This window comes from Streptomyces sp. NPDC089424, assembly GCF_044749345.1.
GTDB lineage: Bacteria > Actinomycetota > Actinomycetes > Streptomycetales > Streptomycetaceae > Streptomyces.
Map to the genome: position 1 here is coordinate 115,344 of NZ_JBIVHU010000007.1, position 55,861 is coordinate 171,204.

The 55,861-nt window shown below is 71.3% G+C and carries 54 protein-coding genes and 7 tRNA genes (2 of these 61 only partly in view); 14 read left to right on the top strand and 47 right to left on the bottom strand.

Annotation, left to right across the window (positions count from 1 at the left end; translation table 11 throughout):
• The 9 genes from aroB to ACIP2X_RS27570 all read right to left on the bottom strand — a co-directional run.
• Positions 1-682: the 5' portion of a 3-dehydroquinate synthase gene (gene aroB, locus ACIP2X_RS27530; RefSeq protein ID WP_401677435.1), read on the bottom strand. Its footprint begins 410 nt before the window's first position; only the first 682 of its 1,092 coding nucleotides appear in the window; its start codon is at positions 680-682; the stop codon falls past the left edge of the window.
• The gene (locus ACIP2X_RS27535) at positions 679-1,194 is read right to left on the bottom strand and encodes a shikimate kinase (protein ID WP_401677437.1); all 516 of its coding nucleotides are present in this window, start codon (positions 1,192-1,194) and stop codon (positions 679-681) included. The genes aroB and ACIP2X_RS27535 overlap by 4 nt, the downstream gene beginning before the upstream one ends.
• Positions 1,191-2,375 carry a chorismate synthase gene (gene aroC / locus ACIP2X_RS27540; protein ID WP_401677439.1) on the bottom strand — a complete coding sequence of 395 codons (1,185 nt, stop codon included), beginning with the start codon at positions 2,373-2,375 and terminating at the stop codon, positions 1,191-1,193. The genes ACIP2X_RS27535 and aroC overlap by 4 nt, the downstream gene beginning before the upstream one ends.
• Before the next feature lie 210 nt (positions 2,376-2,585).
• Entirely contained in the window at positions 2,586-3,425 is an 840-nt protein-coding gene (locus tag ACIP2X_RS27545; RefSeq protein WP_401677441.1) for a shikimate dehydrogenase, read from the bottom strand.
• Positions 3,406-5,091, bottom strand: a complete 1,686-nt coding sequence (mltG, locus tag ACIP2X_RS27550) for an endolytic transglycosylase MltG (RefSeq protein ID WP_401677443.1) — start codon at positions 5,089-5,091, stop codon at positions 3,406-3,408. Before mltG ends, ACIP2X_RS27545 begins: the two co-directional genes overlap by 20 nt.
• 121 nt (positions 5,092-5,212) lie before the next feature.
• Positions 5,213-5,677 carry a Holliday junction resolvase RuvX gene (gene ruvX, locus ACIP2X_RS27555; RefSeq protein WP_401678295.1) on the bottom strand — a complete coding sequence of 155 codons (465 nt, stop codon included), beginning with the start codon at positions 5,675-5,677 and terminating at the stop codon, positions 5,213-5,215.
• 13 nt (positions 5,678-5,690) lie between these two features.
• Positions 5,691-8,363 (bottom strand): alanine--tRNA ligase, encoded by a 2,673-nt coding sequence (alaS, locus tag ACIP2X_RS27560; RefSeq protein ID WP_401677445.1) that lies wholly within the window; start codon positions 8,361-8,363, stop codon positions 5,691-5,693.
• Positions 8,363-8,713: a hypothetical protein gene (locus ACIP2X_RS27565; RefSeq protein ID WP_401677447.1), complete on the bottom strand. Its 351-nt coding sequence runs from the start codon at positions 8,711-8,713 to the stop codon at positions 8,363-8,365. Before ACIP2X_RS27565 ends, alaS begins: the two co-directional genes overlap by 1 nt.
• A gap of 8 nt (positions 8,714-8,721) precedes the next feature.
• Positions 8,722-9,156 (bottom strand): DUF948 domain-containing protein, encoded by a 435-nt coding sequence (locus ACIP2X_RS27570; RefSeq protein ID WP_401677449.1) that lies wholly within the window; start codon positions 9,154-9,156, stop codon positions 8,722-8,724.
• A gap of 159 nt (positions 9,157-9,315) precedes the next feature.
• On the opposite strand from ACIP2X_RS27570, the gene ACIP2X_RS27575 reads away from it, so the two are divergent.
• Positions 9,316-11,475: an ATP-binding protein gene (locus ACIP2X_RS27575; RefSeq protein ID WP_401677451.1), complete on the top strand. Its 2,160-nt coding sequence runs from the start codon at positions 9,316-9,318 to the stop codon at positions 11,473-11,475.
• Positions 11,476-11,498: 23 nt separating this feature from the next.
• Here ACIP2X_RS27575 and rpsD read toward each other — a convergent pair whose 3' ends face one another.
• The 5 genes from rpsD to ACIP2X_RS27600 all read right to left on the bottom strand — a co-directional run bounded on the left by rpsD (position 11,499) and on the right by ACIP2X_RS27600 (position 16,637).
• Positions 11,499-12,113, bottom strand: coding sequence for a 30S ribosomal protein S4 (rpsD, locus tag ACIP2X_RS27580; RefSeq protein ID WP_123987943.1), 615 nt, complete (start codon positions 12,111-12,113; stop codon positions 11,499-11,501).
• Positions 12,114-12,416: 303 nt separating this feature from the next.
• Positions 12,417-13,772, bottom strand: a complete 1,356-nt coding sequence (locus ACIP2X_RS27585) for a replication-associated recombination protein A (protein WP_401677455.1) — start codon at positions 13,770-13,772, stop codon at positions 12,417-12,419.
• A gap of 48 nt (positions 13,773-13,820) precedes the next feature.
• Positions 13,821-14,477, bottom strand: coding sequence for a vitamin K epoxide reductase family protein (locus tag ACIP2X_RS27590; RefSeq protein WP_401677458.1), 657 nt, complete (start codon positions 14,475-14,477; stop codon positions 13,821-13,823).
• A gap of 176 nt (positions 14,478-14,653) precedes the next feature.
• On the bottom strand, positions 14,654-15,916 hold the full coding sequence (gene hisS / locus ACIP2X_RS27595; protein ID WP_401677461.1) for a histidine--tRNA ligase: 1,263 nt from the start codon (positions 15,914-15,916) through the stop codon (positions 14,654-14,656).
• A gap of 13 nt (positions 15,917-15,929) precedes the next feature.
• A complete protein-coding gene (locus ACIP2X_RS27600; protein WP_401677464.1) occupies positions 15,930-16,637 on the bottom strand; it encodes an MBL fold metallo-hydrolase in 708 nt (235 codons plus the stop codon).
• A 180-nt stretch (positions 16,638-16,817) separates the two neighbouring features.
• On the opposite strand from ACIP2X_RS27600, the gene ACIP2X_RS27605 reads away from it, so the two are divergent.
• Positions 16,818-17,633, top strand: a complete 816-nt coding sequence (locus tag ACIP2X_RS27605; RefSeq protein ID WP_401677467.1) for a peptidylprolyl isomerase — start codon at positions 16,818-16,820, stop codon at positions 17,631-17,633.
• Between the two features lie 136 nt (positions 17,634-17,769).
• Entirely contained in the window at positions 17,770-18,999 is a 1,230-nt protein-coding gene (locus tag ACIP2X_RS27610; protein WP_401677469.1) for a DUF349 domain-containing protein, read from the top strand.
• Between the two features lie 106 nt (positions 19,000-19,105).
• Here ACIP2X_RS27610 and ACIP2X_RS27615 read toward each other — a convergent pair whose 3' ends face one another.
• From ACIP2X_RS27615 to pgsA, 18 genes are all read right to left on the bottom strand, one after another.
• Positions 19,106-20,242: a caspase family protein gene (locus ACIP2X_RS27615; protein WP_401677472.1), complete on the bottom strand. Its 1,137-nt coding sequence runs from the start codon at positions 20,240-20,242 to the stop codon at positions 19,106-19,108.
• Positions 20,226-20,651, bottom strand: coding sequence for a hypothetical protein (locus ACIP2X_RS27620; protein ID WP_401677475.1), 426 nt, complete (start codon positions 20,649-20,651; stop codon positions 20,226-20,228). The genes ACIP2X_RS27615 and ACIP2X_RS27620 overlap by 17 nt, the downstream gene beginning before the upstream one ends.
• Positions 20,644-21,987 carry a protein kinase gene (locus ACIP2X_RS27625; protein WP_401677478.1) on the bottom strand — a complete coding sequence of 448 codons (1,344 nt, stop codon included), beginning with the start codon at positions 21,985-21,987 and terminating at the stop codon, positions 20,644-20,646. Before ACIP2X_RS27625 ends, ACIP2X_RS27620 begins: the two co-directional genes overlap by 8 nt.
• A gap of 54 nt (positions 21,988-22,041) precedes the next feature.
• Complete coding sequence (locus ACIP2X_RS27630; protein WP_401677481.1) at positions 22,042-24,570, bottom strand: RelA/SpoT family protein; 2,529 nt, start codon at positions 24,568-24,570, stop codon at positions 22,042-22,044.
• Between the two features lie 344 nt (positions 24,571-24,914).
• Positions 24,915-25,454 (bottom strand): adenine phosphoribosyltransferase, encoded by a 540-nt coding sequence (locus ACIP2X_RS27635; RefSeq protein ID WP_401677484.1) that lies wholly within the window; start codon positions 25,452-25,454, stop codon positions 24,915-24,917.
• On the bottom strand, positions 25,451-26,563 hold the full coding sequence (secF, locus tag ACIP2X_RS27640) for a protein translocase subunit SecF (protein ID WP_401677487.1): 1,113 nt from the start codon (positions 26,561-26,563) through the stop codon (positions 25,451-25,453). The genes ACIP2X_RS27635 and secF overlap by 4 nt, the downstream gene beginning before the upstream one ends.
• Position 26,564: 1 nt before the next feature.
• On the bottom strand, positions 26,565-28,343 hold the full coding sequence (gene secD / locus ACIP2X_RS27645; RefSeq protein WP_401677491.1) for a protein translocase subunit SecD: 1,779 nt from the start codon (positions 28,341-28,343) through the stop codon (positions 26,565-26,567).
• Positions 28,344-28,473: 130 nt separating this feature from the next.
• Positions 28,474-28,962 (bottom strand): preprotein translocase subunit YajC, encoded by a 489-nt coding sequence (yajC, locus tag ACIP2X_RS27650; RefSeq protein WP_401677494.1) that lies wholly within the window; start codon positions 28,960-28,962, stop codon positions 28,474-28,476.
• Positions 28,963-29,124: 162 nt separating this feature from the next.
• On the bottom strand, positions 29,125-30,195 hold the full coding sequence (ruvB, locus tag ACIP2X_RS27655; RefSeq protein WP_401677498.1) for a Holliday junction branch migration DNA helicase RuvB: 1,071 nt from the start codon (positions 30,193-30,195) through the stop codon (positions 29,125-29,127).
• A 136-nt stretch (positions 30,196-30,331) separates the two neighbouring features.
• A complete protein-coding gene (ruvA, locus tag ACIP2X_RS27660; protein WP_401677500.1) occupies positions 30,332-30,940 on the bottom strand; it encodes a Holliday junction branch migration protein RuvA in 609 nt (202 codons plus the stop codon).
• A complete protein-coding gene (gene ruvC, locus ACIP2X_RS27665) occupies positions 30,937-31,482 on the bottom strand; it encodes a crossover junction endodeoxyribonuclease RuvC (RefSeq protein ID WP_401677503.1) in 546 nt (181 codons plus the stop codon). Before ruvC ends, ruvA begins: the two co-directional genes overlap by 4 nt.
• 140 nt (positions 31,483-31,622) lie before the next feature.
• Complete coding sequence (locus ACIP2X_RS27670; RefSeq protein WP_401677506.1) at positions 31,623-32,375, bottom strand: YebC/PmpR family DNA-binding transcriptional regulator; 753 nt, start codon at positions 32,373-32,375, stop codon at positions 31,623-31,625.
• 49 nt (positions 32,376-32,424) lie between these two features.
• A complete protein-coding gene (gene pdxT, locus ACIP2X_RS27675) occupies positions 32,425-33,033 on the bottom strand; it encodes a pyridoxal 5'-phosphate synthase glutaminase subunit PdxT (RefSeq protein ID WP_401677509.1) in 609 nt (202 codons plus the stop codon).
• Between the two features lie 13 nt (positions 33,034-33,046).
• The gene (pdxS, locus tag ACIP2X_RS27680) at positions 33,047-33,970 is read right to left on the bottom strand and encodes a pyridoxal 5'-phosphate synthase lyase subunit PdxS (RefSeq protein WP_401677511.1); all 924 of its coding nucleotides are present in this window, start codon (positions 33,968-33,970) and stop codon (positions 33,047-33,049) included.
• Between the two features lie 114 nt (positions 33,971-34,084).
• A complete protein-coding gene (locus ACIP2X_RS27685) occupies positions 34,085-34,627 on the bottom strand; it encodes a hypothetical protein (protein WP_401677513.1) in 543 nt (180 codons plus the stop codon).
• Between the two features lie 40 nt (positions 34,628-34,667).
• On the bottom strand, positions 34,668-35,831 hold the full coding sequence (locus ACIP2X_RS27690) for a glycosyltransferase family 4 protein (RefSeq protein WP_401677516.1): 1,164 nt from the start codon (positions 35,829-35,831) through the stop codon (positions 34,668-34,670).
• Entirely contained in the window at positions 35,828-36,766 is a 939-nt protein-coding gene (locus ACIP2X_RS27695; protein ID WP_401677518.1) for a phosphatidylinositol mannoside acyltransferase, read from the bottom strand. The genes ACIP2X_RS27690 and ACIP2X_RS27695 overlap by 4 nt, the downstream gene beginning before the upstream one ends.
• Positions 36,763-37,503, bottom strand: coding sequence for a phosphatidylinositol phosphate synthase (pgsA, locus tag ACIP2X_RS27700; RefSeq protein ID WP_401677521.1), 741 nt, complete (start codon positions 37,501-37,503; stop codon positions 36,763-36,765). Before pgsA ends, ACIP2X_RS27695 begins: the two co-directional genes overlap by 4 nt.
• Before the next feature lie 227 nt (positions 37,504-37,730).
• Here pgsA and ACIP2X_RS27705 point away from each other — a divergent pair, with 227 nt between their 5' ends.
• Together ACIP2X_RS27705 and ACIP2X_RS27710 are read left to right on the top strand one after the other, a co-directional pair.
• On the top strand, positions 37,731-39,929 hold the full coding sequence (locus ACIP2X_RS27705) for an elongation factor G-like protein EF-G2 (protein WP_401677524.1): 2,199 nt from the start codon (positions 37,731-37,733) through the stop codon (positions 39,927-39,929).
• A gap of 181 nt (positions 39,930-40,110) precedes the next feature.
• Positions 40,111-41,772 (top strand): hypothetical protein, encoded by a 1,662-nt coding sequence (locus ACIP2X_RS27710; RefSeq protein WP_401677527.1) that lies wholly within the window; start codon positions 40,111-40,113, stop codon positions 41,770-41,772.
• Between the two features lie 22 nt (positions 41,773-41,794).
• Here the strand turns inward: ACIP2X_RS27710 and ACIP2X_RS27715 are convergent, their stop codons facing one another.
• The 4 genes from ACIP2X_RS27715 to ACIP2X_RS27730 form a co-directional block, all read right to left on the bottom strand.
• On the bottom strand, positions 41,795-42,343 hold the full coding sequence (locus ACIP2X_RS27715) for an HIT family protein (protein ID WP_401677530.1): 549 nt from the start codon (positions 42,341-42,343) through the stop codon (positions 41,795-41,797).
• Positions 42,344-42,496: 153 nt separating this feature from the next.
• Positions 42,497-44,473, bottom strand: a complete 1,977-nt coding sequence (gene thrS / locus ACIP2X_RS27720; protein ID WP_401677533.1) for a threonine--tRNA ligase — start codon at positions 44,471-44,473, stop codon at positions 42,497-42,499.
• A 90-nt stretch (positions 44,474-44,563) separates the two neighbouring features.
• Complete coding sequence (locus tag ACIP2X_RS27725) at positions 44,564-45,775, bottom strand: hypothetical protein (protein WP_401677536.1); 1,212 nt, start codon at positions 45,773-45,775, stop codon at positions 44,564-44,566.
• A complete protein-coding gene (locus tag ACIP2X_RS27730; RefSeq protein ID WP_401677539.1) occupies positions 45,772-46,338 on the bottom strand; it encodes a DUF4365 domain-containing protein in 567 nt (188 codons plus the stop codon). Before ACIP2X_RS27730 ends, ACIP2X_RS27725 begins: the two co-directional genes overlap by 4 nt.
• A gap of 188 nt (positions 46,339-46,526) precedes the next feature.
• Between ACIP2X_RS27730 and ACIP2X_RS27735 the strand changes: the two genes are divergently transcribed.
• Positions 46,527-47,252 (top strand): 3'-5' exonuclease, encoded by a 726-nt coding sequence (locus ACIP2X_RS27735; protein WP_401677542.1) that lies wholly within the window; start codon positions 46,527-46,529, stop codon positions 47,250-47,252.
• A gap of 55 nt (positions 47,253-47,307) precedes the next feature.
• Here the strand turns inward: ACIP2X_RS27735 and ACIP2X_RS27740 are convergent.
• The 4 genes from ACIP2X_RS27740 to ACIP2X_RS27755 form a co-directional block, all read right to left on the bottom strand.
• Positions 47,308-47,379 (bottom strand) — tRNA-Val (locus ACIP2X_RS27740).
• Between the two features lie 39 nt (positions 47,380-47,418).
• Positions 47,419-47,877, bottom strand: coding sequence for an SRPBCC family protein (locus tag ACIP2X_RS27745; protein ID WP_401677545.1), 459 nt, complete (start codon positions 47,875-47,877; stop codon positions 47,419-47,421).
• 172 nt (positions 47,878-48,049) lie between these two features.
• Positions 48,050-48,121 (bottom strand) — tRNA-Val (locus ACIP2X_RS27750).
• A 78-nt stretch (positions 48,122-48,199) separates the two neighbouring features.
• On the bottom strand, positions 48,200-48,652 hold the full coding sequence (locus ACIP2X_RS27755; RefSeq protein ID WP_401677548.1) for a TIGR02611 family protein: 453 nt from the start codon (positions 48,650-48,652) through the stop codon (positions 48,200-48,202).
• A gap of 191 nt (positions 48,653-48,843) precedes the next feature.
• Between ACIP2X_RS27755 and ACIP2X_RS27760 the strand changes: the two genes are divergently transcribed.
• Both ACIP2X_RS27760 and ACIP2X_RS27765 read left to right on the top strand, forming a co-directional pair.
• Positions 48,844-49,257: an SsgA family sporulation/cell division regulator gene (locus ACIP2X_RS27760; protein ID WP_004002642.1), complete on the top strand. Its 414-nt coding sequence runs from the start codon at positions 48,844-48,846 to the stop codon at positions 49,255-49,257.
• 399 nt (positions 49,258-49,656) lie between these two features.
• Entirely contained in the window at positions 49,657-50,217 is a 561-nt protein-coding gene (locus ACIP2X_RS27765; protein WP_401677551.1) for a CGNR zinc finger domain-containing protein, read from the top strand.
• Positions 50,218-50,277: 60 nt separating this feature from the next.
• Here the strand turns inward: ACIP2X_RS27765 and ACIP2X_RS27770 are convergent, their stop codons facing one another.
• Positions 50,278-50,430: a hypothetical protein gene (locus ACIP2X_RS27770; protein ID WP_189699665.1), complete on the bottom strand. Its 153-nt coding sequence runs from the start codon at positions 50,428-50,430 to the stop codon at positions 50,278-50,280.
• Between the two features lie 161 nt (positions 50,431-50,591).
• Entirely contained in the window at positions 50,592-51,038 is a 447-nt protein-coding gene (locus tag ACIP2X_RS27775; protein WP_401677554.1) for a hypothetical protein, read from the bottom strand.
• Positions 51,039-51,230: 192 nt separating this feature from the next.
• Here ACIP2X_RS27775 and ACIP2X_RS27780 point away from each other — a divergent pair, with 192 nt between their 5' ends.
• Positions 51,231-51,749, top strand: a complete 519-nt coding sequence (locus tag ACIP2X_RS27780) for a DsbA family protein (protein ID WP_401677557.1) — start codon at positions 51,231-51,233, stop codon at positions 51,747-51,749.
• Between the two features lie 24 nt (positions 51,750-51,773).
• Here ACIP2X_RS27780 and ACIP2X_RS27785 read toward each other — a convergent pair whose 3' ends face one another.
• The 3 genes from ACIP2X_RS27785 to ACIP2X_RS27795 all read right to left on the bottom strand — a co-directional run bounded on the left by ACIP2X_RS27785 (position 51,774) and on the right by ACIP2X_RS27795 (position 54,595).
• Entirely contained in the window at positions 51,774-52,598 is an 825-nt protein-coding gene (locus ACIP2X_RS27785) for a GNAT family N-acetyltransferase (RefSeq protein WP_401677560.1), read from the bottom strand.
• Between the two features lie 52 nt (positions 52,599-52,650).
• Positions 52,651-53,472, bottom strand: a complete 822-nt coding sequence (locus ACIP2X_RS27790) for an aminotransferase class IV (protein WP_401677563.1) — start codon at positions 53,470-53,472, stop codon at positions 52,651-52,653.
• Positions 53,473-53,554: 82 nt separating this feature from the next.
• The gene (locus ACIP2X_RS27795; RefSeq protein WP_401677565.1) at positions 53,555-54,595 is read right to left on the bottom strand and encodes a chorismate-binding protein; all 1,041 of its coding nucleotides are present in this window, start codon (positions 54,593-54,595) and stop codon (positions 53,555-53,557) included.
• Between the two features lie 178 nt (positions 54,596-54,773).
• On the opposite strand from ACIP2X_RS27795, the gene ACIP2X_RS27800 reads away from it, so the two are divergent.
• From ACIP2X_RS27800 to ACIP2X_RS27820, 5 genes are all read left to right on the top strand, one after another.
• Positions 54,774-54,846: transfer RNA gene (locus tag ACIP2X_RS27800), tRNA-Gly, on the top strand.
• 39 nt (positions 54,847-54,885) lie between these two features.
• Positions 54,886-54,959 (top strand) — tRNA-Cys (locus ACIP2X_RS27805).
• Between the two features lies 1 nt (position 54,960).
• Positions 54,961-55,032, top strand: a tRNA-Val gene (locus ACIP2X_RS27810).
• 26 nt (positions 55,033-55,058) lie between these two features.
• Positions 55,059-55,130 (top strand) — tRNA-Val (locus ACIP2X_RS27815).
• A 46-nt stretch (positions 55,131-55,176) separates the two neighbouring features.
• Positions 55,177-55,248: transfer RNA gene (locus ACIP2X_RS27820), tRNA-Val, on the top strand.
• Between the two features lie 57 nt (positions 55,249-55,305).
• Here ACIP2X_RS27820 and ACIP2X_RS27825 read toward each other — a convergent pair.
• The gene (locus ACIP2X_RS27825) at positions 55,306-55,593 is read right to left on the bottom strand and encodes a zf-TFIIB domain-containing protein (RefSeq protein WP_401677568.1); all 288 of its coding nucleotides are present in this window, start codon (positions 55,591-55,593) and stop codon (positions 55,306-55,308) included.
• 80 nt (positions 55,594-55,673) lie between these two features.
• Positions 55,674-55,861: the final stretch of a phosphotransferase family protein gene (locus ACIP2X_RS27830; RefSeq protein ID WP_401677571.1), read on the bottom strand. 748 nt of this gene lie beyond the right edge of the window; 188 of the gene's 936 nt are visible here — the last part of the coding sequence; its start codon lies beyond the right edge, outside the window; its stop codon occupies positions 55,674-55,676.

The window sequence follows — 55,861 nt, forward strand, 5'->3', positions numbered from 1 at the left end:
GGATGGAGCGCTCGACGAGCTCCGCCGTGTGCGGGCCGGCCGGCGTGCGCGCCGCCTCCGGGTCGGACTCGATGAGCTCCAGGATCGCGGGGTCGGCGATGAAGCCCGCCTTGATGACCTCGGCGAGCCCGGAGACGTAGTCGTTGACCGGCAGCGAGTCCAGGGCGGCGAGGTCGCACAGGACACCGACGGGCGGATGGAAGGCGCCGACCAGGTTCTTGCCCTCGGCCGTGTTGATGCCGGTCTTGCCGCCGACGGCCGCGTCGACCATGGCGAGGACCGTGGTGGGGATCGCGATCCAGCGCACCCCGCGCAGCCAGGTCGCGGCCACGAAGCCGGCGAGGTCGGTGGTCGCGCCGCCGCCGACGCCCACGACGACGTCGGTGCGGGTGAAGCCCGACTGTCCGAGCGCCTTCCAGCAGTACGCGGCGACCTCGGCCGTCTTGGCCTCCTCCGCGTTCGGCACCTGGATGGCGACCGCCTCGAAGCCCTGCTCGGCCAGGTCGGCGCGCAGCGCCTCGCCGGTCTCGGCCAGGGCCTCGGGGTGAATGACGGCGACCCGCTTGGCCCGGTCGCCGATCAGGGCGCCGAGCTCCCCGAGCAGCTGACGGCCCACCAGGACCTCGTACGGCTCACTGCCCGCGGTGCCGCCGACCTGGATCCGCGTCACTGACTCGCTCATGCTTCCTTCAACTCCAGGGCGTCCAGCACCTCTTGGGTGACCTCTTCGGGCGTACGGCCGTCGGTGGCCACCACCGAGCGCGCCACTTCCTCGTACAGGTGCCGCCGCGCCTCCATCAGCTCCCGCCACTGCTTGCGCGGGTTGACGGCCAGCAGCGGCCGGGCCGCGTTCAGACCGGTGCGTCGGACCGCCTCCTCGACGTCCATCGAGAGGTACACGACCTGGTGTCCGGCGAGCAGCTCCCGCGAGCCGGCGTCGAGGACGGCCCCGCCACCCAGCGCCAGCACGCCGGTGTGCTCGGCCAGCGCCGTGCGCACCGCCTGCTTCTCCAGCGCGCGGAAGACGGCCTCGCCGTCCTCGACGAAGATGTCGGCGACGGTACGGCCCTGCTGCGCGACGATGTCCTCGTCGGTGTCCCGGAAGCCGACGCCGAGCCGCTCGGCCAGCAGATGGCCGACGGTGGACTTGCCGACACCCATGGGGCCGACGAGCACGGCCAGCGGCCCGCTCATCGGATCGCCAGGTGGTCGAGGTAGGAGCGGACGTTGCGGGCGGTCTCGGTCACGCTGTCGCCGCCGAACTTCTCCGCGACCGCGTCCGCGAGGACCAGCGCCACCATCGCCTCGGCGACGATGCCGGCGGCCGGGACCGCGCACACGTCCGAGCGCTGGTGGTGGGCCTGGGTGGTCTCGCCGGTCACGACGTCCACCGTGCGCAGCGCGCGCGGCACGGTCGCGATCGGCTTCATCGCGGCGCGCACCCGCAGCAGCTCACCCGTGGTGAGCCCGCCCTCGGTGCCGCCTGAGCGGCCGGTGGCGCGCCGGATGCCGTCGTCCGTGGTGACGATCTCGTCGTGCGCCTTGGAGCCCGGCACCCGGGCCAGCTCGAAGCCGTCGCCGACCTCGACCCCCTTGATCGCCTGGATGCCCATCAGCGCGGCGGCCAGCCGGGCATCGAGGCGGCGGTCCCAGTGCACGTGCGAGCCGAGGCCCACCGGCACCCCGTACGCGAGCACCTCGACGACCCCGCCGAGGGTGTCGCCGTCCTTGTGGGCCTGGTCGATCTCCGCGACCATCGCCTTCGACGCGTCGGCGTCCAGGCAGCGCACCGGGTCGGCGTCCAGCTTCTCGACGTCGGCCGGGGTGGGGTGGACGCCGTAGGGGGCCTTGGCCGCCGCGAGCTCCACGACATGGCTGACGATCTCGATGCCCGCGGTCTCCTTCAGGTACGACCGCGCGACCGCGCCGAGCGCCACACGGGCCGCCGTCTCCCGGGCCGACGCGCGCTCCAGGATCGGACGGGCCTCGTCGAAGCCGTACTTCTGCATGCCGGCGAGGTCGGCGTGGCCGGGCCGGGGGCGGGTCAGCGGCGCGTTGCGGGCCAGCGCGGCCAGCTCGTCCGGGTCCACGGGGTCGGCCGCCATGACCTTCTCCCACTTGGGCCACTCGGTGTTGCCGACCATGACGGCGACCGGCGAGCCCAGGGTCAGCCCGTGGCGGACCCCACCGAGGAAGGTGACCTCGTCCCGCTCGAACTTCATGCGCGCGCCGCGACCGTAGCCGAGCCGCCGCCTCGCCAGGTGGTCCGCCACCATCTCCGTGGTGATCGGCACGCCGGCGGGAAGGCCCTCCAGCGTCGCGACGAGTGCGGGGCCGTGGGACTCCCCCGCGGTCAGCCAGCGCAACCTGCTCAACGGTGCTCCTCTGTGCTCGCGCCCGTTACCGACCGGCGTACGCGTCTGCTCGCGTAGCGCGGTGGCGCGACCCGGGTGCGCGGCCCTGGCCCGCCACGTTCGATCCTCCCACGTCCCGGCATCCGGTCAGGCCGCCGGTCCAGCAGTCGGACGGACCGTGTCAGCGGGCGGTCACGGGGCGTGCCCGGTGCCGCACCCGAGCGGGGCGGCTCAGCGACCGGTCAGTGCGTGCTCGCCGGCCTTGCGCATCGCGTCCAGCGGCGCGGGCGTTCGGCCCGTCACCTGCTCGACCTGGAGCACCGCCTGGTGGACCAGCAGGTCGAGCCCGCTGACGACGGCCCCGCCGTACCCGGACCAGCGCGCCGCCAGCACGGTCGGCCACGGGTCGTACAGCACGTCGAAGAGCGTCGCGGGCCGCTCCGGCACGGCGGCGGCGAGCGCGTCGGTGGTACCGGCCGGCGTGGTCGCGACGACCAGCGGATGGTGCAGGGCCTCGGCCGCGTCCGCCCAGTCGGCGACCCTGACGTCGACCTCGAGACGTTCGCCCCAGCGGCGCATCTCGGCGGCCCGGGCGGCGCTGCGGACGTAGGCGACGACCTCGCCGGTGCAGATCCGGGCGAGCGCGGCCAGCGCCGACGACGCGGTGGCGCCGGCGCCGAGGATCGCGGCCGTGTCGGTCTGCTCGATGCCGTGCTCGCGCAGGGCGGCGACCATGCCGGGGATGTCGGTGTTGTCACCGACGCGGCGGCCGTCGTCGGTGAGGACGACGGTGTTGACCGCCTCGACCGAGGCCGCGGTGTCGCTGATCTCGTCGAGCAACGGGATCACGGCCCGCTTCAGCGGCATGGTCAGCGACAGCCCGGCCCACTCGGGGCCGAGCTGCGCGAAGAAGCCCGGCAGCCCCTCCTCGTCGACCTCGAACCGGTCGTAGGTCCAGCCCGTCAGCCCCAGTTCCCGGTAGGCCGCCCGGTGCAGCACCGGGGACAGGGAGTGGGCGATGGGCGAGCCGAGGACGGCGGCGCGGCGGGCGTCAGTTGCCCGAGCTCTCATTGAACTTTTCCTTGAGCTCCAGGAACTCGTCGTGCGTGCGGGCGAACTCGGTGTTGTGGCGGCCGTCGGTCGCCACGAAGTACATCCAGCCCTCGTCGGTCGGGTTCAGCGTCGCCTTCAGCGCGTCGGCGCCGGGGTTGCCGATCGGTCCGGGCGGCAGACCCTTCTGGGTGTACGTGTTGAACGGGTCCTGGTTGCTCTGGATCTCGGCTTCGCTGATGTTGATGTTGCTCTCGCCCTTCAGGTAGTTGAAGGTCGAGTCGAACTGGAGGAGCTGGTTGGTCTCCGTGTTGTCCGGCTTCAGGCGGTTGTAGACCACCTCGGCCATCTTGCGGAAGTCGTCCTCGGTCTTGCCCTCGGCCTGGACGAGGCTGGCGACCGTGATGACCTGCAGCGGGTCCTCCAGATCCAGCGCCTTGGCCTTGGCCGCGAGGTCGTACTGGGAGTACTGGCGGCTGGCCTGGCCGACCATTTCCTTCAGGACCGCCTCGGGCTTCATGCCCTTGGCCGCGGGATAGGTGCCCGGGTAGAGGAAGCCCTCCAGCGGGTCCTTGATGTCGGGGTCGTTGTTCGCCCAGCTGGGCAGGCCGAGCTTCTTGTACTGCTTCTCGGCGACGTCCTGGGTGGTGCCGGCCTCCAGGCCGAGCTTCTCGTCGATGGCGTTGTAGACGCCCCCGTTGCGCTGGCCCGGGGTGACCATCACGTTGTTCTGGCTCTTCGGGTCGAGCATCATCTCGACGGCGCTCGCCGCCGACATCTGCTTCTTCAGCAGATAGGCGCCCGCCTGGATCGATTCGCCGTCGGCGTTCTGCGACTGCGCGGCCACGAAGGCGTCGACGCTCTTGACGACGCCGGCGTCCTTCAGTCGACGGCCGATCTCGGCGCCGCTCGCGCCCTTGGGGACCTCGACGGTCACCTGCTCGCTCGTGCCCTCGCCCGCGTAGTCGGGGGCCGCGCCGAAACGATCCTGGTAGAACTGGTAGCCGAAGTAGCTGACGCCGGCCAGACCGCCACCGAACACCAGGGCGACCACCAGGCAGGCACATCCGTTGCGGCTCTTCTTGCCCTTGCCCTTGCCACCGCGCCCCCGTCGCTCACCGCGCCCGCGCCGGTCCGCGGGCTCGTCGTCGTCCTCGTCCTCCCCCGAGAAGAACGCGTGCTCACCCTGGTCCGGGCCCGGGTCCCAGTCGGTCCTGGGCTCCGGTTCGGCGCGCCGCCGGCTGGGCGGCTCGGGCGGCGGGTAGGCGTCGGGAGTGCCGTAGAAGTCGGGCTGCTCACCGCCGTAGGCCGCCGGCTGCTGGGGATACACGGGGTCGGTCGGGTCGCCGCCGTAGGGCAGATGCGGCTGCGCGCCGGTGGCCCAGCCGCCGGTGTCGTACTGCTGCTGGGTGCCGCCGTACGACTGCTGCGCCTGCGCGGCGTAGTGCTGCTGCTGCTCGTACTGCTGCTGGTAGTGCTGCTGCGCCTGGCCGTAGCCGGGGTGCTCGCCGGTGCCCCAGTCGCCGTACTGCGGCTGCTGCGGCTGCTCTGGATAGTGCTGCGGCTGGCCGCCGTAGGGGGACTGCTGGCCGGGACCGGCCTGCTGTCCTCCCCATCCGCCGTCCCCGTACAACGGGTCCTGCGGATGCCACGGTTCGGAGCCTTGGCCCCGGCCATACTCAGTCATCGATCCCCTAGAGCCGCGAGGCGGCGGTCGCGTGGCTTCCGGCTCGGCTCCCGTTCCGCCTCTTGCTGTGCGGCGGCTGTTCGAACGCTGCCGCATCGCGCGGAACGTTACCGTATCGCGATCAGATGACCACTTCGACGCCCTCGCCCGGGGCTTTACCTGACACCCGTTCGGATTCCAGTGCCTGCTGCAGAATGATGACGGCGGCCGCCTGGTCGATGACCGCCCGGCCCTTCTTGGACTTCATGCCGGACGCCCGCAGGCTCTGACCTGCCGTCACGGTCGTCATCCGCTCGTCCACAAGGCGTACCGGGACGGGGGCGACGCCCTTGGCCAGCTCCTGGGCGAAGCCACGGACCTTCACCGCGGCCGGGCCCTCGCCCCCCTTGAGGGAGCGAGGGAGTCCGACCACGACCTCGATCGGCTCGTACTCCTCGACGATCTGCTTCAGCCGGCGGTGCGCCGCGGGGACGTCCCGGCCGGGGACCGTCTCGACGGGCGTGGCGAGGATCCCGTCGGGGTCGCACGAGGCGACCCCGATCCGGGCGTCCCCCACGTCGATCGCGAGACGGCGTCCTCTGCGCATCTTCACCAAGCCCTTACTTGGCCGTCTCCGCCACGAGCCGCTCGACGGCGTCGGCGGCCTCGCCGACGGCCGCCGGGTTCTGGCCGCCGCCCTGGGCGACGTCCGGCTTGCCGCCACCGCCGCCGCCGAGGGTCTTGGCGGCGGCGCGGACCAGGTCGCCGGCCTTGAGGCCGCGCTCACGGGCGGCCTCGTTGGTGGCGATGACGGTCAGCGGCTTTCCGCCCACGGTCGTGAACAGGGCCACCACGGCGGCCCGGCCGCCCTGGATGCGCCCGCGCACGTCGAGCACCAGCTTGCGCAGGTCGTCGGCGCTGGTGCCGTCGGGGACCTGACCGGTCACGAGGGCCACACCCCGTACGTCCCGGGCGGACCCGGCGAGACCGGCGGCCGCCTGGAGCACCTTCTCGGCGCGGAACTTCTCGATCTCCTTCTCGGCGTCCTTCAGCTTGCCGAGCATGGCGGAGATCTTCTCCGGAAGCTCCTCCGGGCGGCCCTTGACCAACTCCTGGAGCTGGGCGACGACCGTGTGCTCGCGGGCGAGGAAGTTGTAGGCGTCCATGCCGACCAGGGCTTCGATCCGGCGCACACCCGAGCCGATGGAGGACTCGCCGAGCAGCTTCACGAGACCCAGCTGGGCGGTGTTGTGCACGTGCGTGCCGCCGCACAGCTCCTTGGAGAAGTCGCCGATGGTCACGACGCGCACGCGCTCGCCGTACTTCTCGCCGAACTCGGCGATCGCGCCCTGCTTCTTGGCCTCGTCGATGCCCATGACCTCGGCGTGCACGTCGAGGTCGCGGGCGAGCACCTCGTTGATCTTCTGCTCGACGTCGGTCATCACGGCCGTCGGGACGGCGGCAGGCGAGCCGAAGTCGAAGCGGAAGCGTCCGGGCTGGTTCTCGGAGCCGGCCTGGGCGGCCGTCGGGCCGAGCGCGTCGCGCAGGGCCTGGTGGGTGAGGTGGGTGGCCGAGTGGGCGCGGGCGATGGCCGTGCGGCGACGGCCGTCGATGGCGGCGAGCGCCTTGGCGCCGACGGTCACCTCGCCCACCTGGACGACGCCCTTGTGGACGTAGACGCCCGGGACCGGCTTCTGGCAGTCGCGGACCTCGATCACGGCACCGGAGTCCACCTTGATGCGGCCGGTGTCGCCGATCTGGCCGCCGCCCTCGGCGTAGAAGGGGGTGCGGTCCAGGACGATCTCGACCTCGTCGCCCTCGGTGGCGGCCGGGGAGGAGACGCCGTCGACGAGGATGCCGACGACGGTGCTCTCACCCTCGGTGTCGGTGTAGCCGATGAAGTCGGTCTCGCCGGCGCTGTCGGCGATCTCGCGGTAGGCGCCGACGTCGGCGTGCCCGGTCTTCTTGGCCTGGGCGTCCGCCTTGGCGCGTTCGCGCTGCTCCTTCATCAGGCGCCGGAACCCGTCCTCGTCCACGGACAGGCCCTGCTCGGCGGCCATCTCCAGGGTGAGGTCGATCGGGAAGCCCCAGGTGTCGTGGAGCAGGAACGCCTTGTCGCCGGCGAGGACGGTGCCCCCGGACTGCTTGGTCTCGGTGACGGCGGTGTCGAGGATGTTGGTGCCGGCCTTCAGCGTCTTGAGGAAGGCGTTCTCCTCGGCGACGGCGACCTTCTCGATGCGCTCGCGGTCGGTGATGAGCTCGGGGTACTGCTGGCCCATCATCGCGATGACCGTGTCGACCAGGTCCTTGACGACCGGGCCGGTGGCGCCGAGCAGGCGCATGTTGCGGATGGCGCGGCGCATGATGCGGCGCAGCACGTAGCCGCGGCCCTCGTTGCCGGGGGTGACGCCGTCGCCGATGAGCATGACGGACGTGCGCATGTGGTCGGTGACGACGCGCAGCGAGACGTCCGAGCCGTGGGCGTCCCCGTAGGCGACGCCGGTCAGCTCGGTGGCCTTCTTGATGACCGCCATCGAGGTGTCGATCTCGTACATGTTCTGCACGCCCTGCAGAATCATGGCGAGCCGCTCCAGGCCGAGGCCCGTGTCGATGTTCTTGCTCGGCAGTTCGCCGAGGATCTCGAAGTTGTCCTTGCCGATGCCCTCGCCCCGCTCGTACTGCATGAAGACGAGGTTCCAGATCTCCACGTACCGCTCGTCGTTGACGGCGGGGCCGCCCTCGGCGCCGAACTCGGGGCCGCGGTCGTAGTTGATCTCGGAGCAGGGGCCGCAGGGGCCGGGGACGCCCATGGACCAGTAGTTGTCCTTCATGCCGAGGCGCTGGATGCGCTCCTTCGGCACGCCGACGACCTCGTGCCAGATGCGCTCGGCCTCGTCGTCGTCCTGGTAGACGGTGATCCAGAGCTTCTCCGGCTCCAGGCCGTAACCACCCTTGTCCTGGGGGCTGGTGAGCAGCTCCCAGGCGTACTTGATGGCGCCTTCCTTGAAGTAGTCGCCGAAGGAGAAGTTGCCGCACATCTGGAAGAAGGTGCCGTGCCGGGTGGTCTTGCCGACCTCTTCGATGTCCGGGGTGCGCACGCACTTCTGCACGCTGGTGGCGCGCGGGAACGGCGGCTTGACCTCGCCCAGGAAGTAGGGCTTGAAGGGCACCATGCCGGCGGGGACGAGGAGCAGAGTCGGGTCGTCCGCGATGAGCGACGCCGAAGGGACGACGGTGTGCCCGCGCTCCTCGAAGAAGCTCAGCCAGCGGCGGCGGATCTCAGCCGACTCCATCAGTGGTCCTCATTCCGGTTGTACGTGTACGTCGTGTGGTCGGTGACGTACGTCTTCGGCTTGGTGCGGTTCTCGATGGCGGCGTACCGCCGCGCGGGGGGCAGCTCCGGATCGGCGTCCAGACCCAGTGCGTCCTGGAGTTCGGCCTCGCGCTGGGCCATGTTGGCGCGGACGTCGAGCGCGAAGCCCACCGCCCGGTCCTTGAGCCGGTGCCCCGCCTCGATCGCCTTGTTCGCCGCCGTGGCGGCGAGGCTCTCGGGGGTGAGCTGCTTCAGCTTGCGGTTGACCTTGGTGGTGGCCCACACGCCGGTGGCGACACCCGTGGTGAACCAGAACGTACGGCGGAACATCGCTGGCCTCAGTCCTTCTTCCGCTTCGCCCGCCGCGCGGCCGGCACGGTCCGGCCCACGATCACGGTACGCCTCGACGACTTCGCGGGCGCGTCCTCCTTGCCGCCGCCGAGGGCCCGGCGCACGCCGTAACCGAAGGCGGCGACCTTGACCAGCGGGCCGCCGAAGGTGGAGGCGACGGTCGTGGACAGCGCCGACGCGTTCGACGTGACCTCCTGGACGTCGGAGGCGATGGCGTCGACCCGGTCGATCTGGGTCTGCGCGGAGCGCACCGCCGAGGAGGCGTCCGCCAGCAGCGGCACCGCCTGGTCGGTCACGTCCGCCACCAGCTTGGTGGTCGCCCTGAGCGTCTGGGCCAGCCTCGCCAGAGCCACGGCGAGGAAGGAGACCAGGATCGCCCAGAAGACGGCCACCAGGATGCCGGCCACCTCTCCACCGGACACTGCGCACCCGCTCCCTAAACGTGCCTGAACATCGAAAAAGTCGTGCACCGAGCCTATCGCGCCGGGGATCGCGCTCCGTACCGGATTACGGCGCGGCCGCGGCCGAGTTGCGCGAAGCGATTGTACGGAATGAACACGGTTCAGTACGCTCCGTGTCCTATGCGAGCACCTCAGCGCGACGGCGGGCCCACTCTCGGCAATCTCCCTCTGGAGCTGGACGCGTTCGTGGGCCGGTCGGCCGAACTCGCCGGGCTGGCCCGGGCGCTGGACTCCTCCCGGCTGGTGACCGTGACGGGGACCGGCGGGGTGGGCAAGTCGCGGCTCGCGGCCAGGGCGGCCGCCGGGTACGCGGCGCCGGGCGGGGTATGGCGCGTCGAGCTGGAGCCGGTGTGCGACCCGGAGCTGGTCGACCACGCGGTCGCGGAGGCGCTGGGGCTGACCGACCACACCACGCGGCCGCCGCGCGAGGCCCTCCTCGCCCAGCTCGCCGAGCGCCGACTCCTGCTGCTCCTGGACGGGTTCGAGCATCTGGTGGACGCGTGCGCCGCGCTGGTGACGGAGCTGCTGCGGCGGGCGCCGGGCTTGCGGGTGCTCGCGGTGGGCCGCAGACCGCTGGGAGTGGCGGGCGAACGGCTCTTCCCGCTGGCGCCGCTGGGCGGGCCGGAGGCCGTCGAGCTGTTCGCGGACCGCGCCGCGCAGCACGGGGCGGCGTGCGACGACGACGTGGCCGTACGGGAGGTGTGCCGGCGTCTGGACGGGATCCCGCTGGCGATCGAGCTGGCGGCGGGACGGCTGCGGGCACTCTCCCCCGGGCAGTTGCTGGAACGGCTCGACGACCGGTTCCGGCTGCTGACCGGCGGCGGGCGAAAGGCGCCGCACCGGCATCAGACGCTGCGCACCGCGATCGGCTGGAGCCATGAGCTGTGCACGCCCGGGGAGCGGCTGCTGTGGGCGCGCCTGTCGGTCTTCGCCGGCGCCTTCGACCTGGAGGCCGCCGAGTACGTGTGCAGCGGCGGCGGGCTGGACGCCGACGACGTCCTCGACGTGCTGACCGAGCTGATCGAGCAGTCCGTGGTCACCCGCGAGGAGACCCCGGCGGGGCTGCGCTACCGGATGCTGGACACGCTCCGGGCGTACGGCACCCAGTGGCTGACGGCGGCCGGGGACGCGGCCCGGCTGCGGCGGAGGCACCGCGACTGGTACGTGGGTTTGGCGACCTGGTGCGAGCTGGACTGGTTCTCGCCGCGCCAGGGCGAGGTGGCGGCGCGCGTCGACGTGGAACTGCCGAATCTGCGCTCCGCCCTGGACTACTGCCTTACCGAGCCGGACGAGGCGCACCTCGGCCAGTACCTGGCGGGCTCGCTGTGGTTCTGCTGGGCGGGCTGCGGCCGGCTCTCGGAGGGCCGGCACTGGCTGGAGCGGGGCCTGCAACTGGACTCCGGAAACGAGCAGTCGCGGCTCAAGGCGCTGTGGGTGCTCGGTTACGTCGCCGTCCTCCAGGGGGATCCGGTCGCGGCGCTGGCCGCGCTCCAGGAGTGCCGGGAGGAGGCGGAACGGTCCGGGAACGACACGGCGCTGGCATACGCGGAGCACCGCACCGGTTGTCTGGCGCTGGTCACGGACGACATGCCCCGCGCAGAAACGCTGCTGCGCTCGGCGCTGGACCGCTACCAGGAGATCGGCGAGCTGAACAGCAACGTCCTGATGGGTCAGGTGGAGCTGGCGATGGCGCGCGCGTTCCAGGGTGATCTGGCGGACGCGGTGAAACTCTGCGACGACGTGCGCCGGGTGTGCGAGGACCACGGCGAGCGCTGGGCCCGGGGCTACGCGCTGTTCGTCCTGGCGTACGCCGCCTGGACCGAGGGCGACCCGGCCGGTGCCCGCGCGCTGCTCACCGACTGCCTGTCCGGCGCCGAGGCGTTCCACGACCTGCTCGGCTCGGTGCTGGCGATCGAGCTGCTCGCGCTGGTGACCACGGCGGACGGCGATCCGGTCGAGGCCGCGGTGCTCCAGGGAGCGGCACAGGGGATGTGGCCGTCGGTGGGGCTGCCGTTGTTCGGCTCGGCCTACTACAACACCCCGCACGAGCTGTGCGAGGCGACGGCCCGGCAACTGCTCGGCGACGAGCGGTACGAGGCGTGCGTACGCCAGGGCGCGCGGCTGGGCCGGGAGGAGGCGGTGGCTCTGGCCCTCGGCCGGCCGGGGCCGGTCGCGGTGGTGCCGGAGCCGCGTGGGCCCGCGCGGCAGGCGCGGGGCGTCGCGCACATGCGAGAGCCCGCCGCCTCGCCCACCCGGCAGGGCGGCGAGACGGCGGGCTGATGCGCGGTGGTGCTACGTCCGGATCAGCGGGCGTAGTACTCGACGACGAGCTGCTCGTCGCAGATCACCGGGATCTCCTTGCGGTTCGGCTCGCGGTCCAGGCGGAAGGCCAGGGCGCGGAGGTTCACCTGGAGGTAGCGCGGGGTCTCGCCGTCGGGGGCGAAGCCGCCCTCGCGGGCGATGGAGAAGAGGGTCTTCTCGCGGCTGCGCTCGCGGACCATCACGACGTCGTCGGGACGGACGCGGAACGAGGGCTTGTCGACCTTCTGGCCGTTGACCTCGATGTGGCCGTGGACGACCATCTGACGGGCCTGGTAGATCGTGCGGGCGATGCCCGAACGCAGGACCAGGGCGTCGAGACGGCGCTCCAGCTCGATGATCAGGGCCTCACCGGTCTTGCCCTGAACCTTGGAGGCACGCTCGTAGGCGCGGACGAGCTGACGCTCGGACACGTCGTACTGCGCGCGCAGACGCTGCTTCTCCAGCAGACGGACCTTGTAGTCCGAGTTCTGCTTGCGGCCGCGGCCGTGCTCACCCGGCGGGTAGGGGCGGGCCTCGAAGTACTTGACGGCCTTCGGGGTCAGCGCGATGCCGAGGGCACGCGACTTCTTGACCTTGGGGCGGGACTGGTTCGCCACTGTCTGTTCTCTTTCCTAGTTTCCGGCTTGTCAGATCGAGGGAGGTCGCATCCGCAGCCGGGGAAACCCACCAGGTCCGCGAGGGACCCGCTGGGCAGCCGCTCCCTGGTCTGGGCACATACGTGCAGCACACGAACGGCCCACCGACCGGTCCCGTCTTGCTGGGGTGGTGGTGGGCTGCCCGCGACACCATTCGACGGTGCGCGACGCTCCTGGAGTCAGTCCACGAGGGACTGGATCTCCGACTGGCTGTCCCGCTCTGACTGCACGGGACTCAGCACTCCGAGGGATTCTACAGGGTGCTCAGGACCGCTTACGACCGAGGTGTTTCCTGGTCCACTCGACGGCGTCCGCGTACCGTGCCTCGGCGCCGTGCCGGGTCGGGGTGTAGTACTCCCGGTCCTTGAGGGCGTCCGGCGCGTACTGCTGCTCGGCGATGCCCTCGGGCAGGTCGTGCGGGTACACGTAGCCCTGCCCGTGGCCCAGCTTGCCCGCGCCCTTGTAGTGGGAGTCCCGCAGATGCGCGGGCACCGTCCCCGCGTGACCCTTGCGCACGTCCTCCAGGGCGGCGCCGATCGCGGTCGTCGCGGCGTTGGACTTCGGCGCCAGGGCCAGCGCGATGGTGGCGTGGCTGAGGGTGAGGGCGGCCTCGGGGAAGCCGATCATCGCGACGGCCTGGGCGGCGGCGACCGCGATCGGCAGGGCCTGCGGGTCGGCCAGGCCGATGTCCTCGCTGGCGGAGATCATCAGGCGGCGGGCGATGAAGCGGGGATCCTCGCCCGCCTCGATCATCCGGGCCAGGTAGTGCAGCGCGGCGTCCACGTCGGAGCCGCGGATCGACTTGATGAGGGCGCTGGCCACGTCGTAGTGCTGGTCGCCGTCGCGGTCGTACTTGACCGCGGCGCGGTCGACGGTCTCCTCCAGGGTCGTGAGGCCGATCTCGGCCTCCCCCTTGTCGAGGGCGGCTCCGGCGGCGGCCTCCAGGGCGGTCAGCGCACGGCGGGCGTCGCCGCCGGCGATCCGCAGGAGGTGGGCCTCGGTGTCCTCAGGGAGGGCCACGGCGCCGGCGAGACCGCGCTCGTCGGCGAGGGCGCGCCGGATCAGGTCGCGCACGTCGTCGTCGGTCAGGGGCTCCAGGGTCAGCAGCAGGGAGCGGGAGAGCAGGGGCGAGATGATCGAGAAGTACGGGTTCTCGGTCGTCGCCGCGATCAGCGTGACCCAGCGGTTCTCGACGGCCGGCAGGAGCGAGTCCTGCTGGGCCTTGCTGAAGCGGTGGATCTCGTCCAGGAAGAGGACGGTCTCCTTGCCGAAGCCGCCGGTGGCGCGGCGGGCGCCGTCGATGACCGCACGGACCTCCTTGACGCCGGCCGTGATCGCGGACAGCTCCACGAACCGTTTGTCGGTCGCCTTGGAGACGACGTAGGCCAGGGTCGTCTTGCCCGTGCCGGGCGGGCCCCAGAGGATCACCGAGGAGGGCCCCGCGGGTCCTCCGGCGCCTGCGGCGACCAGGCGGCGCAGGGGTGAGCCGGGCTTCAGCAGGTGCTGCTGGCCCACCACCTCGTCGAGGGTGCGGGGGCGCATCCGCACCGCCAGGGGACTCGCGCTCGGGTCCTTCTCCTGGCGGTCTTCGGCGGCGGCGGTGAACAGGTCGGGCTCCACGCTGGAAACCCTAAATCACGGCACCGACAACGCCGCCCGCCCCTGGGCTCAGGCCCAGAGCTGACTGCCCCAGCGGGTCAGGATCAGCATGACGATGATCCCGACGTGGGTGACGGGCAGCACCCAGGTGAACTCGGCGAAGAAGCGCTTGAGGCCGTCCGGGGCCGGCAGGAAGCCGCTTCGGACGTTGAACGAGGTGACGTACCAGAACATGACGATCGTGGCGACCCAGGCCAGCGAGCACCACAGGCACAGCGCGTTGATCCGGTACAGCGACTGGAACATCAGCCAGGCGCAGAAGACGACGCCGAAGAGCGTGCCCGCGTTGAAGGTGAGCCAGTACCAGCGCGGGAAGCGGGCCCGGGCGAGCAGGCTCACGCCGACGCAGATCACGATGCCGTAGGTGACCAGGCCCAGCATCGGGTTGGGGAACCCGAAGACGGAGGCCTGGGCGCTCTCCATGACGCTGCCGCAGGAGACGATCGGGTTGAGACTGCAGCTCGGCGTGAACGTCTCGCCCCGGGCCTTGGCCTCCAGGATCTTGAACTTGTCGAGCGTGATGACCCAGGCGGCGAGCAGCCCTGCCGCGCCCGTGATCACCAGCAGCAGGGCGAAGGCCCGGCTGCCGCCGACCGTGCGCGGCTCGGCGGCCGCGTCGCGCGGCTCCGGCTCGGTGGAGACGTCCTTGACTGTCGTCTTGCTCATCACGCCGATTCCGTCACTTGAGTGGGGGGCCTGCTTCCGGCAGGGGACATTGTGCCGCACGCGCGCGCATGTCCACCGTTCGCTGCACATAAGGACCCACCGCCCGCCGATCGGTTCCGGACACGCGGGAGGGCGCCGCAGGCCCCGGGGGACCTGCGGCGCCCTCGTCGACGTGATCAGCCCAGGCGGGCTTCGAGTTCGGCCACGATCTCCCCCACGCCGACGGCCGTCTGCTCGCCGGACTCCATGTCCTTGAGCTGGACGACGCCCTCGGCGAGGTCGCGTTCGCCGGCCACGATCGTGTAGCGGGCGCCACTGCGGTTGGCGTTCTTCATCGCGCCCTTGAGGCCCTTGGCGCCGTAGGAGAAGTCGGCGGCGACGCCCTGCTTGCGCAACTCGGTGACCTTGGCGAACAGCACGCGGCGTGCCTCCTCGCCGAGCGGCACCGCGAACACGCTGGTGACGGCGGGCAGTTCGAGCTCGACGCCCTCCGCCTCCAGGGCGAGCACCGTGCGGTCCACGCCGAGGGCCCAGCCGACGGACGGCAGCGCGGGGCCGCCGATCATCTCGGACAGGCCGTCGTAGCGGCCGCCGCCGCCCACCGCGGACTGCGAGCCGAGCCCGTCGTGGACGAACTCGAAGGTGGTCCGCGTGTAGTAGTCCAGGCCGCGCACCAGCTTCGGGTCGTCCTCGAAGGCGACGCCCGCCGCCGTGATCAGCTCGCGGACCTCCTCGTGGTACGTCTTGCAGGCGTCGCAGAGGTAGTCGCGCAGCAGGGGGGCGCCCACGAGCTGCTTCTGCACCGACTCGCGCTTGTCGTCCAGCACGCGCAGCGGGTTGATGTCCGCCCGGCGCAGGGTGTCCTCGTCGAGGTCGAGGCCGCGCAGGAACTCCTGGAGGGCCGCCCGGTAGACGGGGCGGCACTCCTTGTCGCCCAGGCTGTTGAGCAGGATGCGGAAGTCGCTCAGGCCGAGCGACCGGTACGCCTGGTCCGCCAGGATGATCAACTCGGCGTCCAGGGCGGGGTCCTCCGCGCCGATCGCCTCGGCACCGACCTGGGAGAAGTGGCGATAACGGCCCTTCTGGGGGCGCTCGTAGCGGTAGTACGAGCCCGAGTACCAGAGCTTGACCGGCAGGTTGCCCGCCTTGTGCAGGTTGGCCTCCAGCGCGGCGCGCAGCACCGACGCCGTACCCTCGGGACGCAGCGCGAGCCGGTCGCCGCCCTTGGTCTCGAAGGCGTACATCTCCTTGGTGACGATGTCGGTGGACTCACCGACACCGCGCGCGAACAGCTCGACGTTCTCGAAGCCGGGCGTCTCGATGTAGCCGTAGCCGGAGTTGCGCAGCGGGGCGGCGATCGCCTCGCGGACGGCCAGGAACTTGGCGCTGTCCGGCGGGATCAGGTCGTACGTGCCCTTGGGGGCCTTGAAGGTGCTCACGGGAAGTCTCTCGTCACATTCCTCGTCGGGGAGTCCCGGGGACTCCCTGGCCGGCGGCCACCTGCCGCAGATACGGGTTGGTGGCGCGTTCCTGGCCGATGGTGGTCTGGGGGCCGTGGCCGGACAGCACCACGGTCGAGTCGTCGAGCGGCAGGCACACGCGGGCCAGCGAGTCGAGCATCTCGGCCATGTCACCGCCGGGCAGGTCGGTGCGTCCGACGGAGCCGGCGAACAGCAGATCCCCGGAGAAGAACACGGACGGCACGTCCGCGGCCTCGGGCATCCGGAAGGTCACCGACCCCTTGGTATGGCCCGGCGCGTGCGCGACGGAGAACTCCAGTCCGGCCAGCTCCAGCTGCGCCCCGTCGGCCAGCTCCCGCACGTCGTCCGGTTCCCCCACGGTGAGCTCGCCCATGAGCGGCATCCCGATGGACCGGCCGATGCCCTTCTCCGGGTCGCTCATCATGTAGCGGTCCGCGGGGTGGATCCAGGCCGGTATGTCGTGTGCTCCGCAGACCGGGACGACCGAGGCCACATGGTCGATGTGGCCGTGGCTGAGGACGACGGCGACGGGCTTGAGCCGATGCTTCTTCAGTGCTTCCTCGACTCCGGGGGCCGCCTGGTGGCCCGGGTCGATGATCACGCACTCCTCACCGGCGGCGGGGGCGACGAGATAACAGTTCGTCCCCCAGGCCCCGGCGGGGAACCCGGCAATGAGCACGATCGTCCTTCGTTGTGTCGGTTCGGGCGGATTCGGCGACGGCTGCGCCTGACGTCAAGAGCCTACCGGCGCTGCCGATTCCTCAGCGAACCCATATACGGTACGGGGCACACGCAGGCGGTCGGCCCACAGGACGCACACGTACCGGTCGACGTTCTAGACGCATGAGGAGTAGATCCGGTGGTCAGCCAGGAACAGCGGCGGCGTCAGCTCGCCCGGGAGAAGTTCTTGCGGCAGCAGCAGCGGCGCACCGACGCCCGGCGCAAGTCGCGCATGCGCAACGCCGTGATCGCGTCGGCGCTCGGTGTGGTCCTGATCGGCAGCCTCGCGCTGTACACGACCGGTGTCCTCAAGGACGACGGCAAGACCAACGCGGGCGCGGAGGTCACGGAGAGCGCGTCGCCGTCCAAGGCCCCGGACCCGTGCGACAAGCCGGCCGCGGGCAAGGTCAAGACGCAGACCTGGAAGAAGGAGCCGGCGATCAGCATCGACAAGTCGGCCGACTACACCATGAAGCTCGCGACGACCTGCGGTGACATAGACGTCGCCCTGAAGACGTCGGCGGCCCCGCACACCGTGAACTCGTTCAACTTCCTCGCGGGCAAGGGCTACTTCGACCACACCAAGTGCCACCGGCTGACGACCAACGGGATCTACGTCCTGCAGTGCGGCGACCCGACGGGCAGCGGCAGCGGCGGTCCGGGGTACACGATTCCGGACGAGAACCTGAAGGACAAAAGCCTCAAGGACAACATCTACCCCGCCGGTACCGTGGCGATGGCGAACACCAGCCAGCCGAACACCGGCGGCAGCCAGTTCTTCCTCGTCTACCAGGACAGCCAGTTGCCGCCCAGCTACACACCGTTCGGTACCGTTTCCGAGGCCGGTATGGCGGTTCTGAAGAAGATCGCCGCAGCGGGTGAGAACACCGGCGCCGGTGACGGAGCACCCAACGCGACGGTCGTGGTCAACAAGGCAACCGTCACGAAATCCTGACCCCCAACTGCGAAATTTCGGTCGCGCGGGATGCGGACAGGCAACCCGCCGGTCGCCTATGTTGGCCGTGACGAAACTGTGGACGATGCCCGGGGGAGCTTCAGGCCCCCCGCAGGCATCATGTGGAGGAGGCGCTGTGAGCAGCGACCCGTGGGGCCGCGTCGACGAGACGGGGACCGTGTACGTGCGTACGGCCGACGGCGAGCAGGTCGTCGGTTCCTGGCAGGCCGGCTCCCCCGAGGAAGCGTTGGCCTACTTCGAGCGCAAGTACGAGGGCCTGGTTGTCGAGATCGGCCTCCTCGAGAAGCGAGTCAAGACCACCGACCTGTCCGCGAAGGACGCGACGGCGGCCGTCGACCATCTGCGCGAGCAGGTCGACGCGCACCACGCCGTCGGTGATCTGGACGCGCTGCGGACCCGGCTGGACAAGCTCGTGCAGACCGTCGATGCGCGCCGCGAGGAGCGCAAGGCGCAGCGGGCGCGGCAGACCGACGAGGCCCGGCACTCCAAGGAGGCGCTGGTCGTCGAGGCGGAGGAGCTGGCCCAGTCCGACCAGTGGCGGGCCGCCGGTGAGCGGCTGCGGGCGCTGGTGGACACCTGGAAGGGGCTGCCGCGGCTGGACCGCAAGTCGGACGACGAGCTGTGGCACCGCTTCTCGCACGCCAGGTCGGCGTTCTCCAAGCGCCGCAAGGCGCACTTCGCGCAGCTGGACGCGCAGCGCGAGGACGCCCGCAAGACCAAGGAGCGGCTGGTCGCCGAGGCCGAGGGGCTGTCGGGCTCGACGGACTGGGGTCCGACGGCCGCGCGCTACCGCGAGCTGATGACGGAGTGGAAGGCGGCGGGCCGCGCCCAGCGCGAGCACGAGGACGACCTGTGGAACCGCTTCCGCGGCGCCCAGGACGTCTTCTTCGCCGCCCGCAGCTCGGTCTTCGCCGAGCGGGACGCGGAGCAGTCGGAGAACCTCAAGCTCAAGGAGGAACTGGCCGAGGAGGCCGAGAAGATCCTCCCGGTCAGCGATCTGAAGGCAGCACGGGCCGCCTTCCGCTCGGTGAACGAGCGCTGGGAGGCCATCGGGCACGTCCCGCGCGACGCCCGCCCGAAGGTCGAGGGCCGGATGCACGCCGTGGAGCGGGCCATCCAGGAGGCCGAGGAGGCCGAGTGGCGCCGGACGAACCCGGAGGCACGCGCGCGTGCCGAGGGTCTGACCGGTCAGCTCCAGGCGGCGGTCGACAAGCTCCGGAAGCAGATCGAGCAGGCGCGCGGCCAGGGCAACAACGCCAAGGCCGACAAGCTGGAGCGCGAGCTGGAGGGCCGCCAGGCACTCCTGGACCAGGCCCTGAAGGGTCTGCAGGAGTTCGGCGGCTGACCCTCGCTTCTCGTCCGCTCGTACGCGGCCCGGTGATCTCGCACCCGAGATCACCGGGCCGTCGTCGTGTCCGGGCCGTGTTCGCGCCCGAGCGCCCGGCCGTGTCTCAGTCCCGGCCGCCCCGCTCGCTGATGTCCAGGGCGTGCTTGAGGACCTCGCAGGCCTGGAGATGGTTGCCGGACTCCTGGAGCAGATCGGCCAGCCGCCGGCAGACCAGGACCGCCTCGGGTCCGTACACCTTGTGCACGCGCTGGAAGGCGAGCTCCAGCACCTCGATGGCGTCTTTGACCTGCCCCGTCTCGGCGAGCAGCTCCGACAGTTCCAGTTGCACGGCGAGGAGGTCGCCGTAGGCCCCGGCCGTCTGCTGTTCCTGGAGCGCGAGGCGCAGTACGGCCAGGGCGTCCCGGGCGTTGCCCGCGGCGCGCAGCATGCGGGCGAGGGCGAGGCCGGTGGCGACGATCGCCGCACGCACGTCGGCGGCCAGGACGGGGCCCGCGGGGGCGTTCCGGGAGGCTTGAGCCTTGTTGCGGGCCAGCGGGAGCCGTCCGACGCCGTTCTCCTGGGAGCGTTGTGGGGTCGGACGGTTCTTGGCACGCAGACGCTCGTCGAGGACGCGGTAGAGGGTGTCCAGGTCGATGAGCTCGGGGCCGTTCCTGATGCCGCCGCGCAGGACGGCCAGCAGTTCCCCGGTGAAGGCGGTGTACCGCTCGCCGTCGGGGGCCAGCGCGATCCGGTCCCGGGGCGAGGCGGTCAGGACGTAGGCGCCGTCGACCGCCGCCTGAGCGGCCAGCACCTCCTCACCCGCGAGTGCGCGGGCGGCGCGTCCGCTGAAGCAGCAGTCGAGAACGACGATCTTGCGTCGGGCACGGGCCGAGCGCAGGGCCGCTCTCAGGTGCTGGTACGCGACGGCGGTGTAGCCGAGGTGCTCGCGGGTGTCACCGAGGGCGAGATACAGATCGTCGGAGTCGGCGTCGCGCATGCCGTGACCGGCGAAGTAGACGAACAGCGTGTCCGTGGCCTCCTCGCCGGCCCGGTGCACCGGGTCGAGGATGGTCTGCGGGCTCAGCGGGTCCGTGACGACCACGCAGTTCTGTACGGGCAGCCCCCACACCGTGGCGTCGCAGAGCTCGGCGGCGAGGTCCACGACGTTCGCCTCCACGGCCGGCAGTTGCGGCAGGTGCCGGTAGGACGCGGTGCCGATCAGGACGGCCCGCGAGCGGGCAGGATCAGGCAGTGCCGTCATCGCCCCCGGTCTCCTCGCTCCGAGGGACGGGGACGGGGGCAGGGGCGGGCGTCACGGACGTGTCGAGAAGTTCGACCAGGCCGCGCACCGCCTCCTGGTCCCGCGCCATCTCCTTGGTCAGCAGGACCTCCACCCCGCCGCGGCGCAGGGTGACGGCCGGGGCGCCGCGCCGGGCGGTCTGCCACTGCAGCACCGAGACGACGAGCGAGGCGGTGGACAGGCCGCTGCCGAGGGCGAGTTGGAGCGCGTCGAAGCCGGTGCCGCCCATGGCTCCCAGGGCGGGCGGCGCGCCGGCGGCCACGCGTGCGTGTCCGTCGACGACCTCGTCGTCGTGCAGCCAGCGTCGCAGGGAGCGGAGGTCGTCCTCGGCCTGCGGGGAGTCCCCGAGCTCCACGATCAGGTCAGTCATCGGTTCCGTCCGTTCGTCGGCCGAGCCGCTTGTTGACCCGGGAGAAGAGGTCCAGCGCCTCTCCCCCGGCGCCCAGCCGGGCCAGGCAAACGGCCTGCCAGTACTGGCTAGTGAGGGTGGTGGGATGGTCGGGGCCCAGCTTCGAGAGACAGACGGGCACCACGACCGACAGCATCTGCGACGCCTCCCGCAACTGCCCCCGCTGGACGAGGTTGACGGCCTCGCGCTGCCGGGAGAGGGCGTTGTCCTCGGTCATGCTGCCCAGGACGATGCGCCGGGTGGCGTCGCTGAGGGTGGCCCCGGCGCCGAGGGCCTCGGACCGGGAGTCGTACCGGGAGTGGGAGAGCGCCTGGGAAACGGGCTCGTCCCAGTCGTACTCGGGCAGGTCCTCGTCCAGGGGCACGGACTCGCGGGTCGCGTTCACGGCACTGTCGCGGACGTTCCGTGCCAGGCGCTCCACGAGCGGTGCCGTACCGCCGTCCGACAGCTGTTCGAGGAGACGATGGACCTCCGCCAGGTCCTGGGGGCGCTCCTCGGGTTCCTGTCGGCACAGTCCCTCGACGAGTCGCGCGAGCGCCGGCGGAACCGCCGTCCCCGCCGCGAACTCGGGGACCCCGGCGCCCAGCGCCCGCTCGATGATCGCGCCGACGTCCACGGCGGAACGGAACGGCAGCTCCCCGGAGAGCATGAGGTACAGACAGGTCCCGAGGCCGTACAGGTCGGCGGCGGGTCCGGGCAGCGCGCCGCGCATGATCTCGGGGGCCATGAACTGCGGGGTGCCCATGATCACCCCGGTCCGGGTGATCGCACCCTCCCCGGCGAGCCGGGCGAGGCCGAAGTCCTGGAGGACGACCCGCCCGTCCCTGGTGAGGCCGACGTTGGAGGGCTTGACGTCACGGTGGAGCACACCCGCCTCGTGCGCCGCGGCCAGCGAGTCGACCATGCCGAGGGCCACGGCACACGCCTCGGACGGCGGGAGCGGCCCCCCTTCGGCCGCCATCAGCTCGGCCAGGCTGATGCCTTCGAGTAACTGCATCACCAGGTACGGCGTCCCGCTGGGCTCGTGCACGCCGCTGTCGTACAGCGTGACGACCCCGGGATGGTCGATCCGGGCCAGCGCGCGGGTCTCGCGCACGAAACGGCTCCAGGCCTCGTTGTCCCGGCCGACGCCCTCGACGGCTGTCAGCAGCTTCACCGCGACTCGGCGGCCGAGCTGTTCGTCCTCGGCCTCGTACACGGTGCCCATGCCACCGCGCCCGAGCAGGTCGACGACGCGGTAGCGGCCGTCGATGACGCGCTCCCGCGCGTCCGACCGGGCTCCACCCCGATCCGCCATGCGCTCCCCCGTCCGCGTCGTCCCGCGTCGCCTCGCGTCGTGTCACTACGGAGGCTACGACCTGCGCGCCGACGTCACGCGGTACACGTCGTAAACGCCCTCGACTCCCCTGACCGCCTTCAGGACGTGGCCGAGGTGCTTCGGGTCGCCCATCTCGAAGGTGAAGCGTGAGGTGGCGACCCGGTCGCGGGAGGTCTGGACGGCCGCGGACAAGATGTTGACGTGCTGGTCGGACAGCACCCGGGTGACGTCCGAGAGGAGCCGGGAGCGGTCGAGGGCCTCGACCTGTATGGCGACCAGGAAGACCGAGGACTGGGTGGGCGCCCACTCGACGTCCAGGATCCGCTCGGGCTCGCGGGACAGTGACTCCACGTTGACGCAGTCGCTACGGTGAACCGATACGCCACTACCGCGCGTGACGAAGCCGATGATCGGGTCGCCGGGAACGGGCGTACAACAGCGGGCCAGCTTGACCCACACGTCATCGACGCCCTTGACGACCACGCCCGGGTCGGCACTGGAACGGCGCTTGCGGCTGCGGCCACGGGCCGGCGGCACGCTCTCGTCGATCTCCTCGGTGGCCGCCTCCTCGCCGCCGAAGGCCTGGACGAGCTTCTGCACCACGTTCTGCGCGGAGACGTGCCCCTCGCCGATCGCCGCGTACAGCGCGGAGATGTCCGGGTAGCGCATCTCGTGCGCCAGCGTCACCAGGGAGTCGCCGGTGAGGATGCGCTGGATCGGCAGGTTCTGCTTGCGCATCGCGCGGACGATGGCGTCCTTGCCCTGCTCGATCGCCTCGTCGCGGCGCTCCTTGGAGAACCACGCCCGGATCTTGTTGCGCGCCCGCGGCGACTTCACGAAGCCGAGCCAGTCGCGGGACGGGCCCGCGCCCGCCGCCTTGGAGGTGAAGACCTCCACCAGGTCGCCGTTGTCCAGGGTGGATTCGAGCGGTACCAGGCGGCCGTTGACCCGCGCCCCTATGGTGCGGTGACCGACCTCGGTGTGCACGGCGTAGGCGAAGTCCACCGGGGTGGCTCCCGCGGGAAGCGCTATGACGTCGCCCTTGGGGGTGAAGACGAAGACCTCGTTGCGGGAGAGGTCGAAGCGCAGCGACTCCAGGAACTCGCCGGGGTCCTCGGTCTCCTTCTGCCAGTCGAGGAGCTGGCGCAGCCACGCCATGTCGTTGATGGCGTCCTTGTCCTTGCCGGACGCCTTGGGCACGTCGGTGCGCACCTTGGAGGCGCCGGCGACGGCCTCCTGCTTGTACTTCCAGTGCGCGGCGATGCCGTACTCGGCGCGGCGGTGCATGTCGAACGTGCGGATCTGGAGTTCGACCGGCTTGCCGTTGGGGCCGATCACCGTCGTGTGCAGCGACTGGTACATGTTGAACTTGGGCATCGCGATGTAGTCCTTGAACCGGCCGGGGACCGGGTTCCATCGCGCGTGCACGGTGCCGAGGGCCGCGTAGCAGTCGCGGACGGTGTCCACGAGGACGCGGATGCCCACCAGGTCGTAGATCTCCGCGAAGTCCCGGCCGCGGACGATCATCTTCTGGTAGACGCTGTAGTAGTGCTTCGGCCGGCCGGTGACCGTCGCCTTGATGCGGGCGGAGCGCAGGTCCTGCTGGACCTCGTCGGTCACTATGGCCAGGTACTCGTCACGCTTCGGCGCCCGCTCGGCCACCAGCCGTACGATCTCGTCGTACATCTTGGGGTAGAGGATCGCGAACGCGAGGTCCTCCAGTTCCCACTTGATGGTGTTCATGCCGAGGCGATGGGCGAGCGGCGCGTAGATCTCCAGGGTCTCGCGCGCCTTCTTCTCCTGCTTCTCGCGCTTGAGGTAGCGCATGGTGCGCATGTTGTGCAGGCGGTCGGCGAGCTTGATGACCAGGACGCGCGGGTCCTTGGCCATGGCGACGACCATCTTGCGCACGGTCTCGGCCTGCGCGGCCTCGCCGAACTTGACCTTGTCCAGCTTGGTGACGCCGTCCACCAGCAGGGCGACCACGTCGCCGAAGTCGCGGCGCAGGTCCTCCAGGCCGTACTCGGTGTCCTCGACGGTGTCGTGCAGCAGGCCCGCCATGAGGGTGGCCGGATCCATGCCGAGCTCGGCGAGGATGGTGGTCACGGCGAGGGGGTGCGTGATGTACGGGTCGCCGCTCTTGCGCTTCTGGCCGCGGTGCCAGCGCTCGGCTACCTGGTAGGCCTTCTCGATCTGGCGCAGCGTCGACGTCTCGATCTTCGGGTCGTTGCTGCGGACTATCCGGAGCAGGGGCTCCAGGACCGGGTTGTACGGGTTGGCGCGCTGGACGCCGAGGCGGGCCAGGCGGGCCCGGACCCGGTTGGAGGAGCCGGAGCGGGGCGTCTGGGGCGTCGCGGCGGGGCGGATCGGGGCCGTGGAGGCGGGGCGCTCAGGGGTGGCCGGCTTGGGGCGCGCCTGCTCGGCGGCCTTCGCGACGGGCGCGGACTGGGCGTGCTCGACCGACCCGCGAGCGTCGTTCCTCGGGTGCTGCGCGGGCTGGGCCGCCTGCTCCGAGGAACGCTCGGGCTTGGCGGCGGTCAGGTGCTGGGCCTCGTCTGGCAAGAGGGCTCCTCGTGCGCGATCCGGGTCCCCCGGTCAGGCTCCGGAGACCCCATGGTAGCGATCCTGAGCTCCAGGATCGCCTTCAGGCCGATCTGAGGGCCGTGTACCCAGGCAACGCCCAGCCCGTCCCACGGATTCCTCCGGCCCCCTGTCAACGGTGTCACACAGCTTGCGTGGGGCTTGCCTGCGGCTTCCCTCCGGCTTTCGTACGAGGGTCGCGTCCCGTGGCTTCCCGAGGGGCGGGCCGGCGTTTGAAGGGGTTCAGAAACGCGTGCGAGGCCGGGAAGCAGCAAAGGCGCCCCTCACCGGGTGAGGGGCGCCTCCGTGCGTGCTGCTTGCGTCGGTCAGACCGTGAGGAGCGACTCCAGCGGGGCTCCGGCCAGGGCCGGCTCCAGGCGGGTGCGGCCGTTCAGGAAGGCCAGTTCCATCAGGACGGCCACGCCCGCGACCTGGGCGCCGGCGCGTCGGACGAGCTCCAGCGAGGCCCCCGCCGTGCCGCCCGTCGCGAGGACGTCGTCGACGACCAGCACACGGTCGTCGGCGCTCAGGTCCTCGGCGTGCACCTCGATCTCCGCCGAGCCGTACTCCAGGTCGTACGCCTGGCGCAGCGTCGCTCCGGGGAGCTTGCCCGCCTTGCGCACGGGGATGAAGCCGACGCCGGCCCGCACCGCTACCGGGGCGCCGAGGATGAAGCCCCGGGCCTCCAGTCCGACGACCTTGGTGGCGCCGGTGCGCTCCACGATCTCGGCCAGCGCGTCCGTGAGCGCCGTGAACGCCGCCGGGTCCGCCAGGAGCGGGGTGATGTCCTTGAACATCACGCCCGGCTCCGGGTAGTCGGCCACGTCACGGATGCGGCTGAGCAGCAGCTCCTTGATGTCGGTCATCGGCGCTTCCCCGAGGGGCGACCGCGTCCGCGCGCACGGGACGCGGGCTGGTTGCGCGGGCCGACCACCGCGTGGGCGTCGTCCGGCTCGTCGCCGAACGGCTCGCCCGCCTCACCGGCGGCCTGCGTCTCGGCCGGGTCGGCGCCCTGCGCCCGCTTGGCGAGGACCCGCTTGCGCAGCGCCTTCATCGCCGGCTCGCGCTCCTTGAGGTCGGCGACGAGCGGCGTGGCGATGAAGATCGACGAGTACGCACCGGCCGCGAGGCCGACGAACAGCGAGAGCGAGATGTCGTTGAGCATGCCCGCGCCGAGCACACCGCCACCGATGAACAGCAGGCCCGCCACCGGCAGCAGCGCGACCACCGTGGTGTTGATCGAACGCACCAGGGTGCTGTTGATCGACCGGTTGGCGATGTCGCTGTAGGTCCAGCGGGTCTGTTTGGTGATGTCCTTCGTCTGTTCCTTGAGGCTGTCGAAGACGACCACCGTGTCGTACAGCGAATAACCGAGAATGGTCAGCAGACCGATCACCGTGCCCGGTGTGACCTCGAAGCCCACGAGGGCGTAGATGCCGACCGTGATGGTGATGTCGTGGATCAGCGCGACGAACGCCGCGATCGCCATCCGCCACTCGAAGGCGATCGCCAGATAGATCACCACCAGGACCAGGAAGATCCCCAGGCCTTGCCAGGCCTTGTTGGCGATCTGCTCACCCCAGCTGGGACCGACCAGCTCGGCGTTGATCTTCTCGGCGTCGACCTTCATGTCGTCGGCCAGCGCCTGGTTGATCCGGTCCGCCTGGCCGGTGTCGATGCCCGCGATCTGGATGCGCAGGCTGCCGTTGCCGAGCTTCTGGACGATCGCGTCGTGTCCGGAGGCCGCCTCCGCGTACTCCTCGGCCTGGCTGACCGAGACGGACGTCTTCGGGGTGGTGAAGACGGCGCCGCCCTGGAACTCGATGCCCATGTTCAGGCCCCGGACCGCCAGGCCGACGATGGCCGTGATGGTGATCAGGATCGAGAGGCCGTACCAGATCTTGCGGTTGCCGACGAAGTCGTAACTGACCTCGCCACGGTGCAGTCGGGCACCGAGGTTGCCGAGCTTCGACATCTCAGGCCTCCTTCGTTTCGACGGGGCCTGCGGGATGCGAGGGACGGCGGGTGCGGCGCAGCGGCGGCCGCGCGCCCAGACGCTTGGGGTCGAGACCGGACCACGGGTGACCGTTCGCGAAGAACTTCCGGCGCGCCATCAGCGTCAGCAGCGGCTTGGTGAAGAGGAACACGACCACGACGTCGAGCACCGTGGTCAGGCCGAGCGTGAACGCGAAGCCCTGCACCTTGCCGACGGTGACGATGAACAGCACCGCGGCGGCCAGGAACGACACGAAGTCGGACACCAGGATGGTGCGCCGGGCCCGCGGCCAGGCCCGCTCGACGGCGGGACGCAGCGAGCGGCCCTCGCGGATCTCGTCCCGGACCCGTTCGAAGTACACGATGAACGAGTCCGCCGTGATGCCGATGGCCACGATGGCACCGCAGACGGCCGGCAGGTTCAGCGCGAAGCCGATGGCCGGGCCGAGCAGCGCCATGAGCGTGTAGGTGAGCGCCGCCGAGACCAGCAGCGACAAGAGGGCGATGAACGACAGGCCGCGGTAGTACACCAGCAGGTAGAGCACGACCAGGGCGAGGCCGATGGCGCCCGCGATCAGGCCGGCCTCCAGCTGGTCGCCGCCGAGCGCCGCGGTCACCGTGGTGACGCTGTCCTCGCGGAACGTCAGCGGCAGGGCACCGTAGGACAGCATGTTGGCGAGGCCCTGGGCCTCCTCCTGCGTGAAGCTGCCGGAGATCTCGGCGTTGCCGCCGGTGATCGACTGGCTCACGTACGGGCTGGAGACGACCTCGCCGTCGAGGACGATGCCGAACTGGTTCTGCGGCGACTGGTTCTGGGCGAGCTTGCCGGTGATGTCGGCGAACTTCTTGGCACCGGCGGAGGTGAAGTCCATCTGGACCTTCCAGCCGGCGCCGCTCTGGGTGTCGTAGACGGCCTGGGCGTCGTCGACCTCGGTGCCGTCGACGCCGGCCGGGCCGAGCAGGTACTTGTACCAGACGCCCTGGATCTCGCCGCAGCCCACGGTGGCGTCGGTGGGCTTGGCGCCTTCACCGGTGCTCGCGCGGACCGACTGCTTGCTGCAGTCGAGCGCCGCGTACTGCGCCTGGAGCTTGCTGTCGGCGCCGCCGCTCGCCGACGGAGTGGGGCTGGGGGCCCCGGAGCCGGACGCGGAGGGGCTGGGGCTGGCCTTCTTCAGCGCGTCCGTGACGGCACGGCCCTGGGTGGTGGCGCCGTCCGAGGGGGTCGCGCTCTGGCTCGCCGGGTCCGACGCGGCCGGGCTCTGCGAACCGGTGGCCTTCTCGGGCTCGGTCGCCTTGTCCGAGCCGCCGGACGGGGAGGCGCTGGGCGAGGGGTTCTGCGGGGCGGTGCCGCCGGAGGGCTCGGTGGCGAGGACCGGGCGGAAGTAGAGCTTGGCGGTGGTGCCGACCTGTTCCCGGGCCTGCTGCGAGTTCGTGCCCTTGGGAATGTTGACGATGATGTTGCGATCGCCCTGGGTCTGGACCTCGGCCTCCGAGACACCCAGACCGTTGACGCGGCGCTCCATGATCTCGACCGCGGTGTTCATGTTGGTCGGGTTGATCGCGGCCTCGTTGCCGTCCTCGGCGACTGCCCCGAGCGTGATGCTCGTACCACCGGCCAGGTCGATGCCGAGACGCGGAGTGGTGTGTCCGGAGGCGAACATTCCCCCGGTGAGCGCCACGAGGGCGATCAGAATCAGGGCCAGCGAGCGCCATGGCTTGCTCTGGGCGCTCGAGCTCCGGCCCTTTTTAGGTGCTGCCACCTTCTCGTACTCCCTCTCGGGCCGCCTCACTCCGGGTCAGCGGGCGGACGGCCATGACATGGTGTCGGGATCCCGTGCGGGTTGCGCCTGTCCCGGGCACCCGAGCCCGGCCCGCGCACTCCGGGGCTGACTACTTCGCGTCGGCGTCGCCGTCGGTCTTCTTCGGCTCCGCGTCCTGCTTCGCCTCGGCGGCGTCGGCGGGCTCCTCGTCCACGTCCTTCTTGCCGAGGTCGACGGACTTCTCGTCGGCCGGGGCGTCGACGGGCTCGTCGTCCTTGGTGAGGGAGGAGGCGTCGTCCGGGACGGTGTCCGCGTCGTCCTTCAGGTCGTGCTCGATGCCGTGCACGATGCGGTTGTACTCGTCGTCGGAGAGCACCGCGCCGATGGAGTTCTTGGCGAAGAGGAGGTCGACGCCCGGGCCGGCGTCGAGGAGGACGGTGTCCTCGTTGACCTCCTTGACCGTTGCGTACATGCCCCCGATGGTGCGGACCCCGGAACCGGGCTGCACCTGGTTCCGCATGTCGACAGCGGCCTGCTGCTTCTTCTTGGCCGAGCGGGTCATCAGGATCATGGCCCCGATGAGCACGATGAACGGGAGGAGGGTCACGAGGCTATTCACGGGACGATTTCCTTCGCACGACCGCGCAGAGGGGCGGCCTGTTGGATGGGGGTATGTCAGCCGCCGAGGAAGGCGGCATCGGCGGAGTCTAAGCGAGTCCGCGCGCATGGAACAACGCTCAGCATGGCACCGGGGTTCCTGCCACGGCCAATGCCCTCGCCGTCACGCCCCGAACAGGTCCTGTTGTCCGGTTCCCGCCGTGCCCTGGCGGGGTGGGGTGAGGCCGAGGTGCGCCCAGGCCGCGGGGGTGGCGACCCGGCCGCGCGGGGTCCGGGCCAGCAGGCCCTCGCGTACGAGGAACGGCTCGGCGACCTCTTCCACGGTCTCACGCTCCTCCCCCACGGCCACCGCGAGTGTGGACAGACCGACCGGTCCGCCGCCGAACAGCTTCAGCAGCGCCTCCAGCACGGAGCGGTCGAGGCGGTCCAGGCCCCGGGGATCGACCTCGTACACCCGCAGTGCCGCGCCCGCGATGTCCCGCGTGATGATCCCGTCGGCCTTGACCTGCGCGTAGTCCCGCACCCGCCGCAGCAGCCGGTTGGCGATCCGGGGCGTGCCGCGGGAGCGGCCGGCGATCTCGGCGGCGCCGTCGGTGTCGATCTCGACGTCGAGGAGGTTCGCCGAGCGGTGGATGACCCGCTCCAGCTCGGCCGGCTCGTAGAACTCCATGTGCGCGGTGAAGCCGAAGCGGTCGCGCAGCGGGGGCGGCAGCAGTCCCGCCCGCGTGGTGGCGCCGACCAGCGTGAACGGGGGCAGCTCCAGCGGGATCGCGGTCGCGCCGGGTCCCTTGCCGACGATCACGTCGACGCGGAAGTCCTCCATCGCCATGTACAGCATCTCCTCGGCGGGCCGCGACATGCGGTGGATCTCGTCGAGGAAGAGGACCTCGCCCTCCTGGAGGGAGGAGAGGATCGCGGCGAGGTCGCCGGCGTGCTGGATGGCGGGGCCCGAGGTGATGCGGATCGGGGCGCCCATCTCGGCCGCGATGATCATGGACAGGGTGGTCTTGCCGAGGCCGGGGGCGCCGGAGAGCAGCACGTGGTCGGCGGTGGCGCCCCGCGCGCGTGCGGCGCGCAGGACCAGGTCGAGCTGTTCGCGGACCTTCTCCTGGCCGATGAACTCGCCCAGGTCCTTGGGGCGCAGCGCGGCCTCGACGGCCTGGTCCTCACGGTCGGCGGCAGGGCCCACCAGCCGCTCGGTGTCGGCGGGGTCGGTCGGGTCGTCCCAGTTCATGTGCGTGGGCCCTCGGGTGCGTTCGCGGTCGGATGGGTCGTACGGGGAGGGGGTGCCGCTCTTCGGTTCGGTCCCGGCAGCCGCGGCGGCCGGTTCGCGTCCGGCGCCGTCCCGTGCGGCGGCGCGGCGCCGCCGGCTAGCGGGCTCTGTTGAGCGTCTGCAGGGCCGCCTTCAGCAGCTGACCCACCTGGGGCGTGCCCTCGGCGGCCTCCGCCCGGGGGGCGACCGCGGCGACCGCCTCGTCGGCCTCGCGGGTCGCGTACCCCAGGCCGATCAGCGCGGCGTGCAGCTGGTCGCGCCAGCCGTTGCTGACCGGCGCGCCGATCGCGGGGGCGGCGCCGATCGGCTCGCCCAGGCGGTCCTTGAGCTCCAGCAGCAACTTCTGGGCGCCCTTCTTGCCGATGCCGGGGACGGCGGTGAGGGCCTTCTCGTCACCGGTGGCGACGGCGCGGCGCAGGGCGTCGGGCGTGTGCACGGCCAGCATGGCCTGGGCGAGCCGGGGGCCCACCCCGCTCGCGGTCTGGAGCAGCTCGAAGACCTGGCGCTCGTCGTCGTCCACGAAGCCGTAGAGGGTGAGCGAGTCCTCCCGTACGACGAGGGAGGTGGCGAGCTTGGCGGGCTGGCCGGTGCGGAGCGTGGAGAGCGTGTTGGGCGTGCACTGCACGGCCATGCCGACACCGCCGACCTCGACCACCGCGGTGTCGGGTGCGAGGGCGGCGACCGTGCCACTGACGAAGGCGATCATGCCGTGCGGCCTTTCGATGCGGTGGTTGTTGCGGTGTGCCGGGCGACGGCCTGCTGGAGGCGGTTCTGCGCGGGGGCGCGCCAGATGTGGCAGATCGCGAGCGCCAGGGCGTCGGCGGCGTCGGCCGGCTTCGGCGGGGCGTCCAGCCGCAGCAGCCGGGTCACCATGGCGGCGACCTGTGCCTTGTCGGCGCGGCCGCTGCCGGTGACGGCGGCCTTGACCTCGCTGGGGGTGTGCAGGGCGACGGGGATGCCGCGGCGGGCCGCGCAGAGCATGGCGACCGCGCTGGCCTGGGCGGTGCCCATGACCGTGCGGACGTTGTGCTGGCTGAACACCCGCTCCACGGCGACGAATTCGGGCCGGTGCTCGTCGAGCCACTCCTCGATGCCCCGCTCGACGGCGACCAGGCGGTGCCCCAGCTCGGCCTCCGCCGGCGTGCGGACCACGCCGACGCCGAGCATCGTGAGCGGGCGCCCGGGGACCCCTTCGACGACGCCGATGCCGCACCGGGTCAGTCCCGGGTCCACACCCAGTACCCGCACCCGCCCCTCCTTCGCTCTCCCGCGGCCGTCACCGGCCGGTTCCCCCAGTTCGTGCAGGCTATCGGGTGGCACCGACAACGCGACGGGCCGACGGGGTGTGTCCCGTCGGCCCGTGGCGCGCGTTCCGGTCCGCGGCGGTGCTACGCGTCGACCTTCTCCATGACCTCGTCGCTCACGTCGAAGTTGGCGAAGACGTTCTGCACGTCGTCGCTGTCCTCCAGCGCGTCGATCAGCTTGAAGATCTTCTTCGCGCCCTCCTCGTCCAGCTCGACCTGCATGGTCGGGACGAAGTTGGCCTCGGCGGAGTCGTAGTCGATCCCGGCCTCCTGCAGGGCCGTGCGGACCGCGACCAGGTCGGTCGCCTCGCTGAGCACCTCGAAGGACTCACCGAGGTCGTTGACCTCCTCGGCGCCCGCGTCGAGCACGGCGCCCAGGACGTCGTCCTCACCGAGCTCGCCCTTGGGGACGATGACGACGCCCTTGCGGTTGAACAGGTACGACACGGAGCCGGGGTCTGCCATGGACCCGCCGTTGCGGGTCATCGCGACACGGACGTCCGAGGCCGCGCGGTTGCGGTTGTCGGTGAGGCACTCGATGAGCACCGCGACACCGTTGGGGCCGTAGCCCTCGTACATGATCGTCTCGTAGTCGGCGCCACCGGCTTCGAGGCCACCGCCGCGCTTGACCGCGGAGTCGATGTTCTTGTTCGGGACCGACTGCTTCTTGGCCTTCTGGATGGCGTCGTAGAGGGTGGGGTTGCCCTCGATGTCCACGCCGCCCATGCGGGCCGCGACCTCGATGTTCTTGATCAGCTTCGCGAAGAGCTTGCCGCGTTTGGCGTCGATCACGGCCTTCTTGTGCTTCGTCGTAGCCCATTTAGAGTGGCCGGACATCTGCCTGTCTCCTTCGCGTAACCCATCTCTGCAACGAACCCCAGAGATCCTACAAGGACCGAGCCGCGCGGGTCGCGCGCACCATGTTGACGAACAGGCCGTGCACACGGTGGTCGCCGGTCAGTTCCGGGTGGAACGACGTGGCGAGCGCGTTGCCCTGACGGACCGCGACGATGTGGCCGGCGTGCTCGGCGAGCACCTCGACGCGGGCGCCGACGGACTCGACCCAGGGGGCGCGGATGAAGACCCCCTCCACAGGATCTCCCGTGACGCCCGCGACGTCGACCGCGGCCTCGAAGGACTCGTTCTGCCGTCCGAAGGCGTTGCGGCGCACGATCATGTCGATGCCGCCGATCGTCTCCTGGCCCGAGCGTGGGTCGAGGATCTTGTCGGCCAGCATGATCATGCCCGCGCAGGTGCCGTAGACGGGCAGTCCGTCGCGGACCCGGGCACGCAGCGGCTCCATCACGCCGAACAGGGTGGCCAGCTTGGAGATGGTGGTGGACTCGCCGCCGGGGATCACGAGGCCGTCGATCTCGTCGAGCTCCTCGGGGCGCCTGACCGGCCTGGCCACGGCGTCGGCCGCGGCCAGGGCGACGAGGTGCTCCCGTACGTCGCCCTGGAGGGCCAGCACACCGATCACGGGGGTGTCGCTCATGGGGTGCAGTGCCTTACCAGCCGCGGTTGGCGTAGCGCTCGGTCTCGGGCAGGGTGTCGCAGTTGATGCCGACCATGGCCTCGCCGAGGTTGCGGGACGCGTCGGCGATGATCTTCGGGTCGTCGAAGAAGGTGGTCGCCTTGACGATGGCGGCGGCACGCTTGGCCGGGTCGCCGGACTTGAAGATGCCGGAGCCGACGAAGACGCCCTCGGCGCCGAGCTGGCGCATCAGAGCGGCGTCGGCGGGGGTGGCCACACCTCCGGCGGAGAACAGCACGACCGGGAGCTTGCCGAGCTCGGCGACCTCCTGGACCAGCTCGTACGGGGCGCGCAGGTCCTTGGCGGCGGCGTACAGCTCGTTGTTGTCGTAGCCGCGCAGGCGGGCGATCTCGTTCTTGATCTGCCGCAGGTGGCGGACGGCCTCGACGACGTTGCCGGTGCCGGCCTCGCCCTTGGAGCGGATCATGGCCGCGCCCTCGGCGATGCGGCGCAGGGCCTCACCGAGGTTGGTGGCGCCGCAGACGAACGGGGTGGTGAACGCCCACTTGTCGGAGTGGTTGACCTCGTCGGCCGGGGTGAGCACCTCGGACTCGTCGATGTAGTCGACGCCGAGCGACTGCAGGACCTGCGCCTCGACGAAGTGGCCGATCCGGGACTTGGCCATGACCGGGATGGAGACGGCGTCGATGATGCCCTCGATCATGTCCGGGTCGGACATCCGGGCCACCCCGCCGTCCTTGCGGATGTCGGCCGGGACCCGCTCCAGGGCCATGACGGCGACGGCGCCCGCGTCCTCGGCGATCTTCGCCTGCTCCGGCGTGACGACGTCCATGATCACGCCACCCTTGAGCTGCTCGGCCATGCCGCGCTTGACGCGCGCGGTACCGGTGGCGGCGTTGTCCTGGGGCTGGGCGGGGTTCGGGAGCGTGCTGGACACGGGTGACCTCACTGACGTGAAAGAGGGTTTCTGCGAACACCGAGGAAACGGGAGATGTGCAGGCCACAGCAAGGGCCAATGTGCAGCCGGTGGATCGTTTTCCGCCACAATCCGCTAGGCGGCCCGGTCCGCCAGGGCCGTCGGGGGCTCGTCGTCCATCTCGAAGGCCATGGGGAACGGCGCGTGCCCGGCCAGCCGGAACCAGCGCACCTTGCGGTGCTGGCGCAGTCTGCGGGCGGCGCCCACCGCGTCGTTGTGGAAGCGCCGGGCCATCGGCACCCGGCGTACCGCCTCGGTCAGCTCCCGGGCCGCCGCCTCTCCCCCGGGCGCCTCCCGGACCGCCTCGACCTGCTGCGGGTCCGCGAACACGGCGCGCAGCGACTGGCTCAGCTCGCTCTCGGCGACCTCCCGGTGCTCCTCCTCGGACTGCCGGGCCGCGTGCGCCGCCTCGTACAGGACGATCGAGGCCGCCGGATCGAGCACCCCGGAGGTGGCGACCTCCTGGGCGACCGAGGCGCGGCGCAGCAGTTGCGCGTCCAGGGCGGCCCGGGTGGCGTCGATCCGGGCGTGCAGCCGGTCCAGGCGGCCCGCCGTCCAGCTCAGGTACACGCCGACGGCGACGAGGGCGACGAGGATCCAGATCAGGGTTGCGGTCACGGGCGGCAAGGCTACCGGGGTGCCGGTCGGGTGTGATCAGTCAGTCGCGGGCCAGCCCGAACCGGCCCCACAGTCCGGCGGACCGCTCGTCGGCGGCGACCGCGCTGGTGCCGTCCGTGACCGTCTCGTAGACCGACAGGATGTCCGCGCCCACCGTCGACCAGTCGAACCGGCGGACGTGGGCGCTGCCCCGCTCGCTGAGCTCCTTGCGCCGCTCGGCGTCGCCCAGCAGCCGCAGGGCGGCCTGCGCGAGCGCGTCCGCGTCCTCGTTGGCGAACAGCTCGCCCGCCGCGCCCTGGTCGAGGACCTGGGTGAAGGCGTCCAGGTCCGAGGCCAGCACGGGGGCGCCCGCCGACATCGCCTCGACCAGGATGATCCCGAAGCTCTCGCCGCCGGTGTTGGGTGCCACGTAGACGTCGACACTGCGCAGGAAGCGGGCCTTGTCCTCGTCGCTGACCATGCCGAGGAACTCCACCCGGGAGCGCAGCTCGGACGGGAGCGACTCGACCGCCTGCCGCTCGTCGCCGCGGCCCGCGACCAGCAGCCGCGTCTGCGGCCGCTCGGCGAGGATCCTCGGCAGCGCCCGCATCAGCACCGGCAGGCCCTTGCGGGGCTCGTCGATGCGGCCGACGAAGCCGATGGTGTCGCCCTGCCACTCGGGGCGGGGCTCGGCCCGGGCGAAGAAGTCGACGTCCACGCCGTTGGGGATCACCACGGCGTCCCCGCCGAGGTGCTCGACGAGGGTGCGGCGGGCGTACTCGCTGACCGCGATCCGGGCGCTGATCTTCTCCAGCGCCGCCTGGAGGATCGCGTACGCGGCGATCATCGCGCGCGAGCGGGGGTTGGACGTGTGGAAGGTGGCGACGATGGGGCCCTGCGCCGCCCAGCAGGCGAGCAGGCCCAGCGACGGGGACGCCGGCTCGTGGATGTGGATCACGTCGAAGGCGCCGTCGTGCAGCCAGCGGCGCACCCGCGCCGCCGACAGGAACCCGAAGTTCAGCCGGGCCACCGAACCGTTGTAGGGCACCGGGACCGCGCGGCCTGCCGAGACGACGTAGGGCGGCAGCGGGGTGTCGTCGTCGGCGGGGGCCAGTACCGAGACCTGGTGTCCCTGGCGGAGGAAGTACTCGGCCAGATCCCGGATGTGGAACTGGACGCCGCCCGGGACGTCCCAGGAGTACGGGCAGACGATGCCGATCCTCATGGGGTCCCCTTCGTGGCATCCGGGGCCGCCGGACCGCCCCGTGCGGGGTCCAGGTCCTTGAGCCACAGCCGCTGCAACATGTGCCAGTCCTCCGGATGTTCGGCGATCCCCGAGGCGAAGGCGTCCGCCAGGGCCTGCGTCATGACAGACGTCTTCTCGGCCCGGGTGCCTGACTCGGGTACCTCGATCGGAGGATGCAGCCGGCCCCGCATGACGGGTGAGTCGTCGTACCAGAGCGTCACCGGCATCAGCAGGGCCCCGGTCTGCTGGGCCAGCAGCGCCGGTCCGGCCGGCATCCGCGCGGTGTCGCCGAAGAAGCCGACCTCCACCCCGGAGGCGGACAGGTCGCGGTCGGCCACCAGGCAGACCAGGCCGCCGCCACGCAGCCGGCGGGCGAGGGCGCCGAAGGCGGAGCCGCCGGTGTGCGGCAGGACCTCCATGCCGAGGCCCGCGCGGTAGGCCACGAAGCGGTCGTAGAGCGTCTCGGGCTTCAGCCGCTCGGCGACGGTGGTGAAGGGGATGCCGAGCTTGGTGGTGACCCAGGCGCCGGCCAGATCCCAGTTGGCCAGGTGCGGCAGGGCCAGGACCACGCCCTTGCCCGCGGCCAGGCCGTCCGTCAGGTGGTGCAGGTCCTTGGGCTCGAAAGCGGCGTTGACGCGCTCGGCACTCCAGGCGGGGAGCCGGAAGGACTCCATCCAGTAGCGCAGGTAGGAGCGCATGCCCGCGCGCGTGAGCGCGGCGAGCCGCTCCGGGGACGCGCCCGGCACCACGCGCGCGTAGTTGGCCTCCAGCCGCAGCACACCCTTGCCGCGCTGCTTCCAGGCGAGGTCGGCCACGGTGTTCCCGAGCCGCCTGGCCACCGGCTCGGGCAGCTTCTTCACCGTGCTCCAGCCGAGGCCGTACAGGGCGTCCGTCAGGCTGTCCCGAGCACTCATTTCGCCGCCTCCCTCCCCTGAGAGGCATTGTCGTCGCTGTCCCGCTCCGCCGCCTCCGCCTCGGCGGACTCGCGGCGGACCGTGACGACCCGCTGGATCAGCGTGATCAGGCTGCCGCCGGCCACGATCCACAGGGCGATCGGCAGCAGCACCTGGATCCCCGGCACGCCGAACGCGTGCAGGCCCGCGAGCCCGGCCGCGACCAGCGAGATCACCAGCCGCTCGGCGCGCTCGACCAGCCCGTTCACGGCGACCGGCAGGCCGATCGACTCGCCGCGCGCCTTGGTGTACGACACCACCTGACCGCTGGCCAGGCAGAAGATCGACACGGCGCACAGCACGAGGTCGTCGCCGCCACCGGCGTACCAGAGGGCGAAGCCACCGAAGATGGCGCCGTCGGCGACCCGGTCCAGGGTGGAGTCCAGGAAGGCGCCCCAGCGGCTGGAGCGGCCCAGCTGGCGGGCCATGTTCCCGTCGACGAGGTCGGAGAAGACGAAGAGGGTGATGACGACCGTGCCCCAGAAGAACTCCCCCTGGGGGTAGAAGACCAGCGCGCCCGCCATCACGCCCGCGGTGCCGATCAGCGTGACCGTGTCGGGGCTCACGCCCCGGCGGATGAGAAACGCGGCGAACGGTGTGAGGACACGCGTGAAAAATGCACGCGCGTACTTGTTCAGCATGGCCTTCCCGAGGGTCGCTGGCGCCGCCCGGCCCCTGCTGGCCGTCGGCTGGCCCATCGTAGCCACGCGCGCGGGCGGCCGACCGCTCGGCACCCACGGCTCGTCGGGGAGCGGGGCCCACGGCCCGCAACCGCCGCCGGTCGGCGGCTTCGCGTCCTTTGTATGGACGCACCGTGACGGGAGTGGAAAGCTCGAAGAACCGCGGGCGTCGCCGGAGCCGCCCAGCACGCGGGTCCCGCGTGTCCGCGCCCACAGTGACCTCACCGTGCACGGGAGGCAGGATCATGGGCGACAAGACCAATGCACACCCCGGAGCCGCCGGCAGAGCAGTGGCGGCCGACCAGCCCGCGTCCGTACGGAATGTGGTGCTGGTCGGCCACTGCGGAGCGGGAAAGACGACCTTGGTGGAGGCGCTCGCGCTGACCGCGGGAGCGTTGAACCGGGCGGGCCGCGTGGAGGACGGCGGCACGGTCTCCGACTACGACGAGATCGAGCACCGGCAGCAGCGCTCGGTGCAGCTCTCCCTGGTACCCGTCGAGTGGGACGGCATCAAGGTCAACCTTCTCGACACCCCCGGATACGCCGACTTCGTCGGGGAACTACGGGCCGGTCTGCGCGCCGCGGACGCGGCCCTCTTCGTCGTCTCCGCCTCGGACGGCGTGGACGGCTCGACCCGCGTCGTGTGGGAGGAGTGCGCGGCCGTCGGCATGCCGCGCGCCATCGTCGTCACGCACCTGGAGGCCGCACGCGCGGACTTCGAGGAGATGACACGGATCTGCGCGGAGGCGTTCGGCGCCGACGACCCCGACGCCGTGCTGCCGCTGTACCTGCCGCTGCACGGCCCGCAGGCGCCGGACGGGCACGCGCCGGTGACCGGGCTGACCGGGCTGCTGTCGCAGAAGCTGTTCGACTACTCGACGGGCGAGCGCAAGGAGTCCGAGCCGGACGAGGACCAGCTGCCGCTGATCGAGGAGGCACGCAACCGCCTCATCGAGGGGATCATCGCCGAGAGCGAGGACGAGACCCTCATGGACCGCTACCTCGGCGGTGAGCGGATCGACGTCAAGACCCTCGTGCAGGACCTGGAGCGGGCCGTCGCGCGCGGCAGGTTCTTCCCGGTCCTGGCCGCCGCGCCCGCCGGCGACGGCGCCCGGCAGGGCCTCGGCACCGTCGAGCTGCTGGAGCTGGTCACCGGGGGGTTCCCGACCCCGCTGGAGCACGAGCAGCCCCAGGTCACCACCATCGACGGCAGGCCACGCGAGCTGATGCCCTGCGATCCGGACGGGCCGCTGGTCGCGGAGGTCGTGCGCACCTCTTCCGACCCGTACGTCGGCCGCGTCTCGCTCGTGCGGGTGTTCTCCGGCACGCTGCGGCCGGACGCGACCGTGCACGTCTCCGGTCACGGACTCGCCGACCGGGGCCACGAGGACCACGACGTCGACGAGCGCATCGGCGCCCTGTCCACGCCGTTCGGCAAACAGCAGCGCCCCGTCTCGCACTGTGTCGCCGGCGACCTCGCCTGCGTGGCGAAGCTGAACCGCGCGGAGACCGGCGACACCCTCTCCGCCAAGGACGACCCGCTCCTGATGGAGCCCTGGGACATGCCCGATCCCCTGCTGCCGCTCGCCATCCAGGCGCACAGCAAACCGGACGAGGACAAACTCTCCCAGGGTCTGTCCCGGCTGGTCGCCGAGGATCCCACGATGCGCCTGGAGCAGAACCAGGACACCCACCAGGTGGTGCTGTGGTGCCTGGGCGAGGCCCACGCCGACGTCGCTCTCGAACGGCTGCGCAGCCGCTACGGCGTGCAGGTGGACGTCGTACCGCACCGGGTGCCCCTGCGGGAGACGTTCGCGACCAAGGCGGGCGGGCGCGGCCGGCATGTGAAGCAGTCCGGCGGCCACGGGCAGTACGCCATCTGCGAGATCGAGGTGGAACCCCTGCCCGGCGGCTCGGGCATCGAGTTCGTCGACAAGGTCGTCGGCGGGGCGGTACCGCGCCAGTTCATCCCGTCGGTCGAGAAGGGCGTGCGCGCGCAGGCCGCCAAGGGCATCGCCGCGGGGCACTCCCTCGTCGACGTGCGGATCACGCTGCGGGACGGCAAGGCGCACTCCGTGGACTCCTCGGACGCCGCGTTCCAGACGGCGGGCGCCCTCGCGCTGCGCGAGGCGGCGGCGGACGCGCGGATCCATCTGCTGGAGCCGGTGGCCGAGGTGAGCGTGCTGGTCGGCGACGACTACGTGGGCGCCGTGATGAGCGACCTGTCGGGGCGGCGCGGCCGGGTGCTGGGCACCGAGCAGACCGCCGGCGGGCGCACCCTGGTGAGGGCCGAGGTGCCGGAGATCGAGATCGGGCGGTACGCCGTCGATCTGCGGTCCCTCTCGCACGGGACCGCGCGGTTCAGCCGGCGCTACGCGCGCCACGAGCCGATGCCCCCTCAAGTCGCCGAGCGGCTGCGGAAGATGGAGCAGGACGCCTCCTAGCGCGGGCGGGCGTGCGTGGCCGAAGGACGGTGGTTCTCCTCCGGTTCGGCGGGCGGCTTCGGCCGTCCGCCGACGTATGTCGGTGCCTGCGGATAGGCTTTGACGACCTGATCAACAGGTGTGCGGAGCAGGGAAGTCGGGAAGGCCGCAGGAGCGACAGTGGCGGCGATCGGGGGCGGGAATGACCGTTGACAGCGGTTACGCGGACATCTTCGGGCCGCAGGTGCCGCGCACGGGCGACGAAGGCCAGACGGCGACGTACGCGCTGGCCTCCGCGGCGTACCGGGACAACGAGGTCGAGGAGATACTCAAGGCCAACAACGAGTGGCACGAGTCGAAGGTGAAGCCCGGCCAGAAGTGGGCGAAGATCTTCCGGCCCAACCTCGGCGAGGCGTTCTCCCGGGCGGTGGTCGACCGGATGCTCGGCTCGGGCCGGGCACCGCTGATCCAGTCCTTCGGCGCGGAGCCGCAGGTCGTCGTCGAGCACTGCCTCGCGGCCAACCGCATCCGCCGCGAGCGCGACAACCTGCTCGCGATCGTCATGGTGCTGTGCGGTCTGCTCTTCCTGCCCGGCCTGCTGGTCTGGCTCATGGTGTTCACGATCCGCACCACCATCGCCCGGCGTGAGGACAAGCGGGCCTCGACCCTCGCGACCACGCTGCTCGTCGCGGTCGGGGCACTGGCCGTGATCTTCCTGGTCCAGATGCCGTTCACCGGCTTCTGGGCCTGGTACGCGCGTGCGGCGGTGGTGCTGCCGGTGATCGGCTGGTTCTGGGCCAAGCAGATCTGCGAGCGCACCGCGAAGGACCTGCGGGAGCGCTGGGACAGCCTGCTGTCGGGCAGCAGCGTCGGCGCGAAGGTGCCCGAGGCGGTGCCGAGCAACCCCGGTGAGACCGCCGCCGAGCAGCTGCGCCAGTCCCTCGCCCGGCTCGGCGCCGAGCAGCAGTCCAACTCCGTCTTCTACGCCGGGCCCAAGGGCATACTCGGCATGGGCACCCGCTGGGGCAGCTGGCAGCTCGCGGAGGACCTCTCCCCGGCCGATCCCGACCGGGAGATCCACCCGTTCCGCAGCTGGGACGTCGTGCGGTCCATCCACGACCAGCTGCGCATGCTGGAGCGCGGCCCGCTGAACACGGGCGGCTTCCCCAAGCCCTCGATACGTCACTGGGTCGTCACGCCGATCGGCGAGAACGCGACGTCGGTGTCCCGTCCGGGGGGCACCGACGTGGAGGCTTACCAGGTCAAGTCGCACGCCATCCAGGAGATCTGCAACAAGCAGCAGTTCGGCAGCGGCGACCGGCACTACCTGGGCGTGCAGTGGACGCTCTGGGACGGGCAGTTGGTGATCACCATGCTGATCACGGTGACCGTGCTCTTCGAGACGCTGCGCATCGAGGTCACCGGGCACGCCCTGGGGCCCGTGCACCCGCTCTTCACCTCCAAGCCGGCGGCGAAGGAGAAGTCGGTGCAGAAGTCCGTGAAGCGCTGGGAGACGCGGACCGTCAAGCTCCCCCTGGTCGACGCCGACGAGGTGGTACGGGTGGCCGCCCGGGCGCCGCTGACCTGGTACCCGCCGCTGCTGAACTGGCTCGGTGGGTCGCTGACCCTGCCCGAGCCGTTCGGCCTGCGGCACGCGTGGGCCGCGAAGCCCTGGCGGCACCGGTTCATGGCCGACGACGCGCTGCGCGCCGCCACGCCGGTGCTCCGCGTGGTCCACTCGGCGGCGATCCGGGTGCTGAAGGAGAACGGCGTGGACACCGAGAAGTTCGGCAACCGCTCGGCGTTCCTCAGCACGGCCGTGCAGGACCCGTCGCCCCGCAAGGCGGACCTGTACGACGCGTGAGGCGACCCGCTGGCCGGCGGTCTCACGCCGTCGGCCAGGCCTCCGCCAGCATCTTCCGGGTGTCGGCCAGCAGCTGGGGCAGCACCCGGGTGTGCCCCACCACGGGCATGAAGTTCGTGTCGCCGCCCCAGCGCGGCACGATGTGCTGGTGCAGATGCGCGGCGATGCCCGCGCCGGCGACCCCGCCCTGGTTCATGCCGATGTTGAAGCCCTGGGCGCCCGACGCCGTGCGCAGCGCCGTCATCGCCTGCTTGGTCAGCTCGGCGAGCTCGGCGGTCTCGGCCTCCGTGAGGTCCGTGTAGTCGGCGACGTGGCGGTAGGGCACGACCATGAGGTGGCCGCCGTTGTACGGGTACAGGTTCAGCACCGCGTACACCTGGGCGCCGCGGCGGACGACCAGGCCGTCCTCGTCGGACTTCGCCGGGATCGAGCAGAAGGGGCAGCCGTCGTCGGCCCCCGGACCGGTGGGCTTGTTCTCACCCTGGATGTAGGCCATCCGGTGGGGCGTCCACAGGCGCTGGAACGCGTCCTGCGTCCCCACTCCGATCTGCTGCTCCGGCTCACTCGTCATGCAAGGCAGCATATGGCTTCGCCCATTCGCGGCGTGTCGCCGGGCTCGGCGAAAACGGTCGGGACCGGGCCGGGCCCGCGGACCAGGCCGACGAAAGGCCCCCGGGTGAGCCGTACGGCTTCCCGGGGGCCCTGCGTGGTGCGCCGGGGCGCGTCAGACCTGCGTGCGCTCCTCGACGACCTTCGCGATCTTGGCGATGGCCTCGTCGACGGGGATGCCGTTCTCCTGCGAGCCGTCGCGGTAGCGGAAGGAGACGGCGCCGTTGGCCATGTCCTCGTCGCCCGCGATGACCATGAAGGGCACCTTCTGCTTCTGCGCGTTCCTGATCTTCTTCTGCATGCGGTCGGACGACGAGTCCACCTCGACCCGCAGCCCCTGCCGCTTCGCCGTCGCGGCGAACTTCTCCAGGTACTCGACGTGCGCGTCGCCGATCGGGATGCCGATCGCCTGCACGGGCGCGAGCCAGGCCGGGAAGGCGCCCGCGTAGTGCTCCAGGAGCACCGCGAAGAACCGCTCGATGGAGCCGAACAGCGCGCGGTGGATCATGACCGGGCGCTGCTTGGTGCCGTCCGCGGCGGTGTACTCCAGGTCGAACCGCTCGGGTAGGTTGAAGTCGAGCTGGATGGTCGACATCTGCCAGGTGCGCCCGATGGCGTCCTTGGTCTGGACGGAGATCTTCGGCCCGTAGAAGGCGGCGCCGCCCGGGTCCGGGACCAGCGGCAGCCCCTGCTTCTCGGCGACCGCGCGCAGCGTCTCGGTCGCCTCCTCCCAGGCCTCGTCGGAGCCGACGAACTTCTCCGGGTCCTTGGTGGACAGCTCCAGGTAGAAGTCGGTCAGGCCGTAGTCGCGCAGTAGGCCGAGGACGAAGGTGAGCGTCTTGTCCAGCTCCTCGGACATCTGCTCACGGGTGCAGTAGATGTGCGCGTCGTCCTGCGTGAAGCCGCGCGCGCGGGTGAGGCCGTGCACGACACCGGACTTCTCGTAGCGGTACACGGTGCCGAACTCGAACAGCCGCAGCGGCAGTTCCCGGTACGAGCGGCCGCGGGCGTCGAAGACCAGGTTGTGCATCGGGCAGTTCATGGGCTTGAGGTAGTAGTCCACGCCCTCGTCGAGCTGCATGGGCGGGTACATGCCGTCGGCGTACCAGTCCAGGTGGCCCGACGTCTCGAAGAGCTTCCCCTTCGTCGCGTGCGGGGTGTAGACGAACTCGTAGCCCTCCTCCTCGTGGCGGCGCCGCGAGTAGTCCTCCATCACCCGGCGGATGACGCCGCCCTTGGGGTGGAAGACGGCGAGCCCGGAGCCGATCTGCTCCGGGATGGAGAACAGGTCGAGCTCGCTGCCCAGCTTGCGGTGGTCGCGCTTCTCGGCCTCGGCGAGGAACTCCAGGTACGCCTTCAGCTCGTCCTTGGACGGCCAGGCGGTGCCGTAGATGCGCTGGAGCATCGGGTTCTTCTCGCTGCCGCGCCAGTAGGCGGCCGCGTTGCGCATCAGCTTGAACGCCGGGATCAGCCGGGTGGAGGGCAGGTGCGGACCACGGCAGAGGTCCTTCCAGCACAGCTCGCCGGTCTTGGCGTCCAGGTTGTCGTAGATCGTCAGCTCGCCGGCGCCGACCTCGACGTCCGCGCCGTCGTCGTGCGAGGCGGAGCCCTTGAGGCCGATCAGCTCCAGCTTGTACGGCTCGTCGGCCAGCTCCGCGCGGGCCTCGTCGTCGGTGACGACGCGGCGGGAGAAGCGCTGGCCGCGCTTCTGGATCTCCTGCATCTTCTTCTCGATGGCCTTGAGGTCATCGGGGTGGAAGGGCTTCTCGACGTCGAAGTCGTAGTAGAAGCCGTCCTTGACCGGCGGGCCGATGCCCAGCTTGGCCTCGGGGAACAGCTCCTGCACGGCCTGCGCCATGACGTGCGCGGTCGAGTGGCGCAGGATGCCCAGGCCGTCCTCGGAGGAGATGTCGACGCCCTCGACCTCGTCGCCGTCGGCGAGCGCGTACGCCAGGTCCTTCAGCTCGCCGCCCACCCGCGCGGCGACGATCGAGCGCTCGCCGGCGAAGAGGTCGGCGGCCGTGGTGCCCGTCGTCACCGTGCGCTCTTCCCGCTCGGAATCGCGTTGGATGATCACACGGACGTCTGACACCGGTCTCTCCTGACTGAAGGTGGATGCGCCGCCGTACCGAGAGCGCGCGCAATTAGGGATCGTACCGACCCCGGACCACCGCAGGCGAAATCATTCCCCGCCGCAGGCCTCCTCGAAGAAGTCGAGATTCTCCTGCAACGACTTCAGCAGCTGGTCCCGCTCCACCTCGTCCACCTGCACCGGTACCACCCCGGAGGCGCCCGTCAGCCGGCGGAAGCCGCCGCGGCTCTCCAGCCGCCCGTGCACCCGCACCGGCAGCCCGACGAGGTGGGCCTGCCCGGCGATCCGGTAGTCCTCCTCGTCGAGGGTGAGCCGGACGTGCGGGATCTCGGCACCGGCCAGCACCCGCAGCCGCACGGTGCCCTCGCCGCGCCGCTCCGACCGGCGCATGCGGACCACCTCGCCGGTGATCCGCACCGGCACGGAGGGCTCCTCGCGCAGAAAGCGGGCCCCGGCCTCGCGCAGTACGGGCAGGTCGCCCGGCGAGAACTCCACGGCCTCGCCCCGCCCGGCCCCGCCCTCGGGCGGACCGGCGCCCGGGGCCCACTCGACGGCGACACGGGCGCCCTCCGTGCCCCGTACCAGGGCGACGAGCGCCTCGGTCAGCTCACGGCTCACGCCGGCTTCGACGGCCCCGTCGAAGGCGTCCATGCCGCCGGTGGCGCGCTGGTAGTCGATGGCCTCGCGGACGGCGTAGAGCGCCTGGTGGAGGCGGACGGCGAGCGGCCTGGCCGGGTCGACGGGGACGAAGGCCGTGAGGCCGCTGCCGCCCGTCGCGGCGCCGACCAGGACGCTCTCCAGCATCACGGCGGCGGCGCGCTTGTGGCGGGCGCCGTAGTAGCCCGCACGCGCGCGGGTGGCGAGCGCCGCGGCGAGCAGCGTCTGCCGGGCGGCCGAGCGCAGCTGCTCCTCGACGGTCCAGGACGCGGCACCCGCAGGTCCCGCGGGCACGTCACGCCACCAGCGGATCTCGTCGCTGGGCACGCTCAGCCCGACGAGCACCTCGCGCGCGGACGGCATGGGGCTGCGGGTGAGGGCGAGGAGCGCCTCGGCGAGCAGGTCGTCGCTGTCGGGAAAGGCCCGGCTCTCGGGCACGAGCAGACTGGTGCCGCCCGCGCCGGGACCGGGCGGTGTCCAGCGGCCGTAGCGTCCGGCGGCGCCGCCGCGGCGCTGCCAGCCGTGCCGGCGCAGCAGCGCGCCGAGCACGGCGGGGTCGACCTGGCCGGGCTCCGGCGGCTGGTCCCAGGGCTCGGGGTGGGGCCGTACGGCCCGCAGGGGCTCGTCGAGCGGGCGGTGCGTCATGGTCTGCCTCCCGTCCCGACCCGCGTCATGATCTCGCACAGCGCCCGGTCGTCGAAGATGCGTGAGGTCGGTATGCGGACGTTGGTCCGGTACCGGCCGGTCACGGGGTGCCCGGCGAGGTTGACCCAGTAGCAGCAGTGCCGCAGGTCCAGCCGGTCGTGGCTGGCGCGCAGCCAGTCGTCCTGCGAGCGCGGGACGAGCATCACGACGAGGATCTTGTGCACCGAGACCGGGGTGCGGGCGAGTTTCGCCAGGTGGTCGTTGTCGAGCGTGAAGGAGAAGAAGCGGCCGGGCGGCTTGGGCGCGATCTGGTACGTGGCCTTGAGCTGCACCTTGATGGTGACCTCGTCGTCGATCGTGTGCCCCGGCGCGCTGTGACTGACGTGCCAGTCGATGCCGTTGTCCGGAAAGGGCTGGGACAGCGAGCAGCCGGCGGCGGCCGCGACGGCGTGCAGATAACCCACCTGCAGTGTCTCCATGCAGGCGGTGGTGGCGAGTGAACCGCGATGGGGGCCCGTGCGTTCGGGCAGCAGCCCGCCCCGCTCGGGCTGCGCTATCGCCATGGCCGGCAGCCTTCCAAGCAAAGTGAATTTCCCCGCGCCGGGCCGCGCCCACGGAAGACGCCGCTGAACTGCGCGGACCCGTACTTCTGTTGTCTCCTCCCGGCGTACGGCGCAAACAGCCCGGGTATCACCAAACGGGCAGAAGACGGTGCGTCAGCTGCCGTGGGTGAACGAGGAGTTGTGTACGTATGACGTGCTGGTACGAGGGCCCCCTGGCGGCATTCGACACGGAGACAACGGGCGTGGACGTCGAGACCGACCGGATCGTGTCGGCCGCCCTCGTCGTCCAGGACGCTCCTGGCACACGGCCCCGGGTGCACCAGTGGCTGGTGAACCCGGGTGTGCCGGTGCCCGCCGAGGCGACGGCGGTGCACGGGCTGACGGAGGATCATCTGGCGCGCAACGGCCGCTGGCCGGCGCCGGTGATGCATGAGATAGCCACCGAGCTCGCCGAACAGGCGGGCACCGGGCGGCCGTTGGTGGTGATGAACGCACCGTTCGACCTGACGCTCCTGGATCGCGAGCTGCGCCGGCATCGCGCTTCGTCGCTGGGGCGCTGGTTCGAGTCGGTCCCTCTGCTGGTGCTCGACCCACGGGTCCTGGACAAGCACCTGGACCGCTACCGCAAGGGCCGCCGCACGCTGACCGACCTCTGCGAGCACTACGGCGTCCCGCTGGACGGCGCGCACGACGCGGCGGCGGACGCGCTGGCCTCGCTGGAGGTCGTGCGGGCCGTCGGGCGGCGTTTCGCGTCCCGGCTGGAGCGCCTGTCGCCCGCGGAGTTGCACACGTTGCAGGCGGTGTGGCACGCGGCGCAGGCGAGGGGCCTGCAGGCGTGGTTCGCGCGCAGCGGCAACGAGGAGGCGGTGGACCCGGCATGGCCCCTGCGTCCTGGGCTCGCGGCGGCGGCCTGATCGGTCGCCGGACATGCAAAAAGCCGGTCCGCCATGGCGGACCGGCCTTTCCCGGTGGGCGATACTGGGTTCGAACCAGTGACCTCTTCGGTGTGAACGAAGCGCTCTCCCACTGAGCTAATCGCCCGGGAACGCACTGAACAATACAGGTGCCTCCGCGATTACTTCAAACCGCTTGGGGACCGGGGCCCAAGTACGCCAGCAGGCCTCGCCGTCCGGAGCGCATCATCAGCCGGTGGTTGACACGGAACAAGGGGCGCCCCGGCACCGCGAGGCGGCGCAGCAGGGCTTTGTTCACGTCCACCACCTGGTCGTAGCGGGCGAGGCACCCGCTCCCCGCGGGCAGGACCGTCCAGCGGGCCCAGCCCTCGACGTCGCCGGTCATCGCGACCTCCAACACCCCGGCCCCGGGGTCCCGGCGCACCTCGCGCGCGGCGAAGGTCAGGTCGTAGGGAAGGAGCGACCGGATGCGGATCACACCGGTGGCGCCGTCGGTCCGCCGGACCTCGCGTACCTGCCGCCACCAGCGCGGGTAGTCCTCGGGCCGCTCCAGGACGGCGTACACGGCGGCCGGAGCGGCGGGCAGGTGCCACAGGCTTCGGAAGCGGTAGTGGGTCCAGTCCATGTGCCGAGTCTGCCCCCGCGGCCGGGCCGGACGCATGAATCGTTTCAGGAACGAGAGGGCCCGTATGCCCACGAGCGCGACGTGGCCGGGATGTGCGGACACCCGGAGTGACGAAGAGGGCGCGGCACGACAACGGCCCACCTGCCGTCCGGCAGATGGGCCGTGTCCCGGGTGGGCGATACTGGGTTCGAACCAGTGACCTCTTCGGTGTGAACGAAGCGCTCTCCCACTGAGCTAATCGCCCGGGCGCAGGAAGAAGATTACCCCATGTCAGGGGGTGCGGATGACCGCGCCGGACCGCCCTCGCGCCCCGCGCCGCGGATCACTGGTCCTTGATCTTCCACGGCATCATGAAGCCGAACTTCCAGACGTAGAACCCGGCGATCGCGGCCACGATCACGCAGCCGATCGACGTCAGGACGATGTTGCGCCGGCGCACCTTGGGGTCGAGCGCGCGCTGTGCGGCCTCGGTGACCTTGCGTTTCGTCCAGCGCAGCACCAGCTGGGCCCAGACGAACTCGGTCGCCCAGATCGCCATGCCGCCGAAGATGATCACCCAGCCCGGGCCCGGCAACGGCAGCAGGACGATGCCGGTGCCCACGACCGCGAGGCCGACGAGGAAGACCCCCACCTGCCAGCTCACGTGCAGCAGGCGCCGCGCCTTGACGAATTCCGGCGCACGCGAGCCCAAGGCGCGCTCGCCCGGCGCCTCACGCGTCCCCGAATCGTCCGTCGCCATGGCAACCTCGCCTGGCTTGCTACTCCCCGTATTCATACGGCCAAACCCTACCCGAACGTTTCCGGTCACCGGAATGGGCGTATCGGGCGAAGTCGTTCTCGGCCGGAAGAGTTACGTAAACACACGCAAAACCCTCAGAGGGGTTTACAACGGCACCGTAGGTGGCATGTCGATTTCGCCGACGTGCGAATCCCCGAGCGCACACTGAGCGAAAGGCCCTGGCGCTTATGAACACCACGGTCAGCTGCGAGCTGCACCTGCGCCTCGTTGTGTCGAGCGAGTCCTCCCTGCCTGTCCCCGCAGGCCTGCGGTACGACACGGCCGACCCCTACGCCGTGCACGCCACCTTCCACACCGGAGCCGAGGAGACCGTCGAGTGGGTGTTCGCCCGCGACCTCCTCGCCGAAGGGCTTCACCGGCCCACAGGAACCGGCGACGTCCGTGTCTGGCCGTCGCGCAGTCACGGTCAGGGCGTCGTCTGCATCGCCCTCAGCTCCCCTGAGGGGGAAGCTCTGCTCGAGGCCCCCGCGCGGGCCCTTGAGTCGTTCCTGAAGCGAACCGACGCCGCCGTGCCGCCCGGCACGGAGCACCGGCACTTCGATCTCGACCAGGAGCTCTCGCACATCCTGGCGGAGAGCTAGGGCGAGACCGCCACCAAGCCGCCCGGCCGTCCACTCGGGGAGACGGCTCGGGCCTGTCCGGCGGATCAGGCCGGAGCGAGCCGACGGCACTGATCCTCCACCGTGAAGCGTGCCAGGGCCCGTCCCGGCAGGATCCTCCGGGCAGGCCCCCACGCGCCAGGACAACCGCATACGGCACACACCGGCGCTGCCACCGCGCGATTCCGCGGGGGCGGCGCCGGTCCGCGTGCCCGCACGTCCCGCGTCCCGGGCCCTCGGGAACCGCGGAGCCTCCCCCCGCGTTCCAGGGACAGGGCGCCGGCCGGGTGCCGCCCGAGGCGGTGGGGCCGCGGCCCGGAGCCACTACCATCGGCCAGCATCGGCGGGCACCCGCCCGACCATCAGGCCAGGGAGCGAAACGTGCTGATCACCCACGACACCCGGTGCGCGCTCGACACCGTGGTCGATCTGGTGAACACCGCGCCGGAGGACGAGTCCGCGCCGGACGGGCTCGCGGACCTCGCGGCTCTCACCGATTTCGTGCGGAACCACGAGGTCAGCGACGTCGGCGTGCTCTCGGAGTTCGACCTCTCGGCGGTGCGCAAGATCCGTGGCCGGTTCGCCGGGATCTTCGCCGCCCCGGACCCCCGTGCCGCGGCCGGGATGATCAACGAGTTGATCGCCGCCGCCGGCACCACGCCCCGGCTCACGGACCACGACGGCTACGACTGGCATGTGCACTACTTCGCGCCCGGCGCCTCCGTCGCCGACCACCTGGCCGCCGACTGCGGGATGGCGCTCGCCTTCTTCGTGGTCGCGGGCGAGCAGGAGCGGCTGCGGCGCTGCGAGGCGCCCGACTGCCGGCGCGCCTTCGTCGACCTCTCACGCAACCGCTCGCGGCGTTACTGCGACAGCCGTACCTGCGGCAACCGTCTGCATGTGGCCGCCTACCGGGCGCGCCGCAAGGAGGCCACGGGCTGACGCCCGGGCGGGATGCCGACGCGGTTCCCGGCGGGTGACGCCGGGGACCGCGCGTACGGCTCACAGCAGGAACAGATCGTGCAACGCAGCCATGAGCAGCAGACACCCGATCACCGCAAGGAAGATCATCAGCGGTGGCTGGGATAGGGCGAAGAGGCACCCGCGCGGCTCGTCCTTCGGCGGCGCGGCATCGCTCTGTGTCGTGTCCAGCATCTCGCGGCGATGATGACGCAGGTGGCGGCCCGAACGCGATCAAGACGCACGAAGATGCGAGAGTTCGCCGAAATCCGTGATCACCTGCACGTCTGTGGCGCGAGCCGGACAGCTTCCGATCATCCTGGGGATTGGGTCGTTTCAGACGCTTGCGCCCGGATTCAGATGCCGTGCTTCTTGAGGATGGCCTCGATGTCGCTGAAGTCGTCCGTGGCCCCGCCACGGGGCGCGGCCTGCGGCTTGGTGCCGGGCCGGCCGGCCGGGCGGTCCGCCGGGCCGAGGGAGGGCGCCGAAGCCCGCGGGGCCACCGGGTCCTGCTGGGCCGCCCCGGCCACCGCACGCCCCTTGCTCTTGCGCCGCCGCTCCACCGCCCGCGTGGCCAGGAACAGCAGCCAGGCACCGCCGAGCACCCCGAAGCCCGCCCAGGCCACGGGGCTGAACGCGGTGTCCGCGGCCCACTCCACGGCACCGGTCATCACCAGGCCGAGCGGGACCAGCGCGTAGGCCGCGATGCGGGCGGCCGTGAGAAAGCGCCTGCGGAAGGCGGACACCGCCGCGATGCCCAGGCCGGCCGCGGCAACGGCGGAACACACGGTCTCGGCAATCATCCGGTCCTCCAGGCAGCCTCGGGCGGGCGGTGCGCGTCGCCTCCTCCATCGTGCACCCGCACAGCCGCGCCGGGCCATGCACCGCGAGGACATCAGGGACATCTCCGGGTCGGCTCCTCCGCAGGTGCAGGTGGGGCGTACGACTCCCGGAGCCGATTGGGACGGGCGCGCCGGTGCTGGGAGACTGACCGCATGAACGACTCCTCCCCCGACCGCCCCGCGCCCGTCCTCGACGTCTGGTGCGAACTGCAGTGCCCGGACTGCCGCGGCGCCCTGGACGATCTCCGCGCGCTGCGCGCCCGCTACGGCGACCGGCTCGAACTGCGGCTGCGGCACTTCCCGCTGGAGAAGCACAAGCACTCCTTCGCCGCCGCGCAGGCCGCCGAGGAGGCCGCCGAACAGGGGCAGGGGTGGCCCTACGTCGAGGCCGTGCTGGCGCGGGTCGAGGAGCTGGACCGCCAGGGAGAGCCCTTCCTGGTCGAGGCGGCCCGGGAACTCGGCCTGGACGCCGAGGAGTTCGACACCGCGCTGATCGACGGGCGGCACATCCTGATCGTCGACGCCGACCAGGCCGAGGGCAAGGCGATCGGCGTCACCGGCACGCCCACGTACGTCATCGACGGGGTCCTGCTGGACGGCGGCAAGAGCCAGGAGGGGCTGCGCGAGCGCGTCGAGGAGATCGCGGACCGGCTGCTCGCCGACCAGGACTGACGGCCGGGTGCTCCTGCCCCTCCCTCAGAGCAGGTTCTTGTAGAGGGTGTGCCGCGTCGTCGTGTAGCCGAGGGAGTCGTAGAGCCGCTCGGCGGGGGTGTTCCCGGCGAAGACGTTGAGGCCGAGGACGTGCCGGCCGGCCGCGATCGTCTGCCGTTCGGCCAGCAGCATGAGCGCACGGCCGTGCCCTCGTCCCCGATGTGCCGCGTCGGTCTCCACGTCGTACACGCAGGCCTTGTCCTCCTGGAGCGCCAGCCACAGGACACCCACCCGGGTGCCGTCCTGTTCCAGGACGCTGAACAGCATGTCCGGTGTGGCCGCCCCGTCCGGCAGGAGCCGCTCGTGGTCGCTCCGTGCCTTGGCGCGCGCCTCGGCCTCGGTGACCCCCCGCTCCTGCCAGGTGCGCGCGTACCGCTGCGCCTCGTGCTCCAGCCAGCGGGCGAAGTCGGTCTCGGTCATGGGCCGCGCGTGACTTCCGGCGGGCAGCTCGGGCGGCGTGTCGCCGAGGCGCTTCTCCATGCCGCGGTTGCGCGGGACGTACCCGAGCGCGGTCAGGAGCCGCAGTGCCGCCTCGGCCCCGCCCGGGGCGGACGCCTCGATCTGGCGGCAGCCCCAGCCACGCGCCACCTCCTCGGCGGCGAGGGCGGCCACGGTGCCGCGTCCGCGGCGGCGGTCGGGCTCGTCGATGCGCAGGTCGATGATCCGCGCCATCGAGTCGCCGAAGGCGGGGGACGTGCCGAGATGCACCGCGCCGACGGGACGGCTGTTCACGCACACCTGGTAGTGGCGGGAGCGCGTCCCGTCGGCCGCGCGCTGAAGCGGCTCGGTCGGCCGCAGGGTGGTGGTCATCAGGGGTGTTCTACCCGGTCCTGAGCCTCAGGTCCGCCCCATTTCCGCGGCTCTACGGATCGAGGTCGTCGCCCGCCCGCTCGTCGAAGATCCGCATGGCCTTCGCGGTCACCGGGCCCGGGGCGCCCGGCAGTTCGCGGCCGTCGACGCGGTGGACGGCCTGGACGTCCCGCAGGGTGGACGTCAGGAAGACCTCGTCGGCCCGCTCCAGCACGTCCAGCGGCAGGTCGGTCTCCCTGGCGCCGGTCCACTCGACGGTCAGCGCGCGGGTGATGCCGGCGAGACAGCCGGAGGCGAGCGGCGGCGTGTGGATCTCACCGTCGAGGACGACGAAGACGTTCGAGCCGGTGCCCTCGCAGAGCTGTCCGACGGTGTTGGCGAACAGCGCCTCGGAGGCGTCCTGTTCGTGCGCACGGGCGAGGGCGACGACGTTCTCGGCGTACGAGGTGGTCTTCAGGCCGGTGAGCGCGCCGCGCTCGTTGCGGGTGAAGGGGACCGTGATCACGGCGGTGGAGTCCGGGCGCCGCCGGGTCTCGCCGAGGGCGACGACCAGGGTCGGGCCGTGCTCGCCGCGGTCCGAGCCGAGCGGGCCGTGGCCGCCGGTGTAGGTGAGGCGCAGCCGGCCGAGCGGCATGGGGTTGGCTTCCAGGACGGCGGCGCAGGCGCGCCGCACCTCGTCGAGGTCGGGGTCCGGCAGGCCCAGCCCCCGGGCCGAGCGGGTCAGCCGGTCGAGGTGGCGGGTCAGGGCGAACGGCGTGCCGTCGACCGCCTTGACCGTCTCGAAGATGCCGTCGCCCACGGTCAACCCGTGGTCGAAGACGGAGACACGGGCGGACTCGGCCTCCTGGAGCCTGCCGTCGAGCCAGATCTTCACTGGTCCCCACCTCACATTTCCGTGCCGGGGACCTGACCGCGACCGGGGGTCCGGGGATCGCCCCCGGACGGACTCGGCACGCTCACGGTCCCTCTTCGCTCATCTCGTACGCCCCCGACGCTACCGCGAGCAGCCGGGACGCCTTCAGCTCGGTCTCCCGCCACTCGCCCTCGGGGTCCGAGCCCCAGGTGATCCCCGCGCCGGTCCCGAAACGCAGCACGCCCTCGGCCCGGTCGAACCAGAAGGTGCGGATGCCGACGGCCAGCTCACCGGTCCCCCGGTCGGCGTCGACCCAGCCGATGCCGCCGCAGTACGGTCCCCGGGGCGCGGTCTCCAGCGCGTCGATGATCCGCAGGGCGCTCGACTTGGGCGCGCCGGTGACCGATCCGGGCGGGAAGGCGGCGGCGAGCAGCTCCGGCCAGCCCGCCGCGTCGCGCAGTTCACCGCGCACGGTGGACACGAGGTGGACCAGCCCGGGGTGCTTCTCGACCGCGCACAGGTCGGGGACGGTCACCGTGCCGGACGCGCAGACGCGGCCGAGGTCGTTGCGGACCAGGTCCACGATCATCACGTTCTCGGCGTAGTCCTTCTCCAGCAGGTCCGCCTCGGTGCGGCCGGTGCCCTTGATCGGGCCCGACACGACGGAGCGCCCCTCGCGGCGCAGGAAGAGTTCGGGCGACGCGGTCGCGATCTCGACGCCCTGGGCGGGCAGGCGGATCGTTCCGGCATAGGGCGCCGGGTTGCCGCGGGCCAGCAGCGCGGTGAGGGCGTCGGGGTCGGCGTCCGGGGCGACGGGCGCCGACAGGACGCGGCAGAGGTTCGCCTGGTAGACCTCGCCGGCCGCGATGTGCTGCCGTATCCGGCGCACTCCCGCCGTGTACGAGGCGCGGTCGAGGGACGACGTCCAGTCGGCGACGGCCGGGCCGCGCCAGGCGCCCGGGACGGGCGCGGGCACCGGCTCCTCCCGCACCTCGGCGAAGCGCGCGCAGGTCAGACGGCCCTCGAAGTCGGCCGCCACGGCCCAGAAACCGGTGGAGTCGAGGGCGGCGGGGTCGCCGGTGACGTCGAGGAGACCGGTGGCGACGCGGTCGCCGAAGCGGGCGAGAGGTGGCAGGTGGAGCACGTTGTCGAGTCTATGGCGGGTGTCCCGCGGGTGGCCCGGGCGTGTCCTTCCAGGTGGTCCGACCGCGCGTGTGACCAGGCACAGCGCAGCACGCTGCACAAACGCGTTTTTGTGCTGGCCGAGGAATCCGCTAGAGTTCAACACGTCGCCGCGACGCGCAAGCCGACCGGAAAGACAGGCGAACGTAGCTCAGTTGGTAGAGCGCAACCTTGCCAAGGTTGAGGTCGCGAGTTCGAACCTCGTCGTTCGCTCGAAAGAGCAAGGGGATCCTCCCGGACCCCTGCACTCCTGGTGGAGTGGCCGAGAGGCGAGGCAACGGCCTGCAAAGCCGTCTACACGGGTTCAAATCCCGTCTCCACCTCCAAGGACGATTAGCTCAGCGGGAGAGCGCTTCCCTGACACGGAAGAGGTCACTGGTTCAATCCCAGTATCGTCCACTGGATCTTCTCGAAGGTCCGTACCCGCGCGATTAGCTCAGCGGGAGAGCGCTTCCCTGACACGGAAGAGGTCACTGGTTCAATCCCAGTATCGCGCACGCAGTGCCCACGATCGGCTCCTCGGAGTCACGACCGTGGCCCCGAGGACGATTAGCTCAGCGGGAGAGCGCTTCCCTGACACGGAAGAGGTCACTGGTTCAATCCCAGTATCGTCCACGGACCGAAGCCCCCGGCCGCCTCAGCGGCCGGGGGCTTCGTCGTGCTGCGTTCCGCTCAGCTGGAGAAGAGCATGCGGCCGAAGCTCTTGTTGCGGTGGTGGCCGTGGTGGCCTCCGTGGTGCCCACCGTGGGGAGCGCCCCAGGCGGGGGCGGCCGGGGCCGGGTAGGCCCCTCCGGCGGGCGGGGGCGGCGGGGCCGGCTGGGACCACTGGGACTCCAGACGGGTCAGGGCCTCCAGCTCGCCGTAGTCCAGGAAGATGCCGCGGCAGCCCGAGCACTGCTCGATCTGGACGCCGTTGCGGTTGTACGTGTGCATGGGCGCATGACACTTCGGACACTGCATCGTCGGTTCAACTCCTCGCCGGTTGGTCCTGCTTCGTGTTCCGCCAGGACAGACTCTGTCCGGCTGCGGTCGGTTGCACCCTACTTCGCGAGGTTGCGGGACAACTGGGCGGGGACCGAAGCCATTCGGGCACAGGCGTCCACGAGGGACCGCTCCACGTCGTCCAGGGGCCGCTGAGCCTCCATGGCCTTGGTCACCATCCGTGCGGCGGTCTGGACGGTGAGGGCGCGGGCCGGGACGTCCAGGGCGGCCCAGGGGTCCGCGTCCG

Bases quoted from the DNA above. Each gene is read 5' to 3' on its own strand.
- ACIP2X_RS27535 (WP_401677437.1), bottom strand. From the start codon at position 1,194: ATGAGCGGGCCGCTGGCCGTGCTCGTCGGCCCCATGGGTGTCGGCAAG.
- ACIP2X_RS27545 (WP_401677441.1), bottom strand. From the start codon at position 3,425: ATGAGAGCTCGGGCAACTGACGCCCGCCGCGCCGCCGTCCTCGGCTCG.
- mltG (WP_401677443.1), bottom strand. From the start codon at position 5,091: ATGACTGAGTATGGCCGGGGCCAAGGCTCCGAACCGTGGCATCCGCAG.
- ruvX (WP_401678295.1), bottom strand. From the start codon at position 5,677: ATGCGCAGAGGACGCCGTCTCGCGATCGACGTGGGGGACGCCCGGATC.
- alaS (WP_401677445.1), bottom strand. From the start codon at position 8,363: ATGGAGTCGGCTGAGATCCGCCGCCGCTGGCTGAGCTTCTTCGAGGAG.
- ACIP2X_RS27565 (WP_401677447.1), bottom strand. From the start codon at position 8,713: ATGTTCCGCCGTACGTTCTGGTTCACCACGGGTGTCGCCACCGGCGTG.
- ACIP2X_RS27575 (WP_401677451.1), top strand. From the start codon at position 9,316: ATGCGAGCACCTCAGCGCGACGGCGGGCCCACTCTCGGCAATCTCCCT.
- ACIP2X_RS27590 (WP_401677458.1), bottom strand. From the start codon at position 14,477: ATGAGCAAGACGACAGTCAAGGACGTCTCCACCGAGCCGGAGCCGCGC.
- ACIP2X_RS27615 (WP_401677472.1), bottom strand. From the start codon at position 20,242: ATGACGGCACTGCCTGATCCTGCCCGCTCGCGGGCCGTCCTGATCGGC.
- ACIP2X_RS27620 (WP_401677475.1), bottom strand. From the start codon at position 20,651: ATGACTGACCTGATCGTGGAGCTCGGGGACTCCCCGCAGGCCGAGGAC.
- ACIP2X_RS27625 (WP_401677478.1), bottom strand. From the start codon at position 21,987: ATGGCGGATCGGGGTGGAGCCCGGTCGGACGCGCGGGAGCGCGTCATC.
- ACIP2X_RS27635 (WP_401677484.1), bottom strand. From the start codon at position 25,454: ATGACCGACATCAAGGAGCTGCTGCTCAGCCGCATCCGTGACGTGGCC.
- secF (WP_401677487.1), bottom strand. From the start codon at position 26,563: ATGTCGAAGCTCGGCAACCTCGGTGCCCGACTGCACCGTGGCGAGGTC.
- ruvB (WP_401677498.1), bottom strand. From the start codon at position 30,195: ATGAACTGGGACGACCCGACCGACCCCGCCGACACCGAGCGGCTGGTG.
- ruvA (WP_401677500.1), bottom strand. From the start codon at position 30,940: ATGATCGCCTTCGTCAGTGGCACGGTCGCCGCCCTCGCACCCGACACC.
- ACIP2X_RS27670 (WP_401677506.1), bottom strand. From the start codon at position 32,375: ATGTCCGGCCACTCTAAATGGGCTACGACGAAGCACAAGAAGGCCGTG.
- pdxT (WP_401677509.1), bottom strand. From the start codon at position 33,033: ATGAGCGACACCCCCGTGATCGGTGTGCTGGCCCTCCAGGGCGACGTA.
- ACIP2X_RS27690 (WP_401677516.1), bottom strand. From the start codon at position 35,831: ATGAGGATCGGCATCGTCTGCCCGTACTCCTGGGACGTCCCGGGCGGC.
- ACIP2X_RS27695 (WP_401677518.1), bottom strand. From the start codon at position 36,766: ATGAGTGCTCGGGACAGCCTGACGGACGCCCTGTACGGCCTCGGCTGG.
- pgsA (WP_401677521.1), bottom strand. From the start codon at position 37,503: ATGGGCCAGCCGACGGCCAGCAGGGGCCGGGCGGCGCCAGCGACCCTC.
- ACIP2X_RS27705 (WP_401677524.1), top strand. From the start codon at position 37,731: ATGGGCGACAAGACCAATGCACACCCCGGAGCCGCCGGCAGAGCAGTG.
- ACIP2X_RS27710 (WP_401677527.1), top strand. From the start codon at position 40,111: ATGACCGTTGACAGCGGTTACGCGGACATCTTCGGGCCGCAGGTGCCG.
- ACIP2X_RS27715 (WP_401677530.1), bottom strand. From the start codon at position 42,343: ATGACGAGTGAGCCGGAGCAGCAGATCGGAGTGGGGACGCAGGACGCG.
- ACIP2X_RS27725 (WP_401677536.1), bottom strand. From the start codon at position 45,775: ATGACGCACCGCCCGCTCGACGAGCCCCTGCGGGCCGTACGGCCCCAC.
- ACIP2X_RS27730 (WP_401677539.1), bottom strand. From the start codon at position 46,338: ATGGCGATAGCGCAGCCCGAGCGGGGCGGGCTGCTGCCCGAACGCACG.
- ACIP2X_RS27735 (WP_401677542.1), top strand. From the start codon at position 46,527: ATGACGTGCTGGTACGAGGGCCCCCTGGCGGCATTCGACACGGAGACA.
- ACIP2X_RS27745 (WP_401677545.1), bottom strand. From the start codon at position 47,877: ATGGACTGGACCCACTACCGCTTCCGAAGCCTGTGGCACCTGCCCGCC.
- ACIP2X_RS27755 (WP_401677548.1), bottom strand. From the start codon at position 48,652: ATGAATACGGGGAGTAGCAAGCCAGGCGAGGTTGCCATGGCGACGGAC.
- ACIP2X_RS27760 (WP_004002642.1), top strand. From the start codon at position 48,844: ATGAACACCACGGTCAGCTGCGAGCTGCACCTGCGCCTCGTTGTGTCG.
- ACIP2X_RS27770 (WP_189699665.1), bottom strand. From the start codon at position 50,430: ATGCTGGACACGACACAGAGCGATGCCGCGCCGCCGAAGGACGAGCCG.
- ACIP2X_RS27775 (WP_401677554.1), bottom strand. From the start codon at position 51,038: ATGATTGCCGAGACCGTGTGTTCCGCCGTTGCCGCGGCCGGCCTGGGC.
- ACIP2X_RS27780 (WP_401677557.1), top strand. From the start codon at position 51,231: ATGAACGACTCCTCCCCCGACCGCCCCGCGCCCGTCCTCGACGTCTGG.
- ACIP2X_RS27785 (WP_401677560.1), bottom strand. From the start codon at position 52,598: ATGACCACCACCCTGCGGCCGACCGAGCCGCTTCAGCGCGCGGCCGAC.
- ACIP2X_RS27825 (WP_401677568.1), bottom strand. From the start codon at position 55,593: ATGCAGTGTCCGAAGTGTCATGCGCCCATGCACACGTACAACCGCAAC.